This is a genomic window from Falsiruegeria litorea R37 (genome assembly GCF_900172225.1).
Lineage (GTDB): Bacteria > Pseudomonadota > Alphaproteobacteria > Rhodobacterales > Rhodobacteraceae > Falsiruegeria > Falsiruegeria litorea.
Genome location: NZ_FWFO01000007.1, coordinates 57,672 through 102,907, shown reverse-complemented (window position 1 = coordinate 102,907; position 45,236 = coordinate 57,672). Strand labels below are relative to the sequence as shown.

Annotated in this window: 45 protein-coding genes and 2 pseudogenes (1 of these 47 only partly in view); 24 read left to right on the top strand and 23 right to left on the bottom strand. The window is 58.3% G+C overall.

Going from position 1 to position 45,236, the window contains the following annotated elements:
* A pseudogene (locus TRL7639_RS23405) lies at positions 1–140 on the top strand (DUF1028 domain-containing protein); the annotation flags it as partial.
* Positions 141–211: 71 nt separating this feature from the next.
* The gene (locus TRL7639_RS21785) at positions 212–1,114 is read left to right on the top strand and encodes a LysR family transcriptional regulator (protein ID WP_085798016.1); all 903 of its coding nucleotides are present in this window, start codon (positions 212–214) and stop codon (positions 1,112–1,114) included.
* Here the strand turns inward: TRL7639_RS21785 and TRL7639_RS21780 are convergent, their stop codons facing one another.
* The 4 genes from TRL7639_RS21780 to TRL7639_RS23400 all read right to left on the bottom strand — a co-directional run bounded on the left by TRL7639_RS21780 (position 1,115) and on the right by TRL7639_RS23400 (position 4,924).
* The gene (locus tag TRL7639_RS21780; protein ID WP_085798015.1) at positions 1,115–2,134 is read right to left on the bottom strand and encodes a DUF2955 domain-containing protein; all 1,020 of its coding nucleotides are present in this window, start codon (positions 2,132–2,134) and stop codon (positions 1,115–1,117) included. It abuts the gene before it with no gap.
* Entirely contained in the window at positions 2,124–3,188 is a 1,065-nt protein-coding gene (locus tag TRL7639_RS21775; RefSeq protein ID WP_085798014.1) for an HlyD family secretion protein, read from the bottom strand. The genes TRL7639_RS21780 and TRL7639_RS21775 overlap by 11 nt, the downstream gene beginning before the upstream one ends.
* A complete protein-coding gene (locus tag TRL7639_RS21770) occupies positions 3,185–4,261 on the bottom strand; it encodes an AI-2E family transporter (RefSeq protein ID WP_085798013.1) in 1,077 nt (358 codons plus the stop codon). Before TRL7639_RS21770 ends, TRL7639_RS21775 begins: the two co-directional genes overlap by 4 nt.
* 87 nt (positions 4,262–4,348) lie before the next feature.
* On the bottom strand, positions 4,349–4,924 hold the full coding sequence (locus tag TRL7639_RS23400; RefSeq protein ID WP_235820487.1) for a potassium channel family protein: 576 nt from the start codon (positions 4,922–4,924) through the stop codon (positions 4,349–4,351).
* A gap of 26 nt (positions 4,925–4,950) precedes the next feature.
* On the opposite strand from TRL7639_RS23400, the gene TRL7639_RS21760 reads away from it, so the two are divergent.
* From TRL7639_RS21760 to TRL7639_RS21725, 8 genes are all read left to right on the top strand, one after another.
* Positions 4,951–6,396 (top strand): mannose-1-phosphate guanylyltransferase/mannose-6-phosphate isomerase, encoded by a 1,446-nt coding sequence (locus tag TRL7639_RS21760; RefSeq protein WP_085798012.1) that lies wholly within the window; start codon positions 4,951–4,953, stop codon positions 6,394–6,396.
* 96 nt (positions 6,397–6,492) lie between these two features.
* On the top strand, positions 6,493–8,148 hold the full coding sequence (locus tag TRL7639_RS21755) for an alkaline phosphatase family protein (protein WP_085798026.1): 1,656 nt from the start codon (positions 6,493–6,495) through the stop codon (positions 8,146–8,148).
* A gap of 187 nt (positions 8,149–8,335) precedes the next feature.
* Positions 8,336–9,130 (top strand): DeoR/GlpR family DNA-binding transcription regulator, encoded by a 795-nt coding sequence (locus tag TRL7639_RS21750; RefSeq protein ID WP_085798025.1) that lies wholly within the window; start codon positions 8,336–8,338, stop codon positions 9,128–9,130.
* 69 nt (positions 9,131–9,199) lie between these two features.
* Positions 9,200–11,242: an ABC transporter substrate-binding protein gene (locus TRL7639_RS21745; RefSeq protein ID WP_085798011.1), complete on the top strand. Its 2,043-nt coding sequence runs from the start codon at positions 9,200–9,202 to the stop codon at positions 11,240–11,242.
* 68 nt (positions 11,243–11,310) lie between these two features.
* The gene (locus TRL7639_RS21740; protein ID WP_085798010.1) at positions 11,311–12,315 is read left to right on the top strand and encodes an ABC transporter permease; all 1,005 of its coding nucleotides are present in this window, start codon (positions 11,311–11,313) and stop codon (positions 12,313–12,315) included.
* Positions 12,316–12,319: 4 nt separating this feature from the next.
* A complete protein-coding gene (locus TRL7639_RS21735; RefSeq protein ID WP_085798009.1) occupies positions 12,320–13,462 on the top strand; it encodes an ABC transporter permease in 1,143 nt (380 codons plus the stop codon).
* Positions 13,459–14,457 (top strand): ABC transporter ATP-binding protein, encoded by a 999-nt coding sequence (locus tag TRL7639_RS21730; RefSeq protein ID WP_207559708.1) that lies wholly within the window; start codon positions 13,459–13,461, stop codon positions 14,455–14,457. The genes TRL7639_RS21735 and TRL7639_RS21730 overlap by 4 nt, the downstream gene beginning before the upstream one ends.
* Positions 14,454–15,287 carry an ATP-binding cassette domain-containing protein gene (locus tag TRL7639_RS21725; RefSeq protein ID WP_085798008.1) on the top strand — a complete coding sequence of 278 codons (834 nt, stop codon included), beginning with the start codon at positions 14,454–14,456 and terminating at the stop codon, positions 15,285–15,287. Before TRL7639_RS21730 ends, TRL7639_RS21725 begins: the two co-directional genes overlap by 4 nt.
* Positions 15,288–15,347: 60 nt before the next feature.
* Here TRL7639_RS21725 and TRL7639_RS21720 read toward each other — a convergent pair whose 3' ends face one another.
* Genes TRL7639_RS21720 through TRL7639_RS21705 form a run of 4 tightly spaced genes read right to left on the bottom strand, consistent with a single transcriptional unit; the run spans position 15,348 to position 19,438 of the window.
* A complete protein-coding gene (locus TRL7639_RS21720) occupies positions 15,348–16,184 on the bottom strand; it encodes an EamA family transporter (RefSeq protein WP_085798007.1) in 837 nt (278 codons plus the stop codon).
* 6 nt (positions 16,185–16,190) lie between these two features.
* Positions 16,191–17,873 carry a Na/Pi cotransporter family protein gene (locus tag TRL7639_RS21715; RefSeq protein ID WP_085798006.1) on the bottom strand — a complete coding sequence of 561 codons (1,683 nt, stop codon included), beginning with the start codon at positions 17,871–17,873 and terminating at the stop codon, positions 16,191–16,193.
* A 4-nt stretch (positions 17,874–17,877) separates the two neighbouring features.
* Positions 17,878–18,648, bottom strand: a complete 771-nt coding sequence (locus tag TRL7639_RS21710) for an inositol monophosphatase family protein (RefSeq protein ID WP_085798005.1) — start codon at positions 18,646–18,648, stop codon at positions 17,878–17,880.
* Positions 18,635–19,438 (bottom strand): DeoR/GlpR family DNA-binding transcription regulator, encoded by an 804-nt coding sequence (locus TRL7639_RS21705; protein ID WP_085798004.1) that lies wholly within the window; start codon positions 19,436–19,438, stop codon positions 18,635–18,637. The genes TRL7639_RS21710 and TRL7639_RS21705 overlap by 14 nt, the downstream gene beginning before the upstream one ends.
* A gap of 151 nt (positions 19,439–19,589) precedes the next feature.
* On the opposite strand from TRL7639_RS21705, the gene TRL7639_RS21700 reads away from it, so the two are divergent.
* Positions 19,590–21,119 carry an alkaline phosphatase family protein gene (locus TRL7639_RS21700; protein WP_085798003.1) on the top strand — a complete coding sequence of 510 codons (1,530 nt, stop codon included), beginning with the start codon at positions 19,590–19,592 and terminating at the stop codon, positions 21,117–21,119.
* On the opposite strand, the gene TRL7639_RS21695 is transcribed toward TRL7639_RS21700, so the two are convergent.
* Both TRL7639_RS21695 and TRL7639_RS21690 read right to left on the bottom strand, forming a co-directional pair.
* On the bottom strand, positions 21,116–21,502 hold the full coding sequence (locus tag TRL7639_RS21695) for a cupin domain-containing protein (RefSeq protein WP_085798002.1): 387 nt from the start codon (positions 21,500–21,502) through the stop codon (positions 21,116–21,118). The genes TRL7639_RS21700 and TRL7639_RS21695 overlap by 4 nt on opposite strands.
* A gap of 15 nt (positions 21,503–21,517) precedes the next feature.
* On the bottom strand, positions 21,518–22,288 hold the full coding sequence (locus TRL7639_RS21690; protein ID WP_165759880.1) for an alpha/beta fold hydrolase: 771 nt from the start codon (positions 22,286–22,288) through the stop codon (positions 21,518–21,520).
* A 132-nt stretch (positions 22,289–22,420) separates the two neighbouring features.
* Between TRL7639_RS21690 and TRL7639_RS21685 the strand changes: the two genes are divergently transcribed.
* Entirely contained in the window at positions 22,421–22,816 is a 396-nt protein-coding gene (locus tag TRL7639_RS21685) for a metallopeptidase family protein (protein ID WP_085798023.1), read from the top strand.
* Between the two features lie 33 nt (positions 22,817–22,849).
* On the opposite strand, the gene TRL7639_RS21680 is transcribed toward TRL7639_RS21685, so the two are convergent.
* Positions 22,850–23,371, bottom strand: coding sequence for a CBS domain-containing protein (locus TRL7639_RS21680; RefSeq protein ID WP_085798000.1), 522 nt, complete (start codon positions 23,369–23,371; stop codon positions 22,850–22,852).
* A gap of 82 nt (positions 23,372–23,453) precedes the next feature.
* On the opposite strand from TRL7639_RS21680, the gene TRL7639_RS21675 reads away from it, so the two are divergent.
* Complete coding sequence (locus tag TRL7639_RS21675; protein WP_085798022.1) at positions 23,454–23,633, top strand: hypothetical protein; 180 nt, start codon at positions 23,454–23,456, stop codon at positions 23,631–23,633.
* Positions 23,634–23,645: 12 nt separating this feature from the next.
* On the opposite strand, the gene nqrM is transcribed toward TRL7639_RS21675, so the two are convergent.
* Both nqrM and TRL7639_RS21665 read right to left on the bottom strand, forming a co-directional pair.
* Positions 23,646–23,891 carry a (Na+)-NQR maturation NqrM gene (gene nqrM, locus TRL7639_RS21670; RefSeq protein WP_085797999.1) on the bottom strand — a complete coding sequence of 82 codons (246 nt, stop codon included), beginning with the start codon at positions 23,889–23,891 and terminating at the stop codon, positions 23,646–23,648.
* Between the two features lie 26 nt (positions 23,892–23,917).
* Positions 23,918–24,949, bottom strand: coding sequence for an FAD:protein FMN transferase (locus TRL7639_RS21665; RefSeq protein ID WP_306456286.1), 1,032 nt, complete (start codon positions 24,947–24,949; stop codon positions 23,918–23,920).
* Between the two features lie 197 nt (positions 24,950–25,146).
* Between TRL7639_RS21665 and TRL7639_RS21660 the strand changes: the two genes are divergently transcribed.
* From TRL7639_RS21660 to TRL7639_RS21620, 9 genes and pseudogenes are all read left to right on the top strand, one after another.
* Positions 25,147–26,487 carry a Na(+)-translocating NADH-quinone reductase subunit A gene (locus TRL7639_RS21660; protein ID WP_085797998.1) on the top strand — a complete coding sequence of 447 codons (1,341 nt, stop codon included), beginning with the start codon at positions 25,147–25,149 and terminating at the stop codon, positions 26,485–26,487.
* Between the two features lie 3 nt (positions 26,488–26,490).
* Positions 26,491–27,690, top strand: coding sequence for an NADH:ubiquinone reductase (Na(+)-transporting) subunit B (locus TRL7639_RS21655; protein WP_085797997.1), 1,200 nt, complete (start codon positions 26,491–26,493; stop codon positions 27,688–27,690).
* A complete protein-coding gene (locus TRL7639_RS21650) occupies positions 27,683–28,501 on the top strand; it encodes a Na(+)-translocating NADH-quinone reductase subunit C (RefSeq protein WP_085797996.1) in 819 nt (272 codons plus the stop codon). The genes TRL7639_RS21655 and TRL7639_RS21650 overlap by 8 nt, the downstream gene beginning before the upstream one ends.
* Entirely contained in the window at positions 28,501–29,154 is a 654-nt protein-coding gene (locus TRL7639_RS21645; RefSeq protein WP_085797995.1) for an NADH:ubiquinone reductase (Na(+)-transporting) subunit D, read from the top strand. Before TRL7639_RS21650 ends, TRL7639_RS21645 begins: the two co-directional genes overlap by 1 nt.
* A complete protein-coding gene (gene nqrE, locus TRL7639_RS21640; protein ID WP_085797994.1) occupies positions 29,154–29,762 on the top strand; it encodes an NADH:ubiquinone reductase (Na(+)-transporting) subunit E in 609 nt (202 codons plus the stop codon). Before TRL7639_RS21645 ends, nqrE begins: the two co-directional genes overlap by 1 nt.
* A gap of 14 nt (positions 29,763–29,776) precedes the next feature.
* Complete coding sequence (gene nqrF / locus TRL7639_RS21635) at positions 29,777–31,000, top strand: NADH:ubiquinone reductase (Na(+)-transporting) subunit F (RefSeq protein WP_085797993.1); 1,224 nt, start codon at positions 29,777–29,779, stop codon at positions 30,998–31,000.
* Positions 31,001–31,439: 439 nt separating this feature from the next.
* Entirely contained in the window at positions 31,440–31,997 is a 558-nt protein-coding gene (locus tag TRL7639_RS21630) for a M16 family metallopeptidase (RefSeq protein ID WP_085797992.1), read from the top strand.
* Between the two features lie 12 nt (positions 31,998–32,009).
* Positions 32,010–32,744 (top strand): annotated as a pseudogene (locus TRL7639_RS21625) (insulinase family protein); the annotation flags it as partial.
* A gap of 116 nt (positions 32,745–32,860) precedes the next feature.
* Positions 32,861–34,117, top strand: a complete 1,257-nt coding sequence (locus TRL7639_RS21620; protein WP_165759879.1) for a M16 family metallopeptidase — start codon at positions 32,861–32,863, stop codon at positions 34,115–34,117.
* A gap of 247 nt (positions 34,118–34,364) precedes the next feature.
* Here the strand turns inward: TRL7639_RS21620 and TRL7639_RS21615 are convergent, their stop codons facing one another.
* The 8 genes from TRL7639_RS21615 to TRL7639_RS21580 all read right to left on the bottom strand — a co-directional run bounded on the left by TRL7639_RS21615 (position 34,365) and on the right by TRL7639_RS21580 (position 42,179).
* Entirely contained in the window at positions 34,365–35,156 is a 792-nt protein-coding gene (locus tag TRL7639_RS21615) for an aldolase/citrate lyase family protein (RefSeq protein WP_085797989.1), read from the bottom strand.
* 11 nt (positions 35,157–35,167) lie between these two features.
* Complete coding sequence (gene hpaH, locus TRL7639_RS21610) at positions 35,168–35,968, bottom strand: 2-oxo-hept-4-ene-1,7-dioate hydratase (RefSeq protein ID WP_085797988.1); 801 nt, start codon at positions 35,966–35,968, stop codon at positions 35,168–35,170.
* A complete protein-coding gene (locus TRL7639_RS21605) occupies positions 35,965–36,819 on the bottom strand; it encodes a fumarylacetoacetate hydrolase family protein (protein ID WP_085797987.1) in 855 nt (284 codons plus the stop codon). Before TRL7639_RS21605 ends, hpaH begins: the two co-directional genes overlap by 4 nt.
* A complete protein-coding gene (locus TRL7639_RS21600; RefSeq protein ID WP_165759878.1) occupies positions 36,819–38,288 on the bottom strand; it encodes an NAD-dependent succinate-semialdehyde dehydrogenase in 1,470 nt (489 codons plus the stop codon). The genes TRL7639_RS21605 and TRL7639_RS21600 overlap by 1 nt, the downstream gene beginning before the upstream one ends.
* Positions 38,289–38,297: 9 nt before the next feature.
* On the bottom strand, positions 38,298–39,281 hold the full coding sequence (hpaD, locus tag TRL7639_RS21595) for a 3,4-dihydroxyphenylacetate 2,3-dioxygenase (protein ID WP_085797986.1): 984 nt from the start codon (positions 39,279–39,281) through the stop codon (positions 38,298–38,300).
* Positions 39,282–39,364: 83 nt separating this feature from the next.
* Positions 39,365–40,219 (bottom strand): 3,4-dihydroxyphenylacetate 2,3-dioxygenase, encoded by an 855-nt coding sequence (hpaD, locus tag TRL7639_RS21590; protein ID WP_085797985.1) that lies wholly within the window; start codon positions 40,217–40,219, stop codon positions 39,365–39,367.
* 46 nt (positions 40,220–40,265) lie between these two features.
* Positions 40,266–41,777 carry a 5-carboxymethyl-2-hydroxymuconate semialdehyde dehydrogenase gene (hpaE, locus tag TRL7639_RS21585; RefSeq protein ID WP_085797984.1) on the bottom strand — a complete coding sequence of 504 codons (1,512 nt, stop codon included), beginning with the start codon at positions 41,775–41,777 and terminating at the stop codon, positions 40,266–40,268.
* A 3-nt stretch (positions 41,778–41,780) separates the two neighbouring features.
* A complete protein-coding gene (locus TRL7639_RS21580) occupies positions 41,781–42,179 on the bottom strand; it encodes a 5-carboxymethyl-2-hydroxymuconate Delta-isomerase (RefSeq protein ID WP_085797983.1) in 399 nt (132 codons plus the stop codon).
* Positions 42,180–42,286: 107 nt separating this feature from the next.
* On the opposite strand from TRL7639_RS21580, the gene hpaR reads away from it, so the two are divergent.
* Positions 42,287–42,727, top strand: coding sequence for a homoprotocatechuate degradation operon regulator HpaR (gene hpaR, locus TRL7639_RS21575; RefSeq protein ID WP_085797982.1), 441 nt, complete (start codon positions 42,287–42,289; stop codon positions 42,725–42,727).
* 32 nt (positions 42,728–42,759) lie between these two features.
* Here the strand turns inward: hpaR and TRL7639_RS21570 are convergent, their stop codons facing one another.
* Together TRL7639_RS21570 and TRL7639_RS21565 are read right to left on the bottom strand one after the other, a co-directional pair.
* Positions 42,760–44,112, bottom strand: coding sequence for an aminotransferase class III-fold pyridoxal phosphate-dependent enzyme (locus TRL7639_RS21570; protein ID WP_085797981.1), 1,353 nt, complete (start codon positions 44,110–44,112; stop codon positions 42,760–42,762).
* A gap of 48 nt (positions 44,113–44,160) precedes the next feature.
* Positions 44,161–44,940, bottom strand: coding sequence for an IclR family transcriptional regulator (locus TRL7639_RS21565; RefSeq protein WP_085797980.1), 780 nt, complete (start codon positions 44,938–44,940; stop codon positions 44,161–44,163).
* Positions 44,941–45,047: 107 nt separating this feature from the next.
* Between TRL7639_RS21565 and TRL7639_RS21560 the strand changes: the two genes are divergently transcribed.
* On the top strand, positions 45,048–45,236 hold the 5' end (the start) of the coding sequence (locus TRL7639_RS21560) for a tripartite tricarboxylate transporter substrate binding protein (protein ID WP_085797979.1). Its footprint extends 741 nt past the window's final position; 189 of the gene's 930 nt are visible here — the first part of the coding sequence; it begins with the start codon at positions 45,048–45,050; its stop codon lies beyond the right edge, outside the window.

Genomic DNA, 45,236 nt, shown 5'->3' with positions numbered 1-45,236 from the left:
GCTGCGATTGGACTGAGGACTGCCCGGTTGAGGCCATCGCGACGGCCTGGGACATCTACAAACCCCAACTCGACGCCTACGTCCAACGCGCATTGGACCCGCGAGAGGCACCCTCTTACGGCGTCCCGGGAGATGAGTGAATAGATGGCATGCGGACTGGACGGCGCAAGGCACTTGCGCCACCATATGCGGGCCGACTGAAAGCCCAAATATGCCTCTCCGATTCACCTTGCGCCAGCTGGAGTATTTTGTTGCCGCCGCTGATTGCGGCAGCATTGCTGCGGCCAGCCAGAAACTGAATGTCTCCTCCCCGTCGATCTCGACCGCAATCTCGCAGTTGGAGCGCGAGTTAGGCATGCCGCTTTTTGTGCGCCAACGGGCGCAGGGCCTGAAGATGACCGAAGCCGGGCGAACTTTGGCTGCTCAAGCCCTGCGCGTGCTGGACGAGGCGACCGAAATGACGCGCCTTGCAGGGGCGGTGTCCAGCACGGTGCAGGGACCGCTCAGACTGGGATGCCTGGTGTCTTTTGCCCAAATCGTGGTTTCCGGCCTGCGTCGCAGTTTCGAAGATGAATATCCGGCGGTTCGTACCTCGCAGGTCGAGATGACCCAGGCCGAGATTTTTGCAGCTCTGCGCCGTGCCGAGATTGATATGGCGTTGACCTATGACCTCAACCTGCCGCCGGACCTGGAGTTTCATGGGGTCAAGAACCTGCCGCCTTATGTCTTTCTGGCGCCGGAACACCCGTTGGCTGATCGTGAAAGTCTGACGGTTCATGATCTGGCGACCTATCCAATGGTGCTGCTCGATCTGCCGATCAGTTCCGAGTACTTTCAGTCGTTTTTCACCCGAGAGGGGCTGCGCCCCGTCATCAGCGAACGGACGCGGGACATGGCCGTGATGCGCAGTCTGGTGGCAAATGGATATGGGTATTCCATCGCCAATTTTCGCCCGCTCAACGATGTTTCGCCCGATGGCAAGCCATTGAAATTCGTGCCCTTGGTCGGCGAATTGCGCTATTTGGCGATGGGAGTTCTGACAGTTCCGGGGGCCACCAGCAGCAGCACCAACGCAGCCTTTGTCGAGCATTGCCGGGCAAAGCTGAATGAATGATCAGTTCGCCTCGGCTGGTTGTTGTTTCTTTTCGGGCCAGAATTCGTCAACCACCACATAGGCCAGGATCACGAAACACGCGGCGCTCGCGACTTGAAGAACGCGGGTGATGCTTTTGACGTCGGCCTCGTCCGAAAAGGGGGCGATTGTTCCGCCGTAAACGACGAGTGCCGTGGTAATCGCTGATCCGGCGGCAGCCGCCAGCGGGGTGCCCGATTTGCCCAACGCACCAAGCGCGAAGCAGAAGAAAAAGCACAAAAGGATCGGGGTCGCGAGGACCGGGGCGATCACGTTGATTTCGTAGCAGATGATCGACACGGCCGCACCCAAGAGGTTCGCGGTCAACATCGCCTTGGCCACGGTTTTGCCCGCCGCAGGCATGGCGGCCAGTTGCTGGCTGAGCAGGGCGACAAAGAACAGAACCAACAGGGCGGAAGAGCCAATCAAAAAGAACCACATGGCGAAAGGAACCGTGACCAGTGTCATGCGCATGATGCGCCGGTTTCGATCAAAATCCTGGGCGGCTTGCGCCTTTTTTTGCGCCTCCTGTGAGGGAGGTTGCGCCGGAATCAAGGTGAACATCAGCGTCGATACGCAGCCTGCAAAGAACAGGTTGGCCGGGATCCAGAAGACCAGGACCAGCGCCAGGTCCTGGGATTGCAGCGCAAGGTTGGGGATCATCAGTGCTCCCATAAGGGCGATGACGCCGGGCAGAACGCCTGCACCGGACACGGACCAGACGAACGACAGGATAATCCCGATGGCCACCAGAATCAGAAACACGACTGCATAGGGCGCAAAAACCGACGACAAGATGAATGAGATCATCATCAGACCAACCGAAAAGACAAACAGCTTGCCAAACGCTGCGACTGGCAGGCCCACGGGGGCTTGTAGAAACAGCGCTGCAAACACCGCTCCGATCGAGGCGAGGGGCCAGCCAAAGAGCAGCCCCAAGCCAAAAACGGCTGTCACCCCGATCGCAAGGCGAAGGACAGAATTGTGCGCCTCAGTACGCATAGGTCATGATTGAAACCAGGCGGATATAGGCGCGTCCGACCATGTTCAGCAGGCCGCCATCGCCGAGGTACATTATTACATCGGCCTGTCCATTTAGCTGGAACCGTAGGTCATCCTCGGCGTTTCCGGCCTCATACCCAGGGAGAATGATGCGAACGGGGAACCGTTCGGGTTCACGCAAAAACCCCTTGGTGCTTGGGGGGCTGGCCAGCTCACCGGGTTGATCGCCGCCGCTGATCGAGACGGCAGAGCTGAAGCTTTCGATCACACCGGGCACGACCCGTCCCGGGTGCATGTCCAGAACGACCTCAACGGGTGATCCCACCTGGGCGTTGCCCAGGTTGTTTTCGGTGAAATAGGCCTCGATCCATAGATCAGTGGCATCAAGGAATGTCAGCAGGTCCTGGCCGGACCTAGCATAGGTGCCGGGCGCAATCAGAAGGTTGGACACCACGCCTGTCGCAGGTGCCTTCAACTCGGTCCATTCCAGATCCAGTTCCGCATTCGAAAGGTCTGCTAAAGCGCGTTGGATCTTGGGGTTGTCCGTGCCTTCCTGACCCAACCGCTGTTTGGCTTTTTCCAGATCGGCTTGGGCATTTTCGAAATTGGCCACGGATTCGGCCAGTTGCCCGCGCGCGTTGTCAGCTTGCGAAATCGGCACCAGCCCTTTTTTCTCAAGCGCAAAAACCCGTTCGCTTTGGATGCGCATGGTGTCCAGATCGCTTTGAGCGCGGGCAAGTTTGGCCTGCGCGGCGCTGACCTCGGCTGAAGAGGCGCCCACATCCTGGGTTGCGGCTTCCAGATCAGCCTCGGCTTTGGCCTTGGCGATTTCATAGGGTCTGCGGTCAATGCGCACCAGAACGTCGCCGGCTTCGACGATTTGACCATTTTCAACCAGAACCTCGGTTACAGTGCCTGTCACCTGAGGCACGATCTGCGTGGCAACGGCTTTGACCCGGGCGTTGCCGGTGAACGGCGTGTTTCGATCGGCAGTCAGATACCAGATCATAAAGATCACGATGACTGCGAGCGTGCTCCAGATGGTTTTCCTCATTCAGCAGATCCTTCTGCTGTGTCCGGGGCTTCAGGTATTTCGATCCAAACCTTGAACAGCTCATAAAATACGGCAAACAGAACGGGCCCCATGAAGACGCCGACGAGACCATAGGCCATCATTCCACCCAGAACGCCAATCAGAATGACCAGCATCGGGGTTTCCAGACCCTTTGAGATGAAAATGGGCCGCAGGAAGCTGTCCATGATCATCGCGGGAATGGCCAGTACGGTGAAAATCAGGGCCGATCCACCGGACATCGAGCTCCACGCGTAGATGATCAGCGGCAACAATACGAGGCCGGGCCCGATTTGGATGATCGACAGGATCAGACAGATAAAGGCCAGCGTTGCGGCGGAAGAGATCCCGAATACTGTCAAGAGAACCCAAATGACAAAGGCCTGAATGGCCGCAACCCCGATCACCCCTTTGGTCACATTGCGAATGGTCGCACCGGCCAGGGTCACGAACTCTCCGCCGCGGGGGGCAAAAATGCGATTGGCAAAGCGCTGCAAACCTTGCACCACCTGCGGGCCGGGGCCAAACAGGGCACCCATTATGATCACGGACAGGGCCAGCGCCAAAAGCCCGATGCCGATACCCAGAACCTTGCTGAAGAGGGTTTTGGTAACTTCCAGGATTTGGGGCCCGTATTTCGCCATCGCCGCATCAAGGTTACGTTCGAACAATGACCAGACGTCTGCCAGTTTGCTTCCAACCACAGGCAGATCCTTTAGCCCCTCAGGTGCGGGGGGGATCTTGAGTTGACCGCTTGCGGCTTGTTCTGAGAACTCGGAACCAAGCTCGGCCGCGCCGGACACGGCGGTTGCCACAGGCCCCAGCGTCAGCCCCAAGCCGACCAGAACCAGAAGAGTCGACGCCAACCCCTTGCGGCCTCCCAGTTTGGACTGCAACCAGTCAAAGGCCGGATAGAGCGCCACGCACAGAATGGCGGCCCAGATGACAACGCTGGCCAATGGCGCGACCATGACCAGCGCGCTGTAGAGGAATAACCCGAGAAACAGCAACCGTATTGCGAGATCGATGATCTTTGCGTCCTGCGTCTTTTCCATTCCATCCCTCCAAGATGTTTGTTTTGTAAACGATACACTCAAAAATCATCATATGAACATTTGAATCTATATTGGCCTGAGCCTTTGTCACGATTCCCCGTTGCCATCCTTGTCATCGGATTGCGAAAGGATTGTGTTTGCGATTGTCGTGGCAGCGGCCACAAAAATGCCCAGACCAATCAGGATGTAGAACATCGTGAAGATCTTGCCTGCCGCCGTTTCCGGCGAGAAATCCCCATAACCTACAGTTGAGATGGTCACGACCGAGAAATAGATGGAATCAAGCCAGCTCCAGCCCTCGACATATCGATAAAACACAGAGGCCCACAGGATCATCCCGACTGTGATTACAAGGATGCCTTTGACCCGCCCGTCTTTGAGCGCCACGTTAATCCCACGAAAAATACTTTTTAACGTTCCCATGAATGTTTCGTCCCCGTTCGACACATTTGTTTTGTCCTCGGTGGTGCGTGTCATCACGCGATAGCCGAGGTAAGGCCTTGCATTGGGAAGAGTTTCTCCAGTTAAGCGTGGGTCCGTTGACTTGTCAAACTCTGGGTTGTGTTTCGCATGTTGGCTGTTGGCCATATGCCATTGGGCAGGTCGAGATTCTGTTCGCGGCATGTGTTGTGAAGCTGTAGCCTGCTCGATAAAAAGGTTCACGTAACAATCAAAGGTCGTAGATCCGCATGAGTGCCAAAGATGTCAGTGACACTATCACCCCGGTCATCCTGTGTGGGGGCTCGGGGACACGGCTTTGGCCCCTGTCGCGCAAAAGCTATCCAAAACAGTTTGCGAACCTGATCGGGGACCGCTCGCTGTTTCAGGGCACCGCGGATCGGATGAGTGGTGAGAGCTACACTGCGCCCATCGTCCTGACCAATTCTGACTTTCGGTTCATTGTGACCGAACAATTGATGGAGATCGGGATCGATCCTGGCGCCATTCTGCTGGAACCCGAAGGGCGTAATACGGCGCCTGCGATCCTGGCGGCGGCACTATGGATGCAAAAGCAGGGTCAGGACGGATTGATGCTGGTGGCCCCATCGGATCACGCCATCCCCGACGCTGATGAATTCCGCGCCATGGTGGCCCGCGGGGCCGAAGCCGCGCGCGAGGGGCAGCTGATCACCTTTGGTGTGGTGCCGGATCGTGCGGAAACGGGTTATGGATATCTAGAGCTTTCACGGGTCCCGGAGGATGGCGACGACGGGTTTATTCCGCTAAGCAAATTCGTGGAGAAGCCTGATGCGGACAATGCCGCGCGCATGATGGCCTCTGGTCAACATCTGTGGAATGCGGGCCTGTTCCTTTTTGCGCCCGAAACCATCATCGCGGCCTTTGAGCAGCATGTGCCGGACATGGTGGGCCATGTTAGGCAGTCGCTGGATGAGGGGAAAACTGATCTGGGCTTTTTCAGGTTGGCCGGGACGCCTTGGCAGAATCTGGATGACATTTCCATCGACTATGCAGTGATGGAAAAAGCCGAAAACATCGGAGCGGTTCCGTTCAATCACGGTTGGTCCGACCTGGGCGGCTGGGATGCCGTTTGGCGTGAGATGGAACAGACCGAGGGTGGCGTTGCTCTATCAGGCGAGGCCACGGCGATTGATTGTGAAAATACAATGCTCAGGTCTGAAGACAGCAGCATCGAGGTCGTTGGCATCGGCCTGAAAGACATCGTGACCATCGCCATGGCCGATGCGGTTCTGGTGGCGGATGCCAACCGCGCGCAAGACGTGAAAAAGGCGGTGACCGCACTCAAGAAAAAAGAGGCCAAACAGGCCGAGCTGTTCCGCAAGGATCACCGCCCCTGGGGCTGGTTCGAAAGCCTGGTGATTGGCGAGCGGTTTCAGGTCAAGCGGATCATGGTGCATCCGGGTGCCGCGCTGAGCTTGCAGAGCCATCATCACCGGTCGGAACATTGGATCGTGGTCGAAGGAACCGCCAAGGTCACTGTCGACGACACCGTGACCTTGGTGACCGAAAACCAGTCAATTTACGTGCCGCTTGGCTCGGTCCACCGGATGGAAAATCCCGGCAAGGTGCCCATGGTGCTGATCGAGATCCAAACCGGGTCTTACCTGGGTGAGGATGACATCATCCGGTACGAGGACGTTTACGCTCGCGACTAGTTAGCAAGTTAAGCTTGACGGTTGCAAAATTGGTGACGACCTTGCCCTATCCGCGCGTGCCCTATGGCGCGCGCTTGGCATCGTGGAGATTTCGTCATGAGCCGTAAGGCCAAGAACATCCTGTTCGTCATGTTCGACCAGCTGCGGTTTGATTACCTCAGCTGTGCTGGACACCCGACCTTGGAAACCCCGCATCTGGACGCATTGGCGGCCAAGGGCGTTCGGTTTTCGCATTGCTACGTGCAATCGCCTATTTGCGGTGCGTCGCGGATGAGCTTTTATACCGGGCGGTATGTGCACAGCCACGGCTCAGCGTGGAACAATTTTCCACTCAAGGTGGGCGAGGTCACCTTGGGTGATCATCTACGCGCGCGCGGCATGGACAGCTGGCTGATCGGCAAGACACATATGAGTGTGGATCAAGAGGGTCTGGATCGCCTTGGTATCTCGCGCGATGGGATTATCGGTGCGCGGGTGGCTGAATGTGGTTTCGACGTGTTCCTGCGCGACGACGGGCTGTGGGGCGAAGGGCCTGCAGGGTTCTATGACAAGAAGCGCTCGCCCTACAACGAGTACCTCAAGGGGCAGGGGTACGAGGCCGAAAACCCCTGGCAGCACAATGCCAATGCAGGTGTTGACGAGGATGGCAATGTCGCTTCGGGCTGGTTCATGCGGCATGCCGACAAGGCGGCCAACATCCGCGAGGAAGACAGTGAAACGCCTTGGCTGACCTCTCAGGCCATGGAGTTCATCAAAGCGCAGGATGCGTCTGGATCAGGCCCCTGGATGTGCCACCTGTCGTACATCAAACCGCATTGGCCCTATATCGTGCCGGCGCCCTACCACGACATGTACGGCGCCAATCACGTGTTGCCGGTCGTACGGTCCGAGAGCGAATTGGAAGACACGCACCCGGTTTACGAGCAGTTCATGCAAAACGAGATTGGGCAGACGTTCAGCATGCCGGGCGTACGCGAAAAGGTGATCCCCGCCTACATGGGGCTGATCAAGCAAGCCGACGATCAGATGGGCCGCCTGTTCCGATGGCTGGAAGAGACTGGGCATATGGATGACACGATGATCGTCGTGACCTCGGACCATGGCGACTATCTTGGTGATCACTGGTTGGGGGAAAAGGACCTGTTCCACGATCCTTCCGTTCGGGTGCCGCTGATCGTTTATGATCCCTCCGAACAGGCTGACGCGACCCGTGGCACGGTTTGCGATGCGCTTGTTGAAAGCATCGACTTGGCGGCGACCTTTGTTGATCTGGCAGGCGGGGACGTGCCTGATCATGTGCTCGAAGGGTATTCTCTGCTGCCATTCCTGCACGGTCAGACCCCGGACACATGGCGCGAATTTGCGGTCAGCGAATACGACTACTCGGCCACGCCCGAAGCAGCAGCACTGGATCTTGATCCCAAACAAGCGCGGTTGTTTATGCTCGCGGACAATGAGTGGAAATTCGTCTTTGCCGACGGTGGGTTCCGACCGCTTCTGTTCGATCTGAAAAACGATCCGGACGAGTTGAACGATTTGGGGGCTGACCCGGACTACGCTGAAGTCGTTGAGATGTTCCTGGGGCGACTGTCCGAATGGGCTCGCCGCCCGTCGCAGCGGACAACCGTAAGTTCTGAGTTTTTGGAAGGCAAGCGTACGGGATCGTCATCCTCGGTAGGAATCTTCATTGGGGTTTATGACGAGCGAGACCTACCGCCCGAGGTCATCGAGAAGACGATCACCTACAAGTAGGCTGCACCCGCACGCGAGATGAACGAAAGCCCGCCGTCTTACGGCGGGTTTTTTCGTGCTTTTGATTCGCCGAATGTGGGGAAAATCCACACGAGAGCCCACGGATTTCACTGCCAAACCGGCGTCATAAAAATTTCATATGGATTTTTGTGGCTTTTCGAGTGCTTTTGTGTGTTTCATTGCGGCCATGGAAAGTGATGCCGACAAAATCCCACATCGGGGGCACGAACTGCTGAATGTTCTGGCCCGTCTTGGCGGGTCTGCGCGCAACGCTCAGATCGCCCAGGTGATGGGCGTGTCCGAGGAAACCGTGCGCCGTTTGGTCAAGGGATTGGCCCAGGCCGGGCGGGTCGAGAGGGTCCACGGTGGCACCTATCTGCGCGGCTCTCCGGACACGCCGATGTACTCTGGCGCGTTGGAACAGAACTCCTCTGAAAAGACCGAAATCGCACGTGCGACGCTCGATCTGGTTGAGGATGGGATGACTGTTTTCATCAATGTCGGGTCGACCACGACCTATGTCGCCGAACAACTGCGCGAGCGTAAGTCTCTGATTGTTGTGACAAATTCGATTGCTGCGGTTGCGGCGCTCGCAGATCACAACAACAACCGCGTGTTCATGGCCGGGGGTGAAATCCTGCCATCCGAGCGTGGAACGTTCGGTAGCGCGACCGAAGAATTCGCGCGCCAGTTCAACTATGATTTGGTGATCTTCGGCTCGGATGCGATCTCGGCCAAACACGGGTTTCTGGCGTCCAATCCGGACGAGGCGTCGCTGACCCGCGTGCTGACCAACCAGAGCGAAAAGGCAGTGGTCACCGCAGACAGCCGCAAGTTCAACACACGGGCGCCGATGGTGGCCTGTGATCCCAAAAACGTCACGCATTTGGTGACCGATCAATCCCCTGATGTCGGGCTGCGCGAGGCGCTTGACGGGTGGGGGATCGAGGTCCGGATCGCTCAAAGCCTGTCAAAAAAATGAAACATAACGCCAATAACCGGGGCAAGTCGCGGGTCAACCGCTCCCCCTCAAATCTCAACAGGAGGTAACATGAAAAAGCTTCTTCTATCCGGCGTCGCCGCCTTTGCCCTGCCGGGCATGGCCGCGGCTGCAAGCTGTCCGACCGTCACCGTGGCGGACATGCAGGGGGTCGCCGCAGGCGCATTCCCGCAGCAATTCGAACTGGCCGAATTCCAAGGCGCGGCATCCTGCGAGCTGGCCTTCGCGGCCAACCCGGCGATTGGTGATCTGAACGCCCGCATCCGTGGCAATGGCGAACTGCCTGCGCTGGCCGATCGTCTGCCGACCGAGCCGTTGGTTGTCGCACCCTATGACGCGGTTGGCACCTACGGTGGTCAGTTGGACGCGCTGTCGAACGCCACGGAATCCGGCACCTCGGACTTCCTGTCGGTGCGCCACGTCAACCTGTTCCGCTACTCGGACGACTTGCAGACCGTGGTGCCCAACGTTGCCAAGTCGTGGGCCTGGAACGATGATTTCACCCAGCTGACCGTGACCTTGCGTGCGGGCCACAAGTGGTCGGACGGTGCGCCGTTCACCGCCGCGGACGTCGCGTTCTGGTACAACAACCTGATGATGGACACCAACGTCATTGCCGAAGCCAAGGATTATGCCCTGGCCGGCGGCAAGCCGATGAAGGTTGAGGCCGTCGATGACGTCACCGTCACATTCACCCTGGAAGCGCCCAAGCCGGGCCTGATCGAGACGTTCTCGTTCACATATGTGCAGCCGTTCCAGCCGAAGCACTTCTTTGAGCAGTTCCACCCGGCCCTGAATGATCAGGCGGATGCGAATGCCAAGGCGCTTGGTTACGAAGGTGGCTATGACTTGATCAAAGCCTACTATGGCAACTCGGACTGGATGGACACGCCGTCGCCGATGCTGACGGCAGGTGACAAGCTGGCCGGGCTGCCGCGCGACACCATGCCAACGCTGGAAAGCCACATCCTGGTGAAAGAGACGACCGAGGGCCGTCACTATGTCGCCAACCCCTACTTTTTCCAGGTCGACACCGCAGGCAACCAGCTGCCGTACATCTCGGAAATGGACGAGATCTATGTGGGTGACGAAGAGGTTCGCACGCTTAAGCTGCTGAACGGCGAGGTCGATTACAAATCGCAGGCAGTGAACCTGACCTCGGCCCCAGTCCTGCTGGAAGGCCAAGAAAAGGGCAACTATACCGTGGACGTCAAGCCGGGCATCGCCAGCCCGACCATCGCGTTCAACGTGACCGCCGAGGATGAGGCCCGCCGCGCCGTGTTTGGCGACGTGCGTTTCCGCACCGCCATGTCGGTTGCCATCAACCGCGACGAACTGAACGAAGTGACCGCATTTGGTCTGGGCACGCCGACGCAGTATATCGGCTTCTCGCCGCGTCCTGATTTCATCGATGCCAAGTGGTCGGATCACGAGGCTGGTTTCGACCCCGAGCGCGCCAAGATGCTGCTGGACGAAATGGGTCTGGTCGATCAGGACGGCGACGGCGCACGGGATCTGCCCGATGGCTCGCCCTTTGTTCTGGATTGGCAGTTCTCGACTCAGGCAAGCTCGGCCCAATTGGTGGAACTGGTTGCTCAAAACTGGACCGATGTTGGCGTGAAAACCACCATCAAAGAGGTCACCTCGGACGAGTTCCGCTCGGCGCAATCGTCGAACCAGCTGGACATCACCATGTGGGGCAAAGGCCAGCCAGCCGGTTCCATCCTGGGCGATGGCGAGATCTGGGTGCCGCCGTTTGATGGCTACTTTGACGTGCGCACCGGCATGCTGTGGGCTGAATACATCAGCTCGAACGGCGAAAACGGTGTTGAGCCGCCGGCATGGGTTGCTGATCTGAAAGCTGAACTGGACACCTATCAGTCCTCGGCTCCGGGCACCGATGCGTCGATTGCAGCAGCTCAGAAGATGGTCGAAATCATGGCTGGCGAAGTGCTGTTCATCGGCACCGTGAACGCGCCTGCCCCGATCTACCGCTCGAACAACCTCCAGAACTTCACCGAATTCAAGACGCAGTCCTATGAATTCTACCGGACCTATCCGTACCGTCCGGCGCAGTGGTTCCTGACCGAGTGATCGGGTTCTGACAACACGACACGAAAGCGGGCGTTCGCGCCCGTTTTCCAATACCCAAAGGGAAGACGATGTTCCAATTCGCCCGATTTGCGGCAACTCGCGCGGTGATGGCACTGATCACGCTGATGATCGTGTCACTCGTGGTGTTTTCGCTGATGGAGCTGGTGCCCGGCGACTGCGCCGAGCGGTACCTGGCCTACAAAAACACCCAAGGGTCGGCGATCACGCTGGCCGATATCGAGGCCGAGCGCGCCCGGCTGGGATTGGACCGCCCCTTCCTGACCCGGTGGGCCAGCTGGCTAAGCGGTGCCTTTCGCGGTGAGTTTGGCGACAGCTGCATTCTGCGGGTGAACATCGCGCAGCTGTTGGGCGACAAGTTCTGGATTTCCCTCTGGATCTGCCTGGGCTCGCTGCTCTTAGCTTATATGATTGCCATTCCTGTTGGCATCATCTCGGCCGCGTCGCGCAATGCGCTGCTGAACAACTCGCTGCGGATCGTCAGCTATCTGGGTCTGGCGATGCCCAACTTTCTTCTGGCGCTGATGATCATGCTGGTCTCGACCGTCTATTTTGGCGAGACGCTGACGGGGCTATTTTCGCCCGAATACAAGGACGCGCCGTGGTCGTGGGACAAGTTCGTTGACTTGCTCAGCCACGCCTGGTTGCCGATTTTCATTCTCGGGTGGTCTGCCACTGCCTTTGCCCTGCAAACCGTGCGCGCGCTGATGTCGGACGAGATTGGCAAACTTTACGTGACCGCAGCAGAGGCGCGCGGCATCCACGGGGTGCGGTTGCTGTGGCGCTATCCGGCGCGCCATTCCTTGGGGCCGATCGTGAATTCGCTGGGGTTTGACCTGAACCGCATCTTTAACGAGCTGCCCATCGTGGCACTGATCCTGACGCTGACCGAAGCCGGTTCGCTGCTGCTTGAAGCATTGGCGCGCTCGAACGATCAACAGCTTGCGGGCGCGATCATCTTTTTGCTCACGGCATCCATCGTGACGCTGAACTTTCTCACGGACATGCTGCTTGCGGTCATCGACCCGCGCGTCCGCAAAAGCATCCTGAGGTAAGCCGATGACCACGACAACGAAAACAACGGCGCCAAACCAAAAGGCGAAAGAGGCCTATTTCACCGCCTCACAAGGGCAGCTGATCTGGGCCCGGTTCAAGAAACAGAAGGCCGCGATGGTGGCGGCAGTTGTGCTGCTGGTGTTGATCCTGTCGGGGATGTTTGCCCCTTTCCTGTCGCCGTATGATCCGACTGTTGCGGGCCGGGATAAGGATTACCTGAACGGCGCGCCGCAGATCCCCAAGTTCTGTGATGAAAACGGCTGCTCGATGCGCCCGTTCCTGTACACGGTGACACGCGAGCGGTCTTTGGCGACCAATTTCCGCTGGGTGGAAAAGATCAACAAAGATGAGCGCCGCTATATGCAGTTCTTTGTGAAGGGCGACGACTACAAGCTTTTTGGCTTTATTCCTGGCAACATTCACCTGTTTGGTATGGAGGAGGGCTATGTCCACTTGTTCGGCACAGACAGCGCAGGCAAGGACATTTTCAGCCGCACATTTCATGCGGTCTGGACCTCGTTGCAGGTGGGAACAATGGGCGTCGTCATCTCATTTGTGCTGGCGCTCGTGATCGGGGGCATCTCTGGCTACTATGGCGGCTGGCTCGACAGTGTGATCCAGATGGTGACAGATGCGATCCGAACGGTGCCTGCGATCCCGCTGTTCATGGCGATTGCCGCCTTTATCCCGCCAGAATGGTCGGCAGAGACGCGGTTCTTCTTTATATCGATGATCCTCGGTTTGATTGGCTGGCCGACGCTGGCCCGCCGTGTCCGGACCCATCTGCTGACGGAGCGGAACCAAGAATACGTGCTGGCAGCGCGATTGTGCGGGGCATCCCCCAGCCACATCATCCGCCGCCATCTGCTGCCCAGTTTCACCAGCTATATCATCGTCGATCTGGTGATTTCCTTCCCCTACATGGTGCTGAGCGAGACGGCCTTGTCGTTCATTGGTCTGGGACTGAAAGACCCCGTGAATTCCCTTGGTGTGATGCTGCAGAATGTGACCAAGGCGGACGTGCTGTTGAACTATCAGTGGTATTTCATCCCGGTCATCTTCTTTATCGCGCTGGTCATGGCGTTTGTATTCGTGGGTGACGGCCTGCGTGACGCTGCCGACCCCTATTCGGAGACCCGGAAATGAGCCTGATCGACGTTGAAAACCTGACGGTTCAGTTCAAAACCGACGAGGGGCTGGTGACGGCCGTCGACGATGTTTCATTCTCGCTGAAACCGGGTGAAGTGATGGGGCTGGTGGGCGAAAGCGGCTCGGGCAAGTCGGTGACGGCCAAGTCGCTGATGAAGCTGAACGCGCGCAACACTGTTTACGGACCCGACAGCCGGATCACCCTGCATTTGGATGACGGGCCTGTTGATGTGATGGGCCTGAAGCGGCCACGCGACATGCAGGTCGTGCGTGGCGGGGCGGTCAGCATGATCTTTCAGGAACCCATGGCAAGCTTTGCGCCGGCCATGACCATCGGCAGCCAGATGGTCGAGCAACTGCTCATTCACACCAACATGAACAAGAAGCAGGCCAAAGAGCTGTCGATCGAGATGCTGGATCGGGTTGGTATCCTGGACCCGTCGATACGGTTCGGCCAATACGCGTTTGAATTGTCGGGTGGGATGCGTCAGCGGGCGATGATCGCCATGGCGCTGTCGACCAAGCCCAAGTTGTTGATCGCGGATGAACCTACAACTGCATTGGATGTGACCATTCAGGCGCAAGTGCTGGATCTGATGCGCGATCTGGTGGCTGAATTTGGCATGGGCATCATTTTCATCACCCATGACCTGAGCGTCGTGGCCCAGACCGCCGACAAGGTGGCGGTGATGTATCTGGGTCGTATTCTGGAAAGCGGCCCGGTGCGCGATGTGATCCGAACGCCTGCACACGCCTATACCCGTGGGCTTTTGAACGCCTTGCCCCGGCTTGATGATCTGGACGCGCCATTGACACCCATTCCCGGTGACATCCCCTCGCCACTTGAACGCCCCAACGGCTGCGTGTTCCACCCCCGCAACCCGGAATTGCAACCGGGATCACGCTATGAAACCGAACGCCCGCCCTTGACCGAGGTCACCCCCGGTCATTTCGCGGCCCTGTTCCCCGAAGACGTGCCGAGCCTGCCATGACCAAACCTCTGATCAGAACCAAGGATCTGTCGGTCGAGTTTTCCATCGGCGGCAAGATATTCAACAAAAAGACGCTCAAGGCGGTCGATGACGTGTCGTTCGAAATCCCGCGCGGGGCTTTTGTGGGTGTTGTGGGGGAAAGCGGATCAGGCAAGACCACATTGGGGCGCGCGCTGTTGAACGCCGTCGATATTACCGGCGGTGAGGCCGAATATGATGATGGCGAGGTGCAGTTTGATCTGACCGACATGTCGCCCGGCGATCTGAAAGAATACCGCCGCCGGGCGCAGCTGATCTTTCAGGACCCTTACGCGGCGCTCAGCCCCCGCATGACCGTGCGCGACATCATCGCCGAACCGCTCGAGGTGATGGGGCTGACCAAATCGCGCGAGGAAACCGACGCCCGCGTGCGCGAGATCGCCGGCAAATGCCGGTTGAACCTGGAACACCTGCGCCGTTATCCGCATGCGTTTTCGGGCGGTCAGCGGCAGCGGATTTCCATTGCGCGAGCACTTGCTAGCAACCCGCGTTTCGTGATCGCGGACGAATGCGTGGCGGCTTTGGACGTTTCGATTCAGGCGGACATCCTGAACCTTCTCAAGTCGTTGCAAAAGGATCTGGGGCTGACCTTCATGTTCATCAGTCACGACCTGTCGGTGGTGGCCCATACCTGCGACCACGTGGTGGTCATGTATCACGGCAAGATCGTCGAAAGCGCCCCCACGCGCGAGCTCTTTGCCAATCCGCAACAGGACTACACACGAAATTTGCTGGCGGCGATCCCATCGCTGGATCCGGATCAAAAGTCGCGCGCACCCGCGGTGGGGTGATGCGCGCAAAGGTCCGATGTCGTCAGCCGGCGCCCGTTTCCCCATGGACGGGCGCCTTTTTTAGCTTGTGCCGATCAATGCTACGCCAACGGCCATGAGGACTGCAGCCCCTAGACGACGCTTCCAGTTGCCCTCGCCAAGGAGAAGAAAGCCAATCAACGCGGCAAATATGACGGATGTCTCGCGCAAAGCGGACACCGCGCCAAGGGGGGCAAAATTCTTGGCATAAAGCACAAGGCCATAGGCCGTCATCGACACTAGCCCACCAGCAAGCCCAAGCGCCCAGACCCGTGGGGGCAGGGCGGACAGGGTGGCGCGTTTGCGGATCGCGACAAAGCCCGCGATGAAGATGTGCAAAAACGCGCCCCAGGCCCAGTAAGACAAGGTGTTGCCTGACAACCGTACGCCGATGCCGTCGACCACGGAATAGATCGAGATACAAAACCCGGTGCCGACCGCAAACCCTAGCGCCGCGCGCCCCACGCCTGAACGCAAGGCTTTCCAGCTGCTCAGTTGGATGCCAAGGGCGATCACCGCGATGCCAACCCAAGCTTGCAGCGGCAGAACCTCGCCCAACAGCAACATGGCCCAAAGGGACACCAGAGCGGGAACGATGCCGCGCGCGATGGGGTAGACCACGCTCAGATCCCCGTGCTGATAGGCGCGACCAAGCATGTAGTAGTATCCGAAATGCACCACGGTCGAGATTAGGATGTAAACAAAGCTTTCGGCATTGGGCAGGGGCAGCAGGCTGACCATGACGGCTGCGGGCAGAACATGGCCAAAGGCCACCAGGCCAAGGGTGGTCGTTCGGTCTGCCGCCGTTTTCACGATGGCGTTCCAGATCGCGTGCAGCAGCGCGGCGGACAAGATGATGGCGATAACAGAGACGGACATCAGTGATCAGCTCTCGGAGACCGATTTTGGCATGTCTTCGATCAGGCGCGTTTCCAGCAACTGCCCGCTCTGATACAGGATCGGGGTCGCAACGGCGGCGATATGGCTGTTGAAATCGCGAAAGGCGCGCAGGGTTTCCAAGTGAACGTCGCTGGTTTCAAAGCTCTGCACCTTGCCGGTTTGCAACCGTCGGAAATGCCGCTTGCGGCTGTCCCGCTCGGCGCGCTTGACCTCGGTCTTTTCGTTGTTGAGCAGGCGCGCGCTTTCCAGATCGTCCGAGATCAGCACGTTTGAGGCAAGCTGCATGTTGGCCAGAATGGTCTCGTGCATCTGTTGCAGCTCCGACCAACCCTCTTTTGAGAACTGTTTGCCCGTTTTGCGCAGATCGCCGGCCAGAACGGTCAGGCGTTTGGCCACCACATCGCCGGCGGTTTCCAGGCGAACGGCATATTCCAACATGTCGCGGGCAATCCCGGCGTCCCGTTTGGTCATCTCATCCACCGGCAGAGCTGCGACAAAGGCGCGGATGCCGGACAGGCATTCGTTCACTTCGACGTCTACGGCCTGAATGGCGCGGATCTGATCCTTTTCCCCGGATTTGTACAGCCGCAGAGTTGGGCGAAACATCGCCTCTACCAGATCAGCCATGCGCAACAGTTCGCGTTTCAGACCCGAGATGGCTTGCGCAGGTGACCCAACGTTGGCCGGGTCCAGGGCGCTTGCAGGTTTCGTCATCTGCTCGACGTCATGTGCAGGGGCTGCCTTTGGCATAAGGCTTTCCATCGGGCCCTTGAGCACCCGACAGAAAGGCAGGGCGAGCAGCAGCAATGTGGCGTTGAAGGCAAGGTGGGCGTTCACTAGCATCTGACCTCCATGTCCGCCCCCGAGCAGATCAGCAGGCACTGCCAGATTGATGGCAAACAGGCTGATGATGGCCCAGGCCCCCCGCAGGCCAAGGTTGGCCATGGGGATACGTCTGGCGGGTATGTCCATGCCTCGGGTCAGCCAGACAGGGATGAATGCACTGCCCAGGTTGGCCCCCAGAACCAGTGACAGACCGGCGGCAAATGGGATCGCTCCGATCTGTACCAGCGTCACGCACATCAGGATTGCTGCGACCGAGCTGTGCATCACAAAAGCCAGTGCCGCCCCCACCAGGAAAGCGGTGATGTAATCGCGGGCCAGATAGTCGGCGATGGCAGGCAGAAAGGCGCTGTCCCGGATCGGGTCCATCGCCTCGCGCAGGAACCTGAGGGAGATCAGGATAAAGGCGATTCCCATCAGGATGCGGCCCATCTGGCGGAGCTTCTTCTGTTCGGTCTTCACGAACAGCCAGCCACCGATGGCCAGCAATAAAGGCACCAGCCAGTCCAGTTTGAACGACAGGATCTGAATGATCAGGGCCGAGCCCAGATCGCCGCCCAGAACAATCGCCAGACCTGCACCGAACCCCAAGAGACCCGACGCCGCAAACCCCGACGTCAAGAGCGCAACTGCGGCCGAGCTTTGCAGGACAACGGCCATGCTCAAGCCCACAAGACTGGCCTGCACCATCGAGTTTTGCCCGGTCATCACCCGCTGGAATGACGCGCCATAGCTGCGTTCGATCCCGGTGCGGACCATGCGTACGGCAAAGAGCAACAGCATCGTTGCTCCGGCAAGGCTTATGAGGAAACTGACGATTGCCACGGGTTTATCCGTTCACCAAAGCAAGTAGCTCGGCATGCAGCGTCGGTGTTGCCGCCGATACAACCCGGCCATCCGAGTTCAGATCCAGTGGCTTACCGTTCCAGTCGGTCATAATCCCGCCCGCCGCCTCGACCAGGACCGAGACCGGCAGGAAGTCATAAGGTTGCAGGTCATAGTCGACCACCGCATCCACATGGCCAGCCGCCAGCAGAGCATGGGGGTAGCAGTCATAAGACATGCGTCGCGTTTGCCCCGACTGCATCAGGCGGTCAAAGGCGCCCGGGTGGTCGCGATAGATCTTGTCGCCTTCGTTCACATAAAGGATCGCCTGATCCAGATGCTGCACGTCCGAGGTCTGGATCACCTCGCCGTTCATCTTGGCGCCGACGCCCTTTTCGCCAACAAAGATTTCACCCAAAGCGGGCATTCCGACAACTCCGAGCTTGGGCGTTCCGTGCTGCAGGTGGGCCAGAAGGAAGCCGAAAAGCGGGTTGCCTGACAGGAACGAACGCGTGCCGTCGATGGGGTCGATGATCCACAGATCATCCTTGTCGACCCCGTTTGCGCCATGCTCTTCGCCAAAGATCCCGTGATCAGGGAAATGCTTACCAAGATAGGCGCGCACTTCGGCCTCGATCCCCTTGTCGGCTTGGGTGACGGGGCTGGCGTCGGATTTGAACTCGACCCCAAGTGAGCCGCGAAAAAAGCCGCGCGCGGATTCGCAGGCCATCTCGGCCACTTTTTGGGCGTGCGTGACGCAGTCATTCATCGTCATTTGTGTCTTCCGTTTGTCCCGCGACATGAATTGCCACGCCCCAATCCTTGCAGGCGGCGCGCAGGCGTTTGTTTGGCGTGGCGTCGGTAAACAGGGCATCAACCTGCCGCATATCCGGGCCGCAATGGGGGGCTGTGGTATCGAATTTATGGTGGTCGATCACAAATACTTTCTGATCGGCGTTTTCTGCGGCCACGATGGCCAGCGTCGCTTCGATCGCGTTGGTGAACAGGACGCCTCTTTTGTGTGAAAGCGCGTCCGCGCTGAGGATCGCCATGTCAAAGACAAACCGCCGTATCTGGCTTTCGGTGACAAACCCAAATGTCCCACGTTCGTTTCCCTGCATCTCTCCACCCAGAAAATGCACGCGGTTGTTGTTGTGATTGACCAGTGTTTGCGCCACCCCGATCGAGTTTGTCACCACTGTCATGTTGTGCCGGGCGCGCAGCTCTTCGCTGACAAAGGCTGTGGTCGAGCCGACATCCATGAACAGGGTCATCCCGTCCTGGATGTGCTCTGCGGTGGATTTGGCAATTGCGCGCTTTTCGTCTGGATATTGGGTCATCCGGCTGAAAAAGCTCAAACCAGCCTGTGTGTCGGGCAGAAACGCACCGCCATGCACCCTCTCCAACGCGCCTGCTTTGGCCAGTGCCTTGATCGTGCGGCGGACTGTTTCTTCGGACACATTCAGAACACGGGCCAATTCGGCACTGCGGGCCGAACCGCCAAGCTGGCGCAGGGCGTCGAGCAGTTCAAGTTCGCGATGCGAGTGCGTCGGTGTTTTGTTCATGGCATCCACAGTAATCCACAAAAACCCACAGTATCTGAAAAATAATGGTCAAACAACAACAGTTCGCAATGGACTTTCATGAATTCACCCTCTTTTCATGTGCGGGAAATGGCGTTTATGTGGGGCAACTCTTGAAGGGTGAGAGATCGTGATGGAAAACCGCAAGAATGTTCTGTTCATCGTCATTGACCAGCTGCGCGCAGATTGTGTCTTTGGCCCGTTGGCGCAGCATGTCGATTTGCCGAACTTACGTGGCTTGATGGACGAGGCGGTCACCTTTCAACGCCATTACTCGGTCGTGAACCCCTGTGGGCCGTCGCGCGCGTCCCTTTTGACCGGGCAATATGCGATGAACCATCGGTCGGTCCGCAACGGAACGCCATTGCGTCATGACACGCCCACAATCGCGTCCGAGATGCGCAAGGCGGGCTATACGCCCATGCTCTTTGGCTACACCGACACCTCGCAAGACCCGCGTGCCTTTCATCCAAAAGACCCTGCGGTGAGGACGTATGAACACCAGATGGCCGGGTTCCAAGAGATGGTCGAGATGCGCCTCGAGATGTCCTATCCTTGGCGGTCGCACCTGAAATCCAAAGGGTACCACTTTGATCAGTACGAGGACGTGTATGAACCCGTCTCTCCAGCAGGTGAGGTGCCAAAGATTGATGACCCCGCGCTGTATCGAGCCGAGGACAGCGATACGGCCTTTCTGACTGACCGCTTTCTGGCGACGATGCCGGGATATGATGATCACAGCTGGTTCGCGCATCTTACGTACATCCGCCCGCATCCGCCTCTGGTAGCACCTGCGCCGTACAATCGGATGTATGATCCGACGTCTTTGCCGATGCCGTCCCGGCTGGCGACCCAAGATGACGAAGCCGGAGTGCATCCGTTCTGCTCTCCTTCCATGGCCAATGCTTCGCCCGCCACTTTTGTGCAGGGCTTCCCGGATCTTGAGGCCACGGATGAGACCATCCAGACGCTGCGCGCGATCTATCTGGGTTTGGCGAGTGAGGTGGACGCGCATATTGGGCGTATCATCTCGTTTCTCAAGGACAGCGGTCAATACGACGACACCTTGCTGATCGTGACCGCAGATCATGGCGAGATGTTGGGGGATCGGCATTGTTGGGGCAAGTCGAGCTTTTATGACGCATCTTACCACGTGCCGCTAATCATCCGGCAGCCGGAAAATACGGCGCGGGCCGGGACGAAAGTTGAGCGCCCAACGGAATCCATCGACATCACGCCCACAATCCTGGAATGGGTGGGGCAAGAGGTGCCAAATGCGATGGATGGGCGCTCATTGTTGCCGCTTTTAGCGGGCAATGAGCCCGCAAGTTGGCGGACTTACACCTTTTCCGAGCTTGATGTCGCCGATCCCATCGCGCCGACCCATTGGGAAAAGGCGCTTGGTGTTGGCCCCAGTGACGCAAGCCTTGCGGTCTTGCGGGACGCGCGGTTCACACTGGTCGAGTTTGCCGCGGATCTGCCGCCGGTGCTGTTTGATCATCAGCGCAACGGCGAGTTCGAGAATCTGGCACAACATCCGGACTATCAGGGGGATCGGGCCCGCCTGACCCGCACCATGTTGCGTCACCGGATGCGCAACGCCGATCACACGCTGTCGATGACGATGATTACGCCCGAGGGGCCAAAGTCGGGACGCCGTTAGCCCGCGGGCGACCAGCGGCGCGATTGTTCGCGGTCGTCGGCGTATGATGCTTCGAACACCGGGCTGGCCAAGGTGGCGCGAACGTGCAGCGTTTCCTCGCCTGTATTACGGAACCCATGCATGTTGCCCGCCGGGATCAGAACCGACATGTTGGCGCTGGCCTGGATGACCTCATCATTCAGCCAGATCTCTGCCGTGCCGGAGATGACCTCGAGGACTTCTTCGACGGCATGTTGGTGCAGCGGCGCACCAAGCCCGGGTTCACAGTACTGCTCGAAAATGCACAAAGTGTGCGAGCCGGTCAGTGCCGAGACGCGCATGCGGGTTTCAACGCCGGGACGCCAGGTTTCGGTCGGCTGGGTGTCATGGGTCAGATGCGTCATCGCAAAGCTCCGGTTTCAAATGTTCAGAAAAGGTTTCAGGGCAGCGACGTACCCATCTGGGTCGAGCATCGCCTTGAAGTGGCCGCCGCCGGTTAGCTCTTTCAACTGGGCATTCGGCAGGTTTCGGGCGAGATTGCGGGACATATGTGGGGGAACGACCTGATCGCCATTGACGGCGATTACAAGGCAGGGATGAGTGATCTCTTGGATGCGGTCGGTTGCGTCATGCGCCAGAATGGCCCGCATCCTGTGGGCCAGAACCGTCGGATCAGAAGTTTCTATCGTCCGTTTTTCCCATGTGGCCGCCCGCTCGGGGTTGTTGGCGATGTCTTCCGGTGAAAATGTCGACAGAATCTGCGCCTTGGCATAGCCCTCAACCCCCTGGTTCTCCAAGATTTCCGCGCGCAGGCCAAAGGATCGGCGGAAATAGTCGTCCGGTCCGGCCCAGGTTGAGCTGAACACAATCCGCTTGACTCGGTGGGGATGGCCAAGTGCGATCCGTTGCGCGACCGGGCCCCCCATAGATTGACCGACAACGCTGCATTGTGCGATGCCCAGATGATCAAGCAGGACCAGAACCAGATCAGCCATATCCTGGATTGCGTCCGGGCCGATCACGGTCATTGGATGGTCCAAGGCTATGACGCGGAAACTTTGCGACAGCGCGGGCACAACACCTTGCCAAAATGCCAGTCGCCCCCCAAGTCCGGGGATCAGGACGAAAACAGGGCCTTGCCCATGGTCCTGATATTCGATGTCCTCGCCGTGGAAATTGATTGTGGGCATATTGAACCAGTGCTCGTGTTTGATTGACAAGTTACAGCAGGTGACACCAGGAAAGACAAGCGATGGTTGGGTTAATCCTTTGAGGTTGCTGAGATAAATCTGAATGCCGAACAGATCGATGAGAACACGCATATGATCCACAAGCCCCCGGACTTGGCACATTTTGAGCGCGTTGCGATGGAAACAGTCGTCGGCTTTCCGCCCGCATTTCGTGCCGGTGCTAGGGATGTCGCCTTGCGTGTTGCCGAGTGGCCAACCGCGCAAATGGTCAAAGAGATGGATCTGCTCTATCCGGTTGAACTCACCGGGCTGTACGAGGGTATTCCCATGACCCAGAAGTCAGTCTTTGACATGGCCCCACAGCCGGATGTCGTTTGGCTGTTTCGCGAACCGATTCTAGAGGAGTGGCGCATACGGGACGATGTCGAGTTGGACGACTTGATCGCGCATGTTGTGGTTCACGAGTTCGCCCACCACTTTGGGTGGAGCGATGAAGATATAGCCACCATAGATCAATGGTGGCTATAGCGGACCGGGGTCAGATAGACCCCGATCAGAACGTCAGCCGACAATCAGCTGTTTCATCTGGAGCGCTTCATATTCCAGCTCTTTCAAGCGGAAGTTCACCACGTCGCCGATGGTGATCATGCCTGCGAGCTTGTCAGAATCAACAACCGGCATGTGGCGAAAGCGTCCTTCGGTCATGCGCTTTAGGACGGAAACCAGCGCGTCGCCCGGGGCGCAGGTCTCGACGGTGCTGGTCATTACTTCGGACACCAGCTTTGGCAGGGTCTGACCCGGGGTGTCGGCCAGCTTTCGCACGATGTCGCGCTCGGACAGGATGCCACACAACGCACCCGATTCGTCGGCCACCATCAAGGCGCCAATCCGCCGATCGCGCAGGATTTCCACCGCATGTCCCAGCGTTTCCCCCGGCGCGATGGTGAACACTTCGCCACCTTTCTGGCCTAGAACCGTGCCGACAGTGGCCGATTCGGGCTGCAGGTTGGTGCTTTGATCCTGGCTGTGAGAGCGGGATTTGGCCTGATCTTTGCGCATGGGGGCCTGGTACGATGTTGGCATGGAATAGCTGTCCTCCCTCGGGTGTTGCTGTTCTCCTCATGAATCAGCATAACCCAAGAAATTCTTGATGCGGGAAAAAAACGTGACCGATTTCACCCTAACTCCAGCGATCGCAACGGTGATTTTTGTCCTGGCATGTCTGTCAGGATACCAATACCGGCGGGTGTGGAAGAATGAGGGGCCAAAATGGCAGCTGTGGGTCTATGGCCTGATGGCCGCAGGCGGGTTGCTGCTTTTGGGGTTCAAGCCGCTGACGGTTTGACGAGCAGGCGGCTTAAACCGCTTTGCTGTCCATCTGCGCGCGCTCCAGCATCTTTTTTGCGCGTGGGCACTCCAGACGTTCACGCAGCGGGCTGTTGGGGTCGATTTCTTTCGAACAGACAAGGCACTGGTCGGAATCGCCAATGGCATTCAACCCACCGCAACTGCCTTTGATCGACCGCCCCATCAGGATCACGCCAAGGGCCATCCCCAGCATGATCACCATCAAAATACCAAAGGTCAGGGCAAACGTGGCCATGTGCTACGTTCCTTTGTCTTCGGCAGTTACGCAGTCAGTGCCTGGAACCGCGAGCTTGCCTTGGTGTTGAACCGCAGCTCGGACGCATCGGCGTCGCGTTCGATGAACAGGACGGCCAGGTTCTGAGCTTCGGCAATTTCCAGGCCGCGTTCACGACCCAGGATCAACATAGCTGTGGCCCATGCGTCCGCAAGCATCGAGTTGTCGGCCAGCACGGTCGCCGAGGCGGTCTTGTGCGTGATCGGGCGACCCGTTGCGGGGTCGATGATGTGCGAATAACGCTGACCGTCTTTCTCGAAATAGTTGCGGTAGTCACCCGAAGAGGCCATGCCCAGACCCGAGATGCCAACAACCTCCATCACGCCGCCCGACAGGGCCGCAGGCTTTTCGATGCCGATCTGCCAGGGCAGGCCGCTTGCGTTCTTGCCCGAGGCATAGAGGTCGCCGCCGATTTCGACCATATAGTCTTTGATACCAAGGGCTTCGATGGCACGACCCACGTGGTCAGCGCCATAACCTTTGCCGATCGCGGCCAGGTAAACCTGTGCGTCGCCTTGGGTTTTCTGCAGGGTCGAACCGCCAACTTTCAGCGTGTTGCCGTGACCCGAACGTGCCTGCGCGGCGCGAATGTCTGCGTCGCCCGGAACCGGTGCGGACCCGTTGGCGCCAAAGCCCCAAAGCTCGATCAGCGGGCCCATGGTGGTGTCGAAACGGCCTTCGCTGGCGATGTTCACGGCCTCGGCGGCCTGCATCACGTTTGCGAGATTGTCGGACACGGCGACTGTGTCGGTGCCGGTTTGCGCGTTGAAACGCGAGATTTCCGAGCGCGGGTCCCAGTTAGACATCTGCTGGTTCACTTCGGCCAGCGCACCGTCGATGGCTGCGCGCAGGTCGGCGTCTTTGACCTGACCAGAGGCGTCCAGAGCGACGACATTATAGGTGGTGCCCATTGTCTTGCCGGTGATTTCCAGCGCGGCAGTGCCAGGCTTGCATGCGGCAGCCAGGGCCAGCGATGACAGAATGAACGTACGGCGCGAAAACTTGGTCAAATCGGGCACGAGAGACACCTCTTTTGGGAATCGACGGGTCGACACTGTATATCCGACACATCGAAGTTCGTTTCAACTCCGGGCTTTTGTGCGACATTGGCCGATACTTCAACCGAAAAAGTACACCAAAAGATGCAAATGAACACTTTCGTCCGTCGCTGACTCAATGCATAAGCTAGCCAAACTTTGACAAAGAGGTAAGTACCGTGCAGCGCTTCTCGCTACGCAAGGGCTTAAACATCCCGATCACGGGTGCCCCAAGTCAAAACATCGAAGACGGACCCCAGGTTCGGACAGTCGGTGTTCTTGGCGACGACTACATTGGATGGAAACCTCGGATCGCAGTGGCAGAGGGTGACTTGGTAGGACCCGGCACTCCGGTTCTTATCAGCAAGGACATGCCGAGCGTTCAGGTGGTGTCTCCCGTGGCCGGTCGGGTCAAGGCGATCAACCGGGGTGCGCGGCGTAAGCTGGTCAGCATCGAAATCGAAGTGGGCGATGGGGCCGACGCGGTCGATTTCTCGAACGTGGGCGATCTGTCGACGACCGAGGGGTTGGTCGAGCGTCTGTCGGCTGCCGGTCTGTGGACCGCGTTCCGCACACGGCCCTATTCCAAGGTGCCCGCGCCCGAGACACGGCCCTCTGCGATCTATGTAACCGCGCTGGATACCGAGCCGCTTTCGGCCGACCCCGCGCAGATCATCAATGCCGAGGCGGAAGCCTTTGCAACCGGTCTGGCCGCGATTGCCAAACTGTCCGAGGGCAAGACGTACCTTTGCCAATCCGATGGCGCCTCTTTGCCGGGTGGTGAAGCACAAGGGGTCGAAGCGGTGGCCTTTGCAGGCCCGCACCCCGCTGGCCTGGCCGGAACGCACATGCATTTCGTTGAACCCCCGGTGGGTGACAAGGTTGTCTGGACCGTTGGCTATCAGGACGTGATTGTCATTGGTCGCCTGTTGATGACCGGCACGTATGATGCCTCTTGCGTCATCGCTCTGGCCGGACCGGTTTGTTCCAACCCGCGCCTGGTGCGAACGGTGGCTGGTGCCTCAATGGCGGATGTTGCTCAAGGCGATCTGCCGCAGGATCTGCCGGTGCGCATGATCTCGGGCTCGGTGCTCAGTGGTCGGGCAGGGGAGGGCGCAGACGGGTATCTGGGCCGTTACGCACGCCAGATCACCCTGATGGAAGAGGATCACAAGCAGATCCCCATGGGTTGGATCCGGCCGATGTTTGCCAAATATGCAATTCAGCCGGTTCTGGGTTCGGCCTTGTCGCGCGCCAAGTTCCCGCTGACCACCAACCTGAACGGCGGTCGCCGTGCGATGGTGCCACTGGGTACGTTCGAAGAACTGATGCCGCAGGATTACCTGCCGACGCAACTGCTGCGGGCCTTGCTGGTCATGGATACCGATCAGGCACAGCTGCTTGGCGCGATGGAACTGGACGAAGAAGATCTGGGTCTTGTGGGCTTTGCCTGCCCGGCCAAATACGAATACGGCATGGCGCTGCGCGACTGCCTGACGAAGATCGAGAAAGAGGGGTGAACCGTGGGCTTGCGTAGCTTTTTCGATCGGATTGAGCCGCACTTTGTAAAGGGCGGCAAGTATGAGAAGTATTTCCCCATCTACGAGATGGTGGAGAGTTTCATCTACACTCCGAAAACCGTAACGACCGCAGCGCCTCATGCGAGGTCTTATGTGGATATGAAGCGGATCATGACCTATGTCGTGATCGCGACCATCCCTTGTATCCTGATGGCGCTCTACAACACTGGCTATCAGACCAACCTGGCAATTGCCGAGTTTGGCGCATCGGGCTGGCGGGTTTGGATCATCGAGACACTGGGCATCGGGTTCAACCCGGCAAACCCCTTTGCCAACATGATGCACGGGCTGCTCTATTTCCTGCCGATCTATATCGTGACGCTGGTTGCGGGTGGTATCTTTGAAGTGGTCTTTGCCACTGTGCGCGGGCACGAAGTGAACGAGGGCTTTCTGGTCTCGTCCATGCTTTATGCCCTGATCGTTCCGGCAACCACGCCGCTTTGGCAGGTGGCCCTGGGTATCATCTTTGGTGTGGTGATCGGGAAGGAAGTCTTTGGCGGCACCGGCAAGAACTTCCTCAACCCGGCCCTCACCGGACGCGCGTTCCTGTACTTTGCCTATCCCGCGCAGCTGTCAGGTGACAGTGTTTGGGTGCCGGTTGACGGCTTCACCGGCGCGACCGCGCTGGCCGTATCGGCTTCGGACGGGTTCCAGGAACTGGCCGCACGCGGCATGAGCTGGTGGGACAGCTTCTATGGCTTCATTCCGGGTTCGATGGGGGAAACCTCGACACTGGCGTGTTTGATTGGCCTTGCCTTCTTGTTGTTTACCAAGATCGCGAACTACCGAATGGTGGTGGGCTGTATGGCCGGAATGATCGGCTTCTCGCTGCTGCTGAACTGGATCGGTTCCGACACCAACCCGATGTTTGCGATGCCTTGGTACTGGCACCTGGTGCTGGGTGGCTACGCCTTTGGTCTGGTCTTCATGGTGACCGAGCCCGTATCGGGCGCACACACCAACATGGGCCGCTACATCTATGGCGCGCTGATCGGTTTCATGGTTGTGATGATCCGTGTGATCAATCCGGCCTTCCCCGAGGGCATGATGCTTGCCATCCTGTTCGGAAATGTTTTTGCACCGCTGATCGACCACTTTGTCGTGCAGGCCAACATCAAACGTAGGGCAAAGCGAAATGCCTGAGGAAAACCAGAACCAAACCCCCGCTAAGGGACCCATTGGCCGCTTTCTGGCTCTGCCGCCGGATTCCGTACCAAAGACGGTCTTTGTTGCCGTAACGCTTTGCCTTGTGGCGTCGATGATCGTGTCGGCTGCCGCCGTGGCGCTGCGTCCGCTGCAAGAGGTCAACGCGCTGAAGGACAAGCAGATCAACATTCTGCAGGTCGCAGGCATCTATGACCCAAGCGAAAACGTGGTCGAGGCATTTGCCGCGTTTGAGCCGCAAGTGCTCGACCTGGCGACAGGCACCTTCTCGGATGAGTTTGACGCTGCCACATTCGATGACCGCGCCGCCGCGAGTGATCCAGAGCTGTCGGTTGCGCTGACCGAGGATCCGGCCGGTATTGCGCGTCAGGGTAAATACGCGACCGTTTATCTGCTGCGCGATGATGCGGGCGATATCGACAAGGTGATCCTGCCGATCCACGGCTATGGCCTGTGGTCGACGCTCTATGGCTTTATCGCACTGGAAGAGAACGGCAACGACATCTTTGGCCTGCAGTTCTATGAACACGGCGAAACGCCGGGTCTGGGCGCCGAGGTGGACAACCCACGCTGGAAAGCCCTGTGGAACGGCAAGAAGCTGGCCGATGACAACGGCGATCTGCAGATAAGCGTCACCAAGGCGGCCCCAGCCGCCGGTGCTGAATATCACATCGACGCTCTGTCGGGTGCGACGCTGACCACGGTGGGTGTCCACAATCTTGTGAACTTCTGGATGGGCGAAACCGGGTACAAACCGTTCCTGGACAACCTTAAAGCGGGGAATCTGTAATGGCGCACAAACGCAAAGAAATGCTGATCGACCCGCTGGTCGACAACAACCCGATCACGTTGCAGGTTCTGGGCCTTTGTTCGGCGCTCGCCGTGACTTCGTCGCTGCAGGTGGCGTTTGTGATGACGGTCGCGGTGACCCTGGTGACCGGGTTCTCGTCAATGTTCATCTCGATGATCCGCAACCAGATCCCCGGCTCGATCCGGATCATCGTGCAGATGGTCATCATCGCCTCGCTCGTGATCCTGGTGGACCAGATGCTCAAGGCTTATGCGTTTGAGATTTCGAAAACACTGTCGGTCTTTGTGGGCCTGATCATCACCAACTGTATCGTGATGGGCCGCGCCGAAGCGTTTGCGATGAAGAACCCGCCGATCGACAGTTTCATCGACGGCATCGGCAACGGTTTGGGTTATGGCCTGATCCTGATGTTGGTGGGCTTTGTGCGCGAACTCTTTGGCTCGGGCAGCCTGTTTGGCGTGACCATCCTGGAAACCGTGAACAACGGTGGCTGGTATGTCCCCAACGGCTTGCTGCTGTTGCCGCCGTCGGCGTTCTTCATCATCGGTCTGATCATCTGGGCCTTCCGCGCATGGAAGCCCGAGCAGGTCGAAGAGCGTGAATACAAAATCCAAGTGGTCGAGGCGCACTGATGGAAGGTCTCATCTCTCTCGCGGTCAAGGCGATCTTTGTTGAAAACCTGGCCCTCTCGTTCTTCCTGGGTATGTGTACCTTTATCGCGGTGTCGAAAAAGATCTCGACCGCGATTGGTCTGGGCATCTCGGTCATGATCGTTCAGGCGATCACCGTGCCGGCCAACAACCTGATCCTGAACTACCTGCTGGCACCAGGCGCGCTGGCATGGGCTGGGTTCCCGGATGTGGATCTGACTTTCCTTGGTCTGATTTCCTACATCGGGGTGATCGCGGCCCTGGTTCAGATCCTGGAAATGGTGCTCGATAAGTACTTTCCGCCGCTCTACAATGCGCTTGGCGTCTTCCTGCCGTTGATCACGGTGAACTGCGCCATCCTGGGTGGTTCGCTGTTCATGGTGGAACGGGGCTATGACTTCTCGGAATCGGTGACTTACGGTCTGTCTTCGGGCTTTGGCTGGGCACTGGCGATCACTGCTATGGCCGGCGTGCGCGAAAAGCTTAAGTACTCGGATATTCCCGATGGTCTGCAGGGCCTGGGTATCACATTCATCACCGCAGGTCTGATGGCGATGGCCTTCATGTCCTTCTCTGGCGTGAAACTGTAAGGGAGGCTGAATAGATGGAAACTTTTGGCCTGGGGATCGTCCTCTTTACCTTGATCGTTCTGGCGCTTGTCACGATCATTCTGGCCGCACGCTCGCGGTTGGTGTCGACCGGTAACGTCAACATCACCATCAACGGTGAAAAGACAATTTCGGTTCCGGCGGGTGGCAAGCTGCTGCAAACGCTGGCCGAACAGAAACTGTTTGTCCCCTCTGCCTGCGGCGGTGGTGGCACCTGTGCGCAATGCCGTGTGAAAATCCATTCGGGTGGCGGGTCGATCCTGCCGACCGAAGAAAGCCACATCACCAAGCGTGAAGCCGCCTGCGGCGACCGCCTGTCCTGTCAGGTTGCGGTCAAGCAGGACATGGAAGTGGAAGTCCCCGAAGAGGTGTTCGGCGTCAAGAAGTGGGAGTGCACTGTGCGCTCGAACGAAAACGTCGCAACCTTCATCAAGGCGCTGACACTGGACCTGCCCGAAGGCGAAGACGTGAACTTTCGCGCTGGTGGCTACATCCAGATCGAAGCACCCCAGCACCAGCTCAAGTACACCGAGTTTGACGTCGAAGAGGAGTACCGCGAGGATTGGGACAAGTTCAATCTGTGGCAGTATGAATCCGTTGTCGCCGAGCCGATCGAGCGCGCCTACTCGATGGCCAACTACCCGGACGAAAAGGGCATGATCATGCTCAACGTGCGAGTTGCATCGCCGCCTCCGGGCTCGCAGGGTATCCCGCCGGGTCAGATGTCGTCGTACATCTTTAACCTGAAACCGGGCGACAAGGTCACGATCTCAGGTCCGTTTGGTGAATTCTTCGCCCGCGAGACGGAAAAAGAGATGGTGTTCATCGGTGGTGGTGCCGGCATGGCCCCAATGCGCAGCCACATCTTTGACCAGCTCAAGCGCCTGAAGAACAAGGATCGCAAGATCACCTTCTGGTACGGCGCCCGTTCCAAGCGCGAGATGTTCTTTGTCGAGGACTTTGACGAGCTGGCGAAGGAGTTCCCGAACTTCACTTGGCACGTGGCGCTGTCTGACGCACTGCCCGAAGATGACTGGGGCGGCTACACCGGGTTCATCCACAACGTTCTGTTTGACGAATACCTCAAGAACCACCCGGCGCCTGAGGATTGCGAATACTACATGTGTGGCCCGCCAATCATGAACCAGTCGGTGATCAACATGCTGCTCGACCTGGGCGTTGATCGCGAAGACATCATGTTGGATGACTTTGGTGGTTGATGCGATCCCCGCAGAACTGAAGACAATTGGAAGAGGCGCGCAAAGACAGTTTGCGTGCCTCTTTTCCCGTCAGCCTTTCGAATTTCGCAGCATTCTCTCGCGCAAAGCGGCTGCAATTAGGGAAGGAAAATCCTGAGATAATCAGAGATATGCTCATCCTTTATACCATCATACTCGCGGACGTTGTATGTTGTTTCTATCCGTGAGGTGCTCTTTCCAAAATCCGTATGCCTTTTCTGTCAGATGCGACTTTTGTGGGACGCTTATCTCTGCCTAGATGACTGGTTTTGTTACATCAAATTTTTCACCGCATACTTCTAGGTCAAAAAGACTTGACAAAAATTTATTGCTGACACTCTCCTATAGCGAGTGTTTTTCTTCCTAAATAGCCCAAAAGACCTTAAAGTGGATTTTGGGGTGTCATCTGTATGAGTGAGTAATGGTCCGGTTGATCACAGTTGTTTTTGCGCTGCTTTGTTCGTCAATTGCATATGCAGATCTTTTGGATCTTTCGGACTATGGTGAATTCAAAAAGATATATCTGATCCCGTCAACGTCGGCCAAAAACATCGAAGTTCGTGTGTTTGTACCAGTGGGCGAAGTGGATCGTACAGGTCCCGAAGGACTGGCGCACTATCTTGAGCATCTTGTTTTGTGGTCCGCAGACAAGGTTCACGGCGAGGGGCTGCGCAATCGCATGATGAATGCGTGGACATCTCCCTATTGGACTGCCTATTGGAACAGCGGACCGATTGATGCGTTCGAGAACATGATGCGAAGCGCGCGCGCTGTGTTTGAGCCCGTTGAGCTGACCCCGGATTTCATGATGACGGAACGCAGCGTGGTAGAACGAGAGTTCGATCTGCGGTATCGGGGCAATCCGACAGCGGTGTTGTATCGCGAGGCTTACAAACACCTGTACGGCGGGCATGCCTTGGGGCGTTCGGTCATGGGCACGCCTGAAAGCCTTGGTCAGATTTCGCCCGCAGAGGCCTAGGACTTTCATCAAGAACGATATCGCGCTCAAGACGCCTTCATGCTGATCTTTGGTCCTGTCACGCGGGACGAGGTTGTTGCACAGATTGAGAAACATCATCAGAATCTACCAAAGCGGGCACCGTCCGAGCGCGGGTTCAAAGCGGCCGTCCCTGCTCTGCCAACGGACGATCTATCGTTGCGTCTACCGGATATGACCCGCGACCAGGTGCTCATTTTGGGAAAGGCGGCCCCACCTTTGGGGTTCTCGCGTCGCAAGCTGTGGTTTTCGATTCTTCTGTTGGGGGATATCCTGATTTCTGCTCAGCACGGCGGGTTAATCAAGCCACTCTACTACGACGACTTTGTCGTCACAGACTTGAGCACACGCTTGTATTTGCTGCCGACTGGTGAGGTGGGGTTCGAAGTGCTCTTTCGCCCCGAGGATGGGATTTCCACCGCGGACAGCACCAAACGCGTGCGCGCTGTCCTAAATGATTGGGCTACCGATGGGTTGCCCCCAGAAACCGTGCAAGCCGTTCGCGAGCAAGCACGGGCCGAGGTTCGGCGGCTTGAATTTGATCAAGCCGCATATCACGCAACAATTGCGCAAAGCACCTTGTTGAACTTGGGCACTGCCTTGGACGTGAAGGCCTATCATTATGAAATCAGTCAGCCGGACGTCGACGATCTGAACCTGCTTTTGAAGTCGATTGTCGAAAGCCAATTCGCCACAATCGCAATCGCCTATCCGGAGATTTCTCAATGATCAATTTTGCTCATAGGCTTGTTTCTTTTGCTTTTTGTGTTGCTCTTCATGTTCTGCCAGCCGCAGCTCTTGAGGTTGAAACCCACACAACTCCGGCAGGGTACCAGTTTGATCTGATGAAGGTTCCCAAAGCCACCCAAACGGTTATCCGAATTGTTTGGAAGGGCGGGAACGGGTTTCTTCCCGATGGCAAAGAAAACGTCGATGAGTTGGGGCCCGTGATGCTGGTGAACGGTGGCTCAGAGGGGCTGTCTCCGGATGAGTTGCAACGGCAGGTCAACGCGCTTGGGGCCGGGTTCCAGGTCTATTCAAAGCTTGATGCACTGCATGGGATGCTCATTGCTCCGAATGACAAGCTGGCCGAGACAGCCGCGCTTTTGAACACCGTCTTGGCAAAACCCACGATGGATGGCCGCTGGTTGCGACGGTTCAAGCGTAACTTCGTTGAAAACGTGTCAACTAACGCAAAGACCCCGTCAGGGCAGGCTTGGCTTACGATACGCGAAGTCACGGTGGGAGATCACCCTTATCGTCAAATCTGGAATGCGACACCCGTCGAGAACATTTCCAGTATCACGATCGCGGACATCAAGGACTGGCATCGCCGTGTGGTCACCTCTGATGGGGTCAGGGTGTTTGTAGCAGGCAAGGCAGAGGTCACAGATATTGCTGCAGCAGTGGACATCGTGCTTGAGGGTCTGCCGACAGGGTCTGGGCGGCAGGATTTCCCGCAACTCGAAATGAGCTATCCTGCGAAAACCATCCTGGTGCATCGCCCCGAGGCGGAGAAGTCATATCTTTTGATTGGTGGGCCTGTTCCCAAAATCTATGCCCCAAATCAAGAGGCCCGCGAGATCGGGGTCGGGGTTCTGGGCGTCTCCGACCAATCGCGCCTGTTCACTGCCGTCAGAAAGGAACTGCGCGCCGCTTACGGGTTCAAGGCCTGGATGGATAGTTTCTCGCGGGAAAACGCGATGATATACATGCAAGGCGAGGTAGAGACCGCCAAGTTGCAAGATGCATATGATACCGTTCGCGACACCTACGAAGAGCTCAGGACAGATGGCATTGGCCTGATCGAGTTTCCGTTCGCACAGCGTATTTTCAAGAACAGGGCTTATGGCATAGCCGAAAAGCCCAGGGGCGCCGCCAACTTGATGGTCGAGGCCTGGTTGACCGGCAGGCCGGTGGAAGATGGGTTGCGTTACCCCGAGCGGGCCGCAGGTTTGTCACGAGGATCAGTTAATCAGGCGATCCAAGACGAGTTTCCGCCGTTTTCGCAGATGGTGAAGATTGTCGTCAGCCCGGACCGTGATGCCGTCGTTGCAGACTGTATTATCGCCGATTTTTCCGAAGCAGATCGGTGCCGGTGATCTGATTGGGGCCGCCTGAGCGCTATAACCGCAGCGATCCGGAGCATTCTAGAGCGGGGCCGTATTAGGATCCCCGGCAGTGTCTTCTGTCCGACCGCGTGGGGAAGCGGATCAATCAAGTGTTTCCGGTGTCAGAAAACTTGTTTGCTCGGGCTGTTCGGCAGACCGATGTCATGCTGGTGGGCGCATAGTATTTCGGTCTGGGGGCCGCCTCCTCAAATTTTCGGCGGTCTTGCGATCGACTGTATCAATAGGCTGGAGAAACCATAGATTTAATGGATTTCCCATCGTGAGCCGCGTTGCGTAAGGACTTGGCGAACAGTGTGACGTCGATATTTGTCGCCACAAATGTCGCGCCAAGCTCTAGGCACGTACGTTGCATTGCCGGGTCCAGGGTCAGGATACCGGCTGCCTTACCTGCGGCGACGATTCGGCGGATTGCGTCGAGCACAGCCGCGACCACGTCAGGGTGGTCGGCGTTTCCGATATGCCCCATGTCTGCCGCAAGATCCGAGGGGCCGATGAATACGCCGTCCACTTTCGTCTCAAGAATGTCGTCAAGTGCGGCCAGTCCCGCCAGGTTTTCCACCTGCACCAACAGGCAGATCTGTTCATCTGCGGTTGTTAGGTAGTCCGGGATCGCCGCGAAACGCGAAGCCCGGGCCAGGGCAGATCCAACACCCCGAACGCCGTGTGGCGGGTAGCGCACGGCCCTCACTAGTTCGGTCGCCTGATCACCACTTTCCACCATCGGCACCAGCAGGTTCTGCACGCCAGCATCCAAGTATTGCTTGATCATCCAGGTCTCGCCAATGGGCAGACGCGCAACCGGGTGGCTGCCTGATCCTTCGATCACACGGACCTGTTCCAGGATCGAATTCAGGTCGTTGGGTGCATGCTCGCCATCAACCAGCAGCCAGTCGAACCCGGCGGTGGCGGCAATCTCGGCGGCATAGGCGTTGGCCATCCCGACCCAGCATCCGATCTGGGGCTGGCCATCTGCCAAGGCTGTTTTGAACGCGTTATGAGGTGCGGGCATCGGTGAGTTCCCTAAGCAAAGTTGATGTCGACGGAACCAAACGCACCAAAGTCGGCGTGGATTTGGGTACCCGAAGGGCATTCGACCGGGCGGATGAAACTGCCGGACAAGATCACCTGACCGGGCTCGATGCTTTGGCCGTATTGCGCCATGCGGCGAGCGAGCCAAACGACGCTTTCAATCGGATCGTTCAGCACGCCTGCGCCCAGGCCGGTCTCTTCCACCTCGCCGTTGCGAGAGGTGATCGCACCAACCCACCGCAGGTCAAAGGCATCGACCGCGTGACGTTCGGCCCCCAGCACGATGCCCGCATTGGCGGCATTGTCGCTGATGGTGTCAAAGACAGTGCGCGCCTTGCCGGTGTCCGGGTCCGCGCGTTGAATGCGGGTGTCCAGGATCTCGATCGACGGAGCAACATAGTCTGTGGCGGCGATCACGTCGTCGCGGGTGATATTTTCGCCCCCCAAGGCAGATTTCATGACAAAGGCGATCTCGGCCTCGATCCGGGGCTGGATGAACCGTCCCGCCGGTACGGTTGCTCCGGTGGCAAAGGCCATATCGTCAAACAGGATGCCGCTGTCGGGGATGTCGATATTCAGCGCGTATTGCATCGCCTTCGAGGTCAGCCCGATTTTCCATCCGATCACGCGGCGTCCCTGGGTCAGTTTTGCCCGGTAGATGGCGTTTTGCACCTTATAGGCGTCATCCATTCCCATCTCGGGATGGCGCAGCGTCAGCAAGCCGATTTGCTGGCCGGTCACTTCGGCCTGCAGCAGATCAGCAGCGGCACGGGCGTGATCATCCGGTGTCATACCTGTTCGTCCTCCACCGTGTTGCGGAGGGTGCCGATACCCTCCACTGAGACTTCAACCACATCGCCGGGGGCCAGGTATTTAGGTGGATCAAACCGCGCGCCGGCCCCGGTGGGGGTGCCGGTGACGATGATATCGCCCGGCTGCAACGTCATGAAGGTCGAGATGTATTCGATCTCGCGCCGGATCGGGAACATCATGCGGTTCAGCGTATCGTCCTGGCGAAGTTCACCATTCACATGGGTCTGAATGCGCGCGTCATCGAGTTGTGCAGCATCCGTGAATGGCACGAGCCACGGCCCGATGGCGCCCGAGTTGTCCCAGTTCTTGCCTTGGGTGACGTTGAATTTGGCGTGACGCACCCAATCGCGAATTGTCCCCTCGTTGCACAGGGTCAGCGCTGCGATATGGTCATAGGCGTTATCTTGGGAGATCCGGCGACCACCCTTGCCAATGATGATGGCAACCTCGCCCTCGTAGTCCAGAGTATGGTTTTCGGGTGGACGGATCAACGGGCGGTCATGGCCGGTGAACCCGCTGGCATAGCGCGGAAAGAGGGACATGTATTTGGGCTGCGCGCTGCCGTCTTTGTATTCTGCGTTGCGGTCGGGGAAGTTCACGCCAACGCACAAGATGCGGCGTACGTCCGGCATCACCATGTCATAGGTGAACTCGGTGTGGGTGACAGGTTTGCCTTTGGCAGCCCCGGACAGTTTGTCGAACTCACCCGCTGCAATGACCTCATAAAGGCTGGCGCGTCCGGGGAATGCATCGTTCAGCGCAATCGCGCCGTCATCGGTGATTGCACCAAAATGGCTCTCGCCGTTGGCGGTGTATGTCGCAAAGCGCATCAGGCCTCCTCGGGGGCATCAATGCCACCCATGCACAGGTATTTCAGTTCCATGAAGTCATCCAGACCATAGCGCGATCCCTCGCGGCCCAGGCCGGACATCTTGACCCCGCCAAAGGGCGCCTCGGCCGTCGAGATCAGGCCGGTGTTGATGCCGACCATGCCGTATTCCAACGCCTCGGACACCCGCCAGACGCGGGCCAGATCGCGAGAGTAGAAATAGGACGCCAAGCCAAATTCGGTGTCATTGGCGGCAGCCACGACCTCGGCCTCGGTGTCGAACTTGAACAGGGGCGCGACGGGGCCAAAGGTTTCCTCGGTCGCCACGGCCATGTCAGCCGTTACACCGGTCAGGATGGTGGGCTCAAAGAAGGTGCCGCCAAGCGCGTGTACCTTGCCACCTAGGGTGACGGTTGCACCCTTGCTCGTGGCGTCAGTGACATGTTCCGCCACTTTGTCCACGGCGGCCTGATCGATCAGCGGGCCAAAGATGATGCCCTCGTCAAAGCCGTTGCCGGTTGGCAGGGCCGCAACCTTGGTCGCCAGTTTCTCGGCAAAGGTGTCATAGACGCCCGCCTGCACGTAGATCCGGTTGGCACAGACACAGGTCTGGCCGTTGTTGCGGAATTTGGCGATCACGGCGCTTTCGACGGCCGCGTCCAAATCGGCGTCGTTGAACACGATGAAGGGTGCATTGCCGCCCAGTTCCAACCCCAATTTCTTGATCGTGGGCGCACATTGAGCGTAGAGCATCGCGCCGATTTCAGTCGAGCCGGTAAAGGTCAGCTTTTGGACGGTTTGATTGCCGGTCATCTCGACCCCGATCGCACGGGCGGACCCGGTGATGACGGAGAACAACCCGGCAGGCAGGCCCGCGCGTTCGCCCAAGACCGCCAGAGCAATGGCCGAAAATGGCGTCTGGCTCGCGGGTTTCAGCACCATGGCGCAGCCAGCGGCAAAAGCGGGGCCGGCCTTTCGGGTGATCATCGCGTTGGGAAAGTTCCAGGGCGTGATCGCAGCGACGACGCCAATGGGTTGCTTGATGGTGATGATCCGCTTGTCGGGCGCATGGCCCGGAGTAACGTCGCCATAAGCGCGCCGCGCCTCTTCGGCGAACCATTCAATGAAGGAGGCGCCATAAGCGATCTCACCCTTGGCTTCGGCCAGTGGTTTGCCCTGTTCGGCAGTCAGGATGGCCCCCAAATCGTCCTGATGGTCCATCATCAGATCAAACCAACGGCGCAAGACCTGCGCGCGGTCCTTGGCAGTGCGTTTGGCCCAGGCCTTTTGCGCTGTCTGCGCGGCAGCAATTGCGGCGCGGGTTTCGTTCCTGCCGAGGTTGGGCACATGGCCGATCACCTCGCCCGTGGCGGGGTTGGTGACGGCCAGGCCGGTGTCATCCGCCTCGATCCACTGACCGCCCACAAGGGAGGCCTGACGCAGAAGGGTCGGGTCGTTGAGCTTGATCATGTCGACCTCTTACGGGGCAATGATCGGCGTGGCGGCCAGATCGGAGTCTTTCACCTCGGCGCCGACAAACTCGGTCCCGTGCTCGAACCAACTGCGTGGCGCGGCGGCCCCCCAAAGGGTCTGGCGTTGCGGGTCCTTGAGATCCCACTTGATCGGCTCGAGATCCGGATCGACGGTCTGATAGTCCGAGCAATAGATCTCGATCCGGTGACCGTCGGGGTCCAGGATGTAAAGGAAGAAGGCGTTCGAAATGCCGTGGCGACCGGGGCCGCGTTCGATGTTGTCGACATAGCCGGTGGTCGACATCAGATCGAGCAGGTCGATGATGTTGAGCGGTGTGGGCACCCAGAACGCCACATGGTGCATCCGGGGGCCTTTGCCGTTCGTGAACGCCATGTCGTGCACGCCGCCCTTGCGGTGCATCCAGGCCGCCCACAGACGCTTGCTCTCGTCGTCTTCGGTGTATTCGGTCACCCGGAAGCCAAAGTCGCTGTAGAAGGCCACGCTGTCGTCAACGTTGGACGAGAAGCAGTTGAAGTGATCGATGCGCAGCGGTTTGACCCCGCGATAGAGTGCGTATTTCTGATGGATCGGCTCCAGCCGGTCCATCTTGTGATAGAACTCCAACGGGATGCCCATGTTGTCCGATGTGAGCAGCGTGCGACCCTGATAGGGGCGCTCGACCCAGGATGTTGGGCGGCCCTTGGATCTGAAATAGGTCTCGGCCTTGTCCAGATCATCCTCGTCAAATGTTTTGAAGCCCATCACCTCGACCGTGCCGGGTTGATCCGATTTCTGCAGGATCACGCAGTGGTGGCCGCGTTCCTCCATCGCGCGCAGGTAGATATGGCTGTCGCTTTCATCCGAGACCTGCAAGCCCAGGATGTCGGTATAGAACTTGCGCGAAGTGGCCAGATCACTGACGTTCAGGCACACATGGCTCAGACGGATGGTGTTGAAATCAGGGTAGAGGTTGGGTGCGGGGATGGGCATCAAAGTCTCCTCGGTTTGCGTTCAGCGCCCAGAATTTTTCAAAAATTCTGGGCCATTTTCTTTGAAAGAAAATGGCGCGCGGGTCATAGGACGGGGAAAATCACGTTGGTTTGGCCGGTGCCGGAACTGGGGAAATACTCGGTCACAATCTCACACTTCCTGTTATAGCTGTCCCAGCCAAGCGCACCGTAAAGCATCGCAGTGTCGTGCATGGACCCTTCTCCACAGCAAAACGACGCATAATCGCCCAGCATCTTTAGGAAGGTGGCATGATCACCGGCCTTCCACATTTCAAGCACGTGCAAGTCCATCTGCCGGTTGAACTCGGAACTGATGGTAAAGGTGCCATTGTTGGCGGCGTAATCCTTGTTGGGCCAGATCTTGTGGCTGAGCGACCCGGACGCCACGAGCAACACCTTTTCGTCGCTGGCTTCGATCGCCTCACGGATGGCTTCGCCCACCACACGGCTTTCATCGTGATCATGCACTGTGGCCCAGGCGGCGATGGAAACCACCTTCATCTCATGTTCGCGGCTCATGAAGCGCATTGGCACCAGCGTGCCGTATTCCAGCTCCAGACTGTCCAGATGATGGCACAATGTATAGGCACCCTTGACGGATGCGGCCTTGGCTATGGCGTCCCCCAATTCAGGGTTGCCGTCATAAGCATAAGGCAGGTCCTGAATGAACTGCGGGAACTCGTTCGACGTGAACAACCCCTCGAACCGCGCATTGGCGTTGATGTGGAAGCCCGCGTTGATCACCCAATGGGTGTCGCAGATCACCACCGTCGTCGCGCCCAATTCCTTGGCGCGCCGTGCGATTTCGCGGTGACCGTCAATGGCGGCCTGACGCTTGCCCTTCACGGGTCCGTCCTGCTCGGACATGAGCATTGTGGGCACGTGGGTCATCTTGGCGGCGAGAACAATCTCTCCCATGGTCTCCTCCTGGAGTTTGAGTGGGGTTCGCGCGGTTTCTAGGGGCTCAGCCTTTGCCGAGCTGCATGATCTTGTGCTGACCGGTGGCAAAGCCGATGTGCTTTTGCTCCATGTAAAACTCGAACGACCAATCCCCGCCGTCGCGGCCTATGCCGGACGCCTTGGCGCCGCCAAACGGCGTCGGCAGGTGGCGGACGTTTTCCGAGTTCACCCAGATCATCCCGGCTTCCATTCGTTCGGTCATCCACAGGGCGCGGGTCAGATCGTTGGTCCAGACATATCCGGTCAGCCCGTATTCGGTGTCATTGGCGATGCTCAGCGCCTCTTCCGCGGTCAAAAAGGGGATCGAGGTCAGGACGGGGCCAAAGATCTCTTCACGCGCAATGCGCATGTCGTTGTTGGCGTTGGTGAACAAGGTGGGGCGGATGAAATAGCCCTTGTCGCCGACCTTTTCACCTCCTGCAGCCACGGTTGCGCCGTCTTCCTTCGCAAGGTCGAAATAGCTGGTGACCTTGTTGTAATGTTCTTCGGTCACAAGCGGGCCGATCTCGGTCGCGGGATCCAGAGGGTGGCCGACCTTGATGTTGTTCACACGCTCAATCAGCTTGGCCTCGAATTCATCTTTGATGGTGTCCTGCACCAAAAGGCGCGAGGACGAGGTGCAGCGCTCGCCATTGATCGAGTAGATCATGAAGATCACAGCATCCAAGGCACGATCTAGATCGGCATCATCAAAGACGATCACGGGGTTCTTGCCGCCAAGTTCCAGGTGATTGCGCTTGTGCGTGTCAGCGCCCTGTTTGACGATTTTGCTGCCTGTGGCGCTCTCACCGACAAAGGCGATGGCCTTGAGTTTTGGATGCTCGCAAAGCGCCTTGCCCGCGTCGGGTCCAAAGCCGTTCACGGTATTCAACACGCCTGGTGGCAAACCGGCCTCTTCGGCGATCTCTACTAGCAGGCGGGCGGTCAGGGGGCTGTCTTCGGCGGGTTTGTGAACCACGGTGCAGCCGGCCGCCAAGGCGGGCGCGATTTTCCAGGTGGACAGCATGAACGGCGTGTTCCACGGGGTGATCACACCAACTGGCCCCAGGGGCACGCGGGTGGTGATGTTCATCAGAGTGGGCGATTTCAGGTGCTGACCGTCGCGCGCCTGCACGACCTGATCGGCAAAGAACCGAAAATTCTCAGCCCCGCGTAACGCGGCCTTTGACATGAACCGCCAGGTTTGGCCGGTGTCCCAGCACTCGCACAGCGCAATTTCCTCGGCACGTGCCTCGATCGCTTCGGCGACGTTGAGCAGGATGCGACGACGCTCGGTTGCGGGCATGTCGCGCCAGGCAGGAAAGGCATCATGTGCGGCCTGTGCGGCGGTGTCGATGTCGGCGGCTGTGCCATGAGCCACGTCGCAGATCACCGACTTGTCGACGGGCGATGTGGTTTGAAACACGCCACCCGATCCGTCGCGATCCTCGCCCGCGACGCGGTTCTTGATGCCCGAGGCTTTGAAACGCGCCAGATGGCCGGCCAGTTTTTCGATGTTGGTGTCCAAGGCGCTCATGGATCAGCTCTCCTGCTTGGTCGCGGTCAGGTGGTCCCGGATGGTCCCGGTCTTGGGCGACAGGTCGGGGTCGATGTCGCGCATCTCAAGCGAAAGCGCGATGGAATGATGGGCAAAGGCGGGTTCGAGATAGGTCTTTGCCGCCTCAAAAATCCGCTGCGTTGCGTCGCGTTTGACGTCGTCAGGACGGCCCGCGCGCAACCGGATCGAGATGTCGATGAAACCATGCGCAGGGTTGCCATCGGCAATGGCATAGTGATCGACGCGCGTGGCCCGGACGCGGATGCCAGGCATGGGGAATGTGTCGATCTCTGCCGCTGTGGCCCGGATGCATTCGCACAGGCCATCCATGTCGACATGGTCGGCCAGATTGCCGGAATATTCGACGTGGAAATGGGGCATGGTTCCTCCTTCAGTTAGTAAACATGTTTAGTAATTTGCGAGTCGCCTGTCAAGTGTTTGCTTTGTTAATCTTTGCAATTTTCCAATCTGCGCTCTAGAAGGCAATCATGACGCAAGATAGCCAAACAAAAAGCACCTCGCGTGCGCTGCCAATTGCACTGCTTAGGGCACGGGAAACCGTGATGGCCCCCATTCGTGACATGCTGCAGGACATCCATCTGACCGAGCAGAAATGGCGCATCCTGCGTGTCCTGCACGAGATGGGCGAGGTCGAACAGAGCACAATCTCGAAAGAGGCGTGCCTGCTGCTCCCCAGTCTCACCCGCATTCTGCGCACGATGGAGGCGGACGGCCAGATTGCGCGTCGGCAGGACACCGACGACAAGCGTCGGACCAAGGTCAAGATCACCGATGCCGGTCGACAGATCCTTGAGGCGAACTTGGGTACATCGCTTGCCATCTACACCACCATCGAAGAGCAGATGGGACAGGATAAACTGGACCAGCTGCTGGACCTTCTGGAAGAATTGCAGGCGGTCAAAGTCTGACCCCGTCGATGGACGACGGGGCCAAAGGGCGATCAAGCCGCGGACAACCCGTTATCGAGCGCTGACAGGATCTTGTTCACATCGTCCGTTGTGATGATCAGCGGCGGCGACAAGATGATGTTGTTGCCCGACACCCGAACCATGACGCCATCTTCGTAAGCCGCTTTTTGCACTTGCAGAGGCACGTGCTTGGCGATGGGTGTTTTGCTGTCGCGGTCCGAGACCAATTCTAGCGCAGACATCAGGCCCTCGCCCCCGCGCACATCGCCCACGATATCATGCTTTTCCTTCAGCTTCTGGAGGCCCGCAAAAAGCTCATCCCCACGCGCGGCTGCGTTTTCCCAGATGCGCAGGCGCTTGATTTCTGACAGCGCGGCCAGGGCCGCCGCCGCTCCAACCGGGTGGCCGGAATAGGTATAGCCCTGATCGACCGAGGCCTTGCCGGTGGTGTCGCTTTCAAACACCTCGGCCACGGCGCCGGAAATCATCGCGGCGCCAAAGGGGAAGTATCCGTTGGTGATCGCCTTGGCAGTGGTCATGATATCGGGTTGCACGCCCCAATGCCGCGCGCCGCTTTCACTGCCGGTGCGGCCGAATGCGGTGATGATCTCGTCCGAAATCAACAGGATGCCGTGCTTTGAGCAGAGCTCGCGCACCATCGGCATGAAGCTTTTGTGCGGTGGGATCACGCCGCCGGCCCCCAAGACGGGCTCCATGATAAAGGCCGCGACGGTACCCGCGCCCTGAAACGCGATCTCGGCCTCCAGCGCTTTGACGCAGAGTTGCGCCAGGCGTTCCGGGTCGGTTTCATCGAACGGGTTGCGGTATGTCCAGGGTGAGGGCACGTGGAAACAACCGGGCATCATCGGCTCGTAGGCGGCGCGGAACTTCTGGTTTCCGTTCACGGATGCAGCCGCGAAATGGGTGCCGTGATAGCCCTGTTTCAGGCTGATGAATTTGGTGCGCCCGGCCTCGCCGCGAACCTTGTGATACTGGCGCGCCATCTTCAGTGCGATTTCAACCGAATCTGATCCGCCCGAGGTAAAGAAAGCCCGCGTCAGGCCGTCTGCTTCGAAGAACTGCGCCAGCTCATAAGACAGCTCGATCGCCTTGTCGTTCGAGGTTCCCCGGAAGGTCGAGTAATAGGGCAGGGCGTTCAACTGGTCGGCAATCGCCTGCTTCACCGGCTCGCAGGAATAGCCCAGGTTTACATTCCAAAGGCCGCCAACCGCATCAAGCGCGCGGTGCCCATCCACATCAACGATATGTACGCCCTCACCTCCGGTCAGGATGGTGGGCGGGTTCTTTTGGCTGTCTGCGGGATGCGCCATCGGGTGCCAGAAATGGCGGGCGTTGTTTTCCTTCAGAAAGTTGGAATCTTTCATGTCAGGTCTCTCCTCGGACGTGTTGCGGGCGACGGCATGTTCCGTCGGCTAGGGGTGAAATTCGGGTGGAAAAGCCTCGGGCACCTGGCCGCCAAAAATGGCAGTCAGATCCTTGGCCAGAGTGTGCAGGGCGGCCAGAATGACGGGCACGCGATCGTCTGAGGCGCGGTTCTCTGGCATGGCAAAGGCCACGGTGCCAATGGCCACGCGGTCGATCCCAAAAATGGGCGCGGCAAAGCCGTGAACACCCATTTCATAGCTGCCATTGCTGTTTGACCATCCCCGATTCCGGATCGTCTCGACCTGCGCTCGGATCTGATCCGGGTCGGTCAGCGTTTCCTTGGTGAAGTTCTGCAACTCGCCACTGTTCACCTGGGTCATCAGCGTAGGCGGGCCATAGCATAGCATGCTCAAGCCCGACGCGGTGGCATTGATGGGCATGACTTCGGTCGGATCAAGGCTGACCCGCACGGTGTGTTTGGTGGTTTCCACCACCAATGCGGTCTGCAGAATGTCCTTTTCCAGAAACGAGAGGTGCAGGCTTTCGCCGACCTCCTGCATGGCAGTCTGCATTCTCAGACGCGCGGCATCCAATCGTGGGTTCGCGGCCTCGCGCAGCGCGGCAAGTCGGATCGCGGCAGGCCCAATCGCGTAATATTTGGTCAGGGGATTCTGTTCGATCAGGCCAAATTCCTCAAGCGAACGCAGGTGCCGCAAGACGGTCGCTTTGTTCGCTCGGGCCAGACGCGCCAGCTGACTCAGCCCAATCTCGGGTCGAGAGGCGGAAAAAAAGTCAAGCAATTTTAGGGCGTTAAGGGCCGTTCCCATTCGAATTCTCTCCTTGGCACACGTTATTCTTGACAGAATGCAGTTAACAACGCAACATTATATTTGTTAACGCGGTTCATTTATTGAACCAACCTTGGGAGGTGTCAATGAAGAAAATTCTCGCAGCTGCGGCTTTTGCAGCATCCGCAACCGCCGCTCTGGCCGAGTATCCTGAAAAGCCTGTGACCTTTGTGGTTCCGTGGCCTCCGGGTGATTTGGAAGACGTGCTGACCCGCATGATCGCGGATGAATTCCAGTCGATGTATGGCGTGCCTGCCGCGGTGGTGAACAAGCCC

What these genes read in the sequence shown, in the direction of transcription:
- TRL7639_RS21685 (WP_085798023.1), top strand. Translation starts at nt 22,421, where the DNA reads ATGATCCACAAGCCCCCGGACTTGGCACATTTTGAGCGCGTTGCGATG.
- TRL7639_RS21785 (WP_085798016.1), top strand. Translation starts at nt 212, where the DNA reads ATGCCTCTCCGATTCACCTTGCGCCAGCTGGAGTATTTTGTTGCCGCC.
- TRL7639_RS21565 (WP_085797980.1), bottom strand. Translation starts at nt 44,940, where the DNA reads ATGGGAACGGCCCTTAACGCCCTAAAATTGCTTGACTTTTTTTCCGCC.
- TRL7639_RS21645 (WP_085797995.1), top strand. Translation starts at nt 28,501, where the DNA reads ATGGCGCACAAACGCAAAGAAATGCTGATCGACCCGCTGGTCGACAAC.
- TRL7639_RS21740 (WP_085798010.1), top strand. Translation starts at nt 11,311, where the DNA reads ATGTTCCAATTCGCCCGATTTGCGGCAACTCGCGCGGTGATGGCACTG.
- TRL7639_RS21580 (WP_085797983.1), bottom strand. Translation starts at nt 42,179, where the DNA reads ATGCCCCATTTCCACGTCGAATATTCCGGCAATCTGGCCGACCATGTC.
- TRL7639_RS21720 (WP_085798007.1), bottom strand. Translation starts at nt 16,184, where the DNA reads ATGTCCGTCTCTGTTATCGCCATCATCTTGTCCGCCGCGCTGCTGCAC.
- TRL7639_RS21690 (WP_165759880.1), bottom strand. Translation starts at nt 22,288, where the DNA reads ATGCCCACAATCAATTTCCACGGCGAGGACATCGAATATCAGGACCAT.
- hpaD (WP_085797986.1), bottom strand. Translation starts at nt 39,281, where the DNA reads ATGCCCATCCCCGCACCCAACCTCTACCCTGATTTCAACACCATCCGT.
- TRL7639_RS21705 (WP_085798004.1), bottom strand. Translation starts at nt 19,438, where the DNA reads ATGAACAAAACACCGACGCACTCGCATCGCGAACTTGAACTGCTCGAC.
- TRL7639_RS21570 (WP_085797981.1), bottom strand. Translation starts at nt 44,112, where the DNA reads ATGAAAGATTCCAACTTTCTGAAGGAAAACAACGCCCGCCATTTCTGG.
- TRL7639_RS21650 (WP_085797996.1), top strand. Translation starts at nt 27,683, where the DNA reads ATGCCTGAGGAAAACCAGAACCAAACCCCCGCTAAGGGACCCATTGGC.
- TRL7639_RS21770 (WP_085798013.1), bottom strand. Translation starts at nt 4,261, where the DNA reads ATGGAAAAGACGCAGGACGCAAAGATCATCGATCTCGCAATACGGTTG.
- TRL7639_RS21745 (WP_085798011.1), top strand. Translation starts at nt 9,200, where the DNA reads ATGAAAAAGCTTCTTCTATCCGGCGTCGCCGCCTTTGCCCTGCCGGGC.
- TRL7639_RS21780 (WP_085798015.1), bottom strand. Translation starts at nt 2,134, where the DNA reads ATGCGTACTGAGGCGCACAATTCTGTCCTTCGCCTTGCGATCGGGGTG.
- TRL7639_RS21725 (WP_085798008.1), top strand. Translation starts at nt 14,454, where the DNA reads ATGACCAAACCTCTGATCAGAACCAAGGATCTGTCGGTCGAGTTTTCC.
- TRL7639_RS21735 (WP_085798009.1), top strand. Translation starts at nt 12,320, where the DNA reads ATGACCACGACAACGAAAACAACGGCGCCAAACCAAAAGGCGAAAGAG.
- hpaR (WP_085797982.1), top strand. Translation starts at nt 42,287, where the DNA reads ATGACGCAAGATAGCCAAACAAAAAGCACCTCGCGTGCGCTGCCAATT.
- TRL7639_RS21775 (WP_085798014.1), bottom strand. Translation starts at nt 3,188, where the DNA reads ATGAGGAAAACCATCTGGAGCACGCTCGCAGTCATCGTGATCTTTATG.
- TRL7639_RS21710 (WP_085798005.1), bottom strand. Translation starts at nt 18,648, where the DNA reads ATGACGATGAATGACTGCGTCACGCACGCCCAAAAAGTGGCCGAGATG.
- TRL7639_RS21600 (WP_165759878.1), bottom strand. Translation starts at nt 38,288, where the DNA reads ATGATCAAGCTCAACGACCCGACCCTTCTGCGTCAGGCCTCCCTTGTG.
- TRL7639_RS21630 (WP_085797992.1), top strand. Translation starts at nt 31,440, where the DNA reads ATGGTCCGGTTGATCACAGTTGTTTTTGCGCTGCTTTGTTCGTCAATT.
- hpaD (WP_085797985.1), bottom strand. Translation starts at nt 40,219, where the DNA reads ATGGGAGAGATTGTTCTCGCCGCCAAGATGACCCACGTGCCCACAATG.
- nqrE (WP_085797994.1), top strand. Translation starts at nt 29,154, where the DNA reads ATGGAAGGTCTCATCTCTCTCGCGGTCAAGGCGATCTTTGTTGAAAAC.
- nqrF (WP_085797993.1), top strand. Translation starts at nt 29,777, where the DNA reads ATGGAAACTTTTGGCCTGGGGATCGTCCTCTTTACCTTGATCGTTCTG.
- TRL7639_RS21615 (WP_085797989.1), bottom strand. Translation starts at nt 35,156, where the DNA reads ATGCCCGCACCTCATAACGCGTTCAAAACAGCCTTGGCAGATGGCCAG.
- TRL7639_RS21605 (WP_085797987.1), bottom strand. Translation starts at nt 36,819, where the DNA reads ATGCGCTTTGCGACATACACCGCCAACGGCGAGAGCCATTTTGGTGCA.
- hpaE (WP_085797984.1), bottom strand. Translation starts at nt 41,777, where the DNA reads ATGAGCGCCTTGGACACCAACATCGAAAAACTGGCCGGCCATCTGGCG.
- TRL7639_RS21760 (WP_085798012.1), top strand. Translation starts at nt 4,951, where the DNA reads ATGAGTGCCAAAGATGTCAGTGACACTATCACCCCGGTCATCCTGTGT.
- hpaH (WP_085797988.1), bottom strand. Translation starts at nt 35,968, where the DNA reads ATGACACCGGATGATCACGCCCGTGCCGCTGCTGATCTGCTGCAGGCC.
- TRL7639_RS21750 (WP_085798025.1), top strand. Translation starts at nt 8,336, where the DNA reads ATGGAAAGTGATGCCGACAAAATCCCACATCGGGGGCACGAACTGCTG.
- TRL7639_RS21700 (WP_085798003.1), top strand. Translation starts at nt 19,590, where the DNA reads ATGGAAAACCGCAAGAATGTTCTGTTCATCGTCATTGACCAGCTGCGC.
- TRL7639_RS21680 (WP_085798000.1), bottom strand. Translation starts at nt 23,371, where the DNA reads ATGCCAACATCGTACCAGGCCCCCATGCGCAAAGATCAGGCCAAATCC.
- TRL7639_RS21695 (WP_085798002.1), bottom strand. Translation starts at nt 21,502, where the DNA reads ATGACGCATCTGACCCATGACACCCAGCCGACCGAAACCTGGCGTCCC.
- TRL7639_RS21730 (WP_207559708.1), top strand. Translation starts at nt 13,459, where the DNA reads ATGAGCCTGATCGACGTTGAAAACCTGACGGTTCAGTTCAAAACCGAC.
- nqrM (WP_085797999.1), bottom strand. Translation starts at nt 23,891, where the DNA reads ATGGCCACGTTTGCCCTGACCTTTGGTATTTTGATGGTGATCATGCTG.
- TRL7639_RS21620 (WP_165759879.1), top strand. Translation starts at nt 32,861, where the DNA reads ATGAAGGTTCCCAAAGCCACCCAAACGGTTATCCGAATTGTTTGGAAG.
- TRL7639_RS21755 (WP_085798026.1), top strand. Translation starts at nt 6,493, where the DNA reads ATGAGCCGTAAGGCCAAGAACATCCTGTTCGTCATGTTCGACCAGCTG.